This is a genomic window from Paracoccus luteus (genome assembly GCF_004522155.1).
GTDB lineage: Bacteria > Pseudomonadota > Alphaproteobacteria > Rhodobacterales > Rhodobacteraceae > Paracoccus > Paracoccus luteus.
In genome coordinates this window covers 1-56,967 of sequence record NZ_SDEA01000005.1, presented here as the reverse complement: position 1 = coordinate 56,967, position 56,967 = coordinate 1, and the positions used below count along the sequence as shown (strand labels likewise).

The window sequence follows — 56,967 nt, the reverse complement described above, 5'->3', positions numbered from 1 at the left end:
TGGGGCTGGTCGGCCGCATTTCGGGCGTGGGGCGGTCCACCAGCCGCGTCATGCTGCTGACCGATCCGTCTTCGCTGCTGCCGGTGACGATCCAGCCGTCGGGACAGCACGCGCTGCTGACCGGGGACAACAGCGCCCTGCCCTTCCTGGATTTCCTGGAAAGCCCCGAGGATGTGCGCCCGGGCGACCGCGTGGTCAGTTCCGGGGATGGCGGGCTGTTCCCGCCCGGCCTGCTGGTCGGACAGGCGGTGCTGGCGTCGGACGGGCGGATGCGGGTCCGGCTCGCCGCCGATTATGGCCGGCTGGAGTTCCTGCGCGTCCTGCGCAGCCACGCCGCCGAGGAACTGTCGGACGCGGGCGCGCTGATCCCGCCGCCCTCGCCCGGTTTCATCGGCCCGCCGCTGCCGCAGCCCGTTTCGTCCCTGGGCGAGCAGGCCGCCCCCTTGGCCGCCGTTGCCGCGGACGCCCCGCCCGAGGCTGCGGGCGATGATTGACCCCGCCCGCTCGCGCCGGCTTGTCGGGCAAGCCGCCTATGTCGGGATCGGTCTGACGATCCTGGTCGTGGCGCTGCTGCCGCTGTCGCCGGGGCGTGTCGGGTGGCCCGGTCCCGACCTGCTGGTCGCGCTGACGCTGGCCTGGGTGCTGCGCCGCCCCGAACAGGTGCCCGTCGCCGTCATCGCGGCGCTGGCGCTGACCGCCGACGTGCTGCTGATGCGCCCGATCGGCCTTGGCGCCGCGATCATGGTCGCAGGCTCCGAGGCGGCGCGCCTGCGCGAGCATCGTTGGCGCGCGCAGGGTTTTCTGGTTGAATGGCTGCGCGTGGGCGTTCTGATGGGGGCGATGGTGCTGGCCGACCGGGTGTTGCGGACGATCCTTGCCGTGCCGCAGACGCTGGCGCCGATGCCGCCGCTGGGTCAGGATCTGCTGCGGCTGATCGCGACCGCCGCCGCCTATCCGCTGGTGGTGTGGGTCGCCCGCACGCTGGCGGGGCTGCGCCGCGCGGCCCCCGGCGAAACGGAACCGGGCTGAGCCGCCATGAAGAAATCCCCGCGCGAAGTCATCGAGAGCAGCCGCAGCATCACCCGCCGCGGGCTGATGCTGACCGGCATCCAGGCGGCGGTCGTGGCGACGCTGGGCTGGCGGCTGAAATCGATGCAGCTTGACCGCGCCGACGAGTTCCGGCTGCTGTCGGACGGCAACTCGGTCAAGCTGCGGCTGCTGCCGCCGGCGCGCGGTCTGATCCACGACCGCCACGGCGTCATCATCGCCGGGAACGAGGCGAACTATCGCGCCACCATCACCCGCGAGGAGGCGGGCGATCCCGGCGCGGTCATCGCCCGGCTGCGTCACCTGATCCCGATGACCGACACCGCCGCCGCGGCGCTGTTGGCCGACATCGGCCGGCGCAGCGCGATCACCCCCGTCGTCGTGGCGGACCGCCTGACCTGGGACCAGTTCGCGTCCATCGCCGTCAACGCCCCTGCCCTGCCCGGCGTCACGCCCGAATCCGGCCTGTCGCGCAGCTATCCGCGCGGCGGCGATTTCGCGCATGTGCTGGGCTATGTCGGCCCGGTCAGCGACTATGACCTGTCCAAGATCGAGAACCCCGACCCCGTGCTGATGCTGCCCGAGTTCCAGCTGGGCAAGCTGGGGGTCGAGGCCAAGCTGGAAACCGACCTGCGCGGCAAGGCCGGCACCCGCCGGGTCGAGGTGAACAGCGCCGGGCGCGAGATGCGCGAGCTGGAACGGATCGAGGGCGAACAGGGCGCCACCGTGCAGATGACCCTGGACGCCGCCCTGCAGAACTTTGCCATCCAGCGGCTGGGCGAGGAAAGCGCCGCCGCCGTGGTGCTGGACGTGCAGACGGGCGACATCCTGGCCAGCGCGTCCGCGCCGACATTCGACCCCAACCTGTTCGTGCGCGGCATCTCGGGGCCGGACTATCGGGCGCTGATGGAACACGACCACCGCCCGCTGGCCGACAAGACCGTGCAGGGGGTCTATCCGCCCGGATCGACCTTCAAGATGGTCCCGCTGCTGGCCGGGCTTGAATCCGGTCTGATCGACGGCGGCACGCATTACTACTGCCCCGGCCACACCACCGTCGCCGGCCGCCGCTTTCACTGCTGGAGCAGGGCGGGCCACGGATCGGTCGGGCCGGTGGCGAGCCTCGAACGGTCCTGCGACGTCTTCTATTACGAACTGGCGCAGAAGATCGGCATCGACAGGATCGCGGCGATGGCCCGGCGCCTGGGCATCGGCGTGCGCCACGAACTGCCGATGTCCGCCATCGCCGAGGGCATCGCCCCCGACCGCGCCTGGAAGCGCGCGCGCCATGACCAGGAATGGCAGGTGGGCGATTCCATCAACGCCTCGATCGGGCAGGGCTATGTCCTCGCCTCGCCGCTGCAGCTTGCCGTGATGACCGCGCGCGTGGCGACCGGGCGCGAGGTGCGCCCGCGGCTGGTCCGGGCGGTCGATGGCACCCCTGTGCCGGTCGGGGATTTCCCTGATCTCGGCCTGTCGGACGCGCATCTGAGGATCGCGCGCGCGGGGATGGACGCGGTGATGAACGGCGATCGCGGCACCGCCGCGCGCGCGGATCATCGCGCCGGAATGGCGCATGGCGGGCAAGACCGGGACCAGCCAGGTCCGCAACATCACGGCAGCCGAACGGGCGCGGGGCGTGATCTCGAACGACCAGCTGCCGTGGGCGCGGCGCGACCACGCGCTGTTCGTCTGCTATGCCCCGTTCGACGCGCCGCGCTATGCGGTGTCGGTCGTGGTCGAACACGGCGGCGGCGGGTCGGCGGTCGCGGCCCCGGTGGCGCGCGACATCCTGCTGTTCGCCCTGGCGGGCGGGCTGCCGCCGCTGGACGCCTATCCCCCCGGCCAGCGCGGCGGGATCGAGGAGATGCGTGCAAGGATGCACCTTGCGCCCGCCACGGTCGCGCAGGCGTCCGGCCGGGCGCGGGCCTGAGGGGGCGGCGGCGGTGAGCTATCTCGATTACAGTTCCGACCAGACGCCGACCGGCTGGCGCAAGATCCTGTATCTGAACTGGCCGCTGGTGTTCCTGCTGGCCTCGGTCGCGTCGGCCGGGCTGTTGATGCTGTATTCCGTGTCGGGCGGCCGGGCCGAGGTCTGGGCCGAGCCGCAGCTGGAACGCTTTGTCGTGGGCATGGCGGCGATGTTCGCGCTGGCCTTCGTGCCGATCTGGTTCTGGCGGTCGATCTCGGTGGTGGCCTATGTCGCCTGTCTGGCGCTGCTGGTGATGGTGGACGTGATCGGCCACAACGCGATGGGGGCGCAGCGTTGGCTGGACCTTGGCCCGATCAAGCTGCAACCGTCCGAGCTGACCAAGATCGCGCTGGTCCTGCTGCTGGCGGCCTATTACGACTGGCTGGACCTTGACCGGGTCTCGCGCCCGCTGTGGGTGCTGATCCCCGTGGTGCTGATCCTGACGCCGACGGCGCTGGTGCTGGTCCAGCCCGACCTGGGCACGTCGCTGATGCTGGTCGCCGGGGGCGGCATCATGATGTTCGTGGCGGGCGTCAGCCTGTGGTATTTCGGCGCCGTGATCGCCGCGGTCGGGGGGCTGGTCTTCGCCGTGCTGAAAAGCCGCGGCACCGACTGGCAGCTGCTGCACGACTATCAGTTCCGGCGCATCGACACGTTTCTGGACCCGACCACCGATCCGCTGGGGGCCGGCTATAACATCACCCAGGCGCAGATCGCGCTGGGATCGGGCGGCTGGTCCGGCCGCGGCTTCATGCAGGGCACACAGTCGCGGCTGAACTTCCTGCCCGAAAAGCACACCGACTTCATCTTCACGACACTGGCAGAAGAGTTCGGGTTCGTGGGCACCATCTCGCTCTTGGGGCTTTACACGCTGATCCTGGCGTTCTGCCTGTATTCCGCGCTGACCAACCGCGACCGTTTCGCCAGCCTGCTGACGCTGGGCATCGCGGCCACATTCTTTCTGTATTTCGCCGTGAACATGGGCATGGTGATGGGGCTTTTGCCGGTGGTGGGCGTGCCGCTGCCGATGGTCAGCTATGGGGGAACGCAGCTGATGATCCTGTTGATGGCCTTCGGCGTCGTCCAGTCGGCCCATGTGAACCGCCCGCGATGAAGGTGTTCTTTGCCGTGCGCGACGCGCTGTGGGACGAATGGGCGCCGCATCTGCGCGCCGCCTGCCCCGAGATGGAGCTGTCGCGCGAGGGCGACCCCGCGTCGTTCGACGCGGTGATCTATGCCCCCGGCTGGCCCGAGGACGGGCACGCGGCCGATTTCGCCCCGTTCACCCGCGCCCGCGTGGTGCAAAGCCTGTGGGCGGGGGTGGAGCGCATCGTCGGCAACCCGACGCTGACCCAGCCGCTGTGCCGGATGGTCGATCCGGGGCTGGCGCGGGGCATGGTGGAATACTGCACCGGCTGGGTCATGCGGGCGCATCTGGGAATGGACGCCTATGCCCAGGACGGGGTGTGGCGCAACCATGTGGTGCCGCCCCTGGCCGACGAGCGGTCGGTCGTCATCCTTGGCATGGGCGAGCTGGGACGCGCCGTGGGCCAGGCGCTGGCCGGGCTGGGGTTCCGCGTCGCAGGCTGGTCCGCGTCGGGGCGCGAGGTTCCGGGGATTGCCGCGTTTGGCGGCGCTGACGGCCTGCCCCGCGCGTTGCAGCGGGCCGAAATCCTGGTCACGCTGCTGCCCGACACGCCCGACACGCGCGACCTGATGGACGCCGCGCGGCTGGCGCTGCTGCCGCGCGGGGGGTGGCTGATCAATCCCGGCCGCGGCACGCTGATCGACGACGATGCGCTGATCGCCGCGCTGGACGCGGGTCAGCTGGGCCACGCGGTCCTTGACGTCTTCAGGACCGAACCGCTGCCGCCCACGCATCCGTTCTGGTCCCACCCCGGCGTGACGGTCACGCCCCATATCGCGGCCGATACGCGGGCCGCCACTGCCGCGGTCGTTGTGGCCGACAACCTGCGCCGGGCGATGGCCGGGCAGCCGCTGCGCTATCTCGTGGATCGCGCGCGGGGGTATTGAGGGGCGCGCAGGCGGGTGCCGCTGTAAAGGCGTTGCGACGCGCGGCCCCGCGCCGGGTTTCGGGAGGGGGTCAGGGGCGCAGGTGGTTTCCAGCCGCGCGTGGAATCACGTGATCCTCGGCCAGTCCCTGCCGCCAGAGGACGGGGCGCTGGGATACGCGTCCCCGCGACGGGTTTTAGAAAAGGCAACTGCGCTGCGGGGTTTCTCTGCCGCCCGCAGACCGGGCGATGCGGTGCGCGGCCGCGCCGGGTTCGGGAATGGCGACCGGCCGCCTGCCTACCACTTCAGCCGCGGCGGCGCATGGGGATCGCGGCGGACGGGGGCTGGTGCAGGCGCGGGCGGCGCGGGTTCGATGCGCAGCGCGCCTGCCGGCAGGGCCAGCGGCTGGAACGTGACGTCCACCCCGCCGGGGATTTCGGGCAGGAAGGCCAGCAGCTCGGCCAGCGCCTTGGCCAGCGCCGGGCGGTCGTCGGCGCTCGCGCCCTCGATCGCCAGCAGGTGGCCCTGCCGCCCGTCCGGCCAGTCGGCCCCGACCAGCGCGCCGCCCGCGATGCGGCCCGCCATGTCCGACAGCCGCCGCGCCAGCGGGTCGGCCAGCGCCGCCACCGCGTCGGGGCGCGGCTGCGTCAGGCGACGGGGCGCGGCCTCGGCGGCGTCGGGGGCAACCGCCAGCGCCTGCCCCAGCCAGGCCAGTGCGGCGGCGTCCAGCAGCATCTCGGACCGGCGGCCGGGGTTGACCAGCAGGCCCCGCCCCTCGGCCGCCAGCGCCGCCGCCAGCACGCGGCCGGGCAGCGAGACATGGGCGACCGGCCCGCCCAGGAACCCCGCCAGCACCGCGGCGTCGTCGGCGGCCAGCGCCACGGTCGCGCCGGGCAGGTCGAACATCCGCAGATCGGCCACGTCGCCCGCGGCGTCAGCCACCAGCGCCGCGTGCAGTTCGGTGTCGGCCAGTTGCCGCAGGATCGCGGCCCGCGCGGGGGCATCCGCATCGTGGAAGGGCACAGCGCACAGAAGGTCCAGCGCGGTCAGGTCGGCCCCGTCGGTCAGCTCGGTCGGATCGGTCACAGCACCCTCGCCAAGGTTGCGCGCAGTTCGGGCACGACCTCGGCCAGGAACCACGGGTTGCGTTTCAGCCAGCCGGTATTGCGCCACGACGGATGAGGCAAGGGGAACACCGCCGGCGCATGGTCGCGCCACCCCGCGACGGCGGCGGTGACGTCGCGCAGCCCCAGATGCCAGCGGATCGCGTGCCCGCCGATCAGCAGCGTGACGCGCGGGCGGATGCCGTCCAGCACCCGTCCCCGCCATGTCGCCGCGCACAGCGGCGGCGGCGGCAGGTCGGACCCCTTCGCGTCATAGCCCGGAAAGCAGAACCCCATCGGCACGATCGCCACGCGCGAGCGGTCCCAGAACGTCGCCTCGTCCACGCCCATCCAGTCGCGCAGCCGCCGCCCCGAGGCGTCGTCGAACGGCCGGCCCGAGTTGTGGACCCGCAGCCCTGGTGCCTGACTGGCGACCAGAACCCGCGCGCCGGGGGCGAACCACACCACCGGGCGCGGCGCATGCGCCGTCGCCGTGCCGGCGAAACGCCCGGCGCACAGGCGGCAGCCCGCCAGTTCGGCCGCGACCGCCGCCGTCCGCGCGGCCGCATCCCCCGCCCCTTTGTCGCCATCCCATGTCATGGACCATAGCTAGGGGCGCACGCGCCGGAAAAAACCCCGCATTCTCACGATCGGCGGCGCGCCGATTTACAGTCGGACGCCGTCCGCATAATGTCCGCGCAGCGTGGCGGAACAACCGCCGCGTGCAGCCCGCCCGGGCCGGTCGCCTGCGCCGGCGCCCAATCTTCAGGAACATTGCGTCGCGATGCTGGAATTCGACAATGTCTCGAAGTCGTTCTGGACCGGGACGCAGCGCAAGGTGATCCTGGACCAGGCGTCGTTCCGGGTCGAACTGGGCCAGTCGGTGGGCATCCTCGCGCCGAACGGCACCGGCAAGACGACGCTGATCAACATGATGTGCGGGCTGGAAAAGCCCGATGAGGGGCAGATCCACGCGAATTGCCGCGTGTCGTTCCCGCTGGGCTTCATGGGCGGGATCATCCCCAGGCTGTCGGCGAACGAGAACGCGCGCTATGTCGCGCGGATCTATGGGCTGGACCCCGACTATGTCGAGGCGTTCTGCCGCTGGATGTGCGACATCGGCGAATATTTCGACCGGCCGGTGGGCACCTACAGTTCCGGGATGAAGATGCGGCTCAGCTTTGCGCTGCTGCTGGCGCTGGAGTTCGACATCTATCTGATCGACGAGGGGATGCCGAGCACCATCGATGTCGAGTTCAACCGCAAGGCTGGCAGCGTGCTGTTCGACCGGCTCAAGACCGCGACCGTGGTGGTGGTGTCGCATCAGGCCGGAACGCTGGAGAAGTTCTGCCGCCGGGCCGGGGTGCTGCGCGACGGGCGGCTTTACATGTTCGATACATTGGACGAGGCGAAGCAATATTATGATTACACCGCCTAAGGTCCGCCGGTTTCATCTGACCCGCGGGGAATCGCCTGTCGCCGCCGCGCGCGGCGCGGGTGGCGCGGGTGGCGCGGCCCCGGACGCGGGCCGGGCCGCGAACGCCCCGCAGGTCCGGGTCGAGGTGGTGCGGCGCACGGATGCCGCCGCGCAACCGCCGCAGGGCCGCAGCGATGCGCCGGAAAACCCGTTCGCCGCGGCCGCCCTGGACGACGGCTTCGGTTCGATGCATTTCCCCGGCAGCGCGCGCGAAGACGAGGCCCGGTCCGCTGCGTCGTCCGCTGCCTCGCCGGACCGCGGCGGCGATCCTGACGGCCCGCCGTCGCCTCAGCCCGCCGTGCCGCCGCAGCCCGACGTCCCGGCCCAGCCCGCCGGCGCGTCCGATGCCGCCGCGCTGGCGGCCATCCGGGCCGAGAACCTGACCTCGCGCCAGTTGCGCATGGCCGCGCGCATCGCCGCGATGCACGGGATCGACGTCGCCTCGGAATACGAGGCCGTGCTGCGCCTGCGCGAACGCGGCGTCGACCCGTTCCACCGCGCGGCCGTGGGGCAGATGCTGTCCAGCGCGGGCAGCGCCGCGGCGTCCGCGCCGTCGCCCCAGGCGCCGGCCACACTGCCCCGCACGACCCTGCCCGATCGCGCCCGCCGGCGCGAGATCATGCCGATCGCGCCGCCCGGCACCCCCGGCGCGCCCCTGCCCTCGCGCGAGGCGATGACCGAGGATCGGCGCGCGGCCGAAATCTGGCGCATCCAGCGCGACATCGCGCGCCGCCGCCGCCGCAAGCTGGCGATGCTGATGATGCGGCTGGCGCTGTTCGTCGGGCTGCCGACGCTGGTCGCGGGCTGGTATTATTTCACCCAGGCCACGCCGCTTTACGCGACCAACTCGCAGTTCCAGATCCAGCAGGCGCAGGCGTCGGGCGGCGGCGAGCTGGGCAGCCTGTTTTCCGGCACGCAGCTGGCCACCAACCCCGACAGCGTGTCGGTGCAAAGCTATCTGAACTCGCGCGACGCGATGCAGCGGCTGGACCAGGAGCTGGGCTTCAAGCGCGCCTTTCAGGATCCGTCGCTGGACCCGATCCTGCGCCTGCCGGCCGACGCCAGCAACGAAGAGGCGTATCGGCTGTACCAGAAATCGGTCAAGATCGGCTATGACCCGACCGAGGGCGTGATCGACCTTGAGGTGGTGGCCCCCGATCCGCAGCTGAGCGAGCAGTTCTCGCTGGCGCTGATCCGCTATGCCGAGGGGCAGGTGGACCAGATGACCGCCCGCCTGCGCGACGACCAGATGGAGGGCGCCGTGGAAAGCTATGAGGATGCCGAGGCCAAGATGCAGCAGGCGCAGGCCCGCGTGCAGCAGTTGCAGGAACGCATGGGCGTCCTAGACCCGCTGGCCGAAGGCACGGTGGTGATGAGCCAGATCTCGATGCTGGAAACCCAGCTCAGCGAAAAGCGGCTGGAACTGGGCGCGCTGCAATCGAACGCGCGCCCGAACCAAAGCCGCGTGCAGGGCGTTCAGGGCGAAATCACCCGGCTGGAACAGATGATCGCCGACACCCGCGCGCAACTGACCGAGGATACCGGCAAGCGCGCCTCGCTGGCCGCCATCTCGGGCGAGATCAGGATCGCGGAAAGCGACCTTGCGACCCGGCAGGAACTGCTGGCCGCCGCCGCCACGCAGATGGAAACCGCCCGGATCGAGGCCAACAAGCAGGTGCGTTACCTGTCGCTGTCGGTGGCCCCGGTCCCGCCCGACGAGCCGAGCTATCCCAAGGCGTTCCAGAACACGCTGGTCGCGTTCCTGATCTTTGCAGGGGTTTACCTGATGCTGTCGCTCACATCCTCGATCCTGCGCGAACAGGTGTCGTCGTGATCCGCCATGTCGCCGTGCGCGACGTGACCTTCGGCAACGACCTGCCGCTGGTCCTGATCGCGGGACCGTGCCAGCTGGAAACGCTGGACCACGCGGTGGCGATCGCCGAGGTGCTGGCCGCCGCCTGCGCCCGCGCGGGCGCGGGGTTCGTGTTCAAGGCCAGCTATGACAAGGCGAACCGCACCTCGCTGGCGGGGCGACGCGGGGTCGGAATCGACGAGGGGCTGGCAATGCTGGCCGCGGTGCGCGACCGGATCGGCTGCCCGGTGCTGACCGACGTGCATGACGGGGCGCAGGCCCTGCGCGCGGCCGAGGTGGCCGACATCATCCAGATCCCCGCGTTCCTGTCGCGCCAGACCGACCTGCTGCTGGCGGCGGGGCAGACCGGGGCGGTCGTGAACGTCAAGAAGGGACAGTTCCTGGCCCCCTGGGACATGGCCAACGTGGCCGACAAGGTCGCGTCCACCGGCAACGACCGCATCCTGCTGACCGAACGCGGGGTCAGCTTCGGCTATAACACGCTGGTTGCCGACATGCGGTCGCTGCCGATCATGGCGCGCACCGGCTGGCCCGTGGTGATGGACGCCACGCATTCCGTGCAGCAGCCCGGCGGCCTTGGCGGCTCGTCCGGCGGCCAGCGCGAGTTTGCACCGGTGATGGCGCGCGCGGCGGTCGCGCTGGGGGTCGCGGGCGTCTTCATCGAAACCCACCAGGACCCGGACCGCGCGCCCTCGGACGGGCCGAACATGATCCTGCTGGACCGGATGCCGGCGCTGATCGACAGCCTGATGGCGTTCGACCGGCTGGCCAAGTCCGATCCGGTGATGGGCTGAGCCGCAGCCGCTGGCCGCTCAGCCGGCCGGTTGGGGCACCCGCACCGTGACCAGCAGATAGCGCGCGCGGATCAGGGTCTTGCCGTCATCGCCAAGGTTCTCGCGTTCGATCAGCGCCAGCATCCTGGCGCGCAGTTCGTCAGCGCGCGGCCCCGGTCCCAGCGCTTCGAACACCCGGATCACCGGCCCGAAATAGTTCAGGAAGATGTCGAGCAGGGCGGATGGCGGCCCGTCCAGCCGGAACTCCTTGAACGCGGGTTCCATCGTGATCGCCTCGGGCGGGATGCCGGCCTGTCCGAACCGCTCGATCACGTTCGCCTCGATCCCCCAGGCGGTGGGCGGGACGAAGCCCGGCGGCGGGGGCGGGCCGTATTCGTGCATCAGCCTGAGGATCTGGGCGGGCATGGTGGGATCATCCGGGATCCAGTTGCCCATGACGACCCGCCCGCCGGGCCGCGCCAGCCGCACCGTGCCGCGTGCGACGTCCAGCGGGCACGGCGCGAACATCGCCCCGAACATGCTGAGCACCAGGTCAAAGCTGTCGTCCGGCAGGTCCGACAGGTCGCAGGCGTCGCCCTCGACGATGCGGACGTTGGTCAGCCCTTCGGCCGCCACGCGCGCCTGCGCGGCGGCCACCAGATTGCGCGCGATGTCCACGCCCAGCACATCCGCACCACGCCGCGCCATCGGCAGCGCCGTGGCGCCGTCCCCGCAGGCGAGGTCCAGCACCTTCATGCCCGGCGTGACGCCCAGGCGATCGACCAGCCGGTCGGCACTGTCGCGCATGGTCTCGGCCAGCTTGGAAAAGTTACCCTTTTCCCACAGTTCCTTGTTCGGGTTCATCATCGCCTCCGCCTTCGCGGTGAAACGCGACGTCCGGTCCGCGAAGCCGCCCGGACGCGGGGCGCGCGCGGCGCGCGCGGGATGTCCGTCCGCCTTGGCCCGGCCCCGCCGGCGCCCGCGCGCATCCTATCAGGAAACGCCCGGCCCCGCGCGCAGAATCGCCCGCGCCGCCGCGTGGCCTGACGCCCAGGCCCACTGGAAGTTATAGCCGCCCAGCCAGCCCGTCACGTCCACCGCCTCGCCGATGATGTGCAGCCCGGCCACCCGCCGCGATTCCAGCGTCCGCGCGTCCAGGTCGCGGCAATCCACACCGCCCACCGTCACCTCGGCGGTGCGCCAGCCTTCCGAGCCGACCGGGCGGATGCGCCAGTCGTTGACCCGGCGCCCCAGCGCGTTCAGCCTTGCGTCGGGCTGATCGGCCAGCCGTGCGGCGGCCAGTCCCGCCTCGTCCGCGATGGCGCTTGCCAGCCGCTCGGGCAGCAGCCTGGCAAGTGCGCCCGCGACCTGCCCGCGTCCGCCCTGCCGCTTGGCCGCGTTCAGCGCGGCGGCCGCGTCGTCATCGGGGGCAAGGTCGATGGCCAACTCGTCGCCGGGCGACCAAAAGCTGGACGCCTGCAGGATCGCCGGCCCCGACAGGCCGCGATGCGTGAACAGCAGCCCGTCGCGAAAGGCCGTGCGGCCGGCGCGCACGGCCGCGGCGACGGACACGCCTGCCAGCGGCCGGGTCAGGTGCAGCGCCTGTTCGGCAAAGGTCAGCGGCACCAGCCCGGCCCGCGGCGTCACGATGCGGTGGCCCAGTCGCGCCGCGATGTCATAGGCCACCCCGGTCGCCCCCATCTTGGGGATGGACCGCCCCCCCGTCGCCAGAACGACCCGGCCCGCCGCGATGGGGCTGGCGTCGGTGTCCACGATCAGCCCGCCGCCGCCGGCGCTGATGTCGCGCACCGCGGTCCCCAGGCGCAGCGACGCGTCGCCCATCCGGTCGACCAGCATCCGCACGATCTGCGTGGCCTTGCCGTCGCAGAACAGCTGCCCCTGCGTCTTTTCGTGCCAGGCGATCCCGGCGCGGTCCACCAGCGCCACGAAATCCTGCGGCCGGTATCCCGCCAGGACCGAGGCGCAGAACCGCGGCACCTGCGACAGGAACCGGTCGTGGCTGGTCGCGAGATTGGTGAAGTTGCACCGCCCGCCGCCCGAGATGCGGATCTTTTCCCCCGGCGCGCGCGCATGATCGATCACCACCACGCGCAGCCCCTGCCCCGCCAGGCTGTCGGCGCAGAACAGCCCGGCCGCCCCGGCCCCCAGAATGACGATGTCCGCATGCTCCATCCCCGCGCGATAGCGGTGGCAGGCGCAATCCACAAGTTTTTGCCGCGATCCCTCTTGCACGCCCCGATCCGCTTGGATAAACCCCGCCGCACGGTTGGGGCGTGGCCAAGTGGTAAGGCATCGGTTTTTGGTACCGTGTACCGTAGGTTCGAATCCTACCGCCCCAGCCAGTCATTCTTACAGTTTTCATTTCACGCCTGAGGCGCGGGAAAACACTCGCCAGTTCCGTGGCGTGCGCAGGTCCGCCGCGCACTGAAACGCGACCTTCTTCCTGATATCTCCGCGCGCGGCCGCCCTGGGACGGGTTTTCGGTCCCGCGGTTTCGCCTGCATCCGCCCGGCTCTATCTTGCAGGCTCCGCCGCAGCCGCTGCCACTGCGCGTCTGCCATCGCGGCATGGGCGGGAGGAGAGGCTTAACGATGACCGCGATCCCGCGCAGCGAGCATCTCTCGCCGGCCGAGTTGAAATGCTGGGTCAGGAACGCCCGCAAGCACTCACGCAAGCGTCAACGCGGGCGGTTGCACTTCGGCTGTCGGCTTTCCACCGCTTGGCGTTCTTGCGGGGCGGAATGATCGCCGCGGGCCGCGACGGCGTCGTGGCGCTTGCGGGTGTGGAAAGCGCCGCCGGTGGTAACGCTGGCGATGGCGGCCCGGCCCTGAGCCAGGCCGCCTTTCCCTCAATCAGAGAACCATGAAGCCTGCATCGACGGGATCGTCGCGGTTGATCGTCCAGGATGCCGTTCCAAGGATGCCGGCCGTGCCCTTCACAGTCGGCCGGACCGCCCGGACATTGCCAAGTGTGGTTTCCCCGACCAGGCAACCCTCGAACGTGCCCGAGCCCAGCAGCCCCTCGGATTTGATCGGCTCGTTCAGGCCCATTTTGCCGCGATTTTCGAAGTAGGCCATCATCGCGGACGTTCCCGTACCGCCCGGCGAGCGGTCAAGCTGGCCTGCCGAAAAGACGTGGACGTTCTTGTAAAGGCAGCCCTCGATGGTCGGCTCGTGCCAGAAGGTGACGAAGTTCAGATTGTTGATATGGGCTTCGGTCGGGTGCTGGACCTTGACCTTCTTGCGGATTTCCTCGCGTGCGATCAGCCCGAGGCGCGACAGTTCCGAGCCGTTCTCGGGCGAGATGCGCAGATCCGTTCCGGTCAGGTCGATGATGCCGAAATAGTTTCCGCCCCAGACCAGATCCGCTTTCAGCGTGCCATAGCCAGGAAGCTCGAACTCGATGTCCGTTTCGGCGACATAGGCCGGAACATTCTCGAACCGGGTCCAAAGAACCTCATCGCCTTCGTGGGCGACCTCGGCCACGACCAGACCGGCAGTCGTCTCGAACCGGATCTTGGTGCTGCCCGAAGGATCGCGCATGACCAGCCCGTTGGCGACCATGGCCATGGCGACTGCGATCGTGCCGTGGCCGCACATATGCGAATATTCCTTGCCGTCGATATAGATCAGGCCTGCGTCATAGTCGGGCGATGAGGGCGGCGTCAGGAAGACGCCGAACATATCGGCGTGTCCGCGCGGCTCTCGCATCAGGGCCTTGCGCAGCCAGTCGTAGTTTTCTTCCAGAAATGCCCGCTTTTCCAGGATGCTGGAACCTGCGGGATAGGGGATGCCGCTATGGATGATGCAAAGCGGCTCGCCTTCGGTATGGGTATAGATCACATTATACACGTCCTGAACGCGCATTTCGCTTACTCCTGAGGTTGGGATGGTCGTGGTTCGGGGTTACTTGTCTGACAGGAAATCCAGACCTATCAGCCAGTCGATGAGGATGATGGCGGCAGCGGCGGCGAGAATGGTCAGCGATGCGACCGCCGCGATGGAAGGATCGACCGAATACTGGACGTAGTTGAACAGTTGGACCGGAATGGTGTTCAGGTCCGAGGTCGTGTTGAAAATCGACAGCTCCACATTGATGAAGGATGTGATGAAGGCAAAGATCGCGCCCGAAACGAGGCCCGCGCGGATCTGGGGCACGGTGACGTGAGAGAAAGTCGACCATGCGCCTGCGCCGAGATCGCGGGACGCTTCCTCCAGTGAAAGCTGCTCGGGCGAGAATTGCGGCAGAAGGCTGCGCAGCACGAAGGGGGTCACGATGACGACATGGCCCACCAGAAGCGCCGCGAAGTTGCGCACCAGCCCGATCGACGCCCCGTATTGAAGCAGGGCTGCGCCGATGACGATGTGGGGCAGCACCAGCGGCGACAGCAGCAGCGCCGACAGGGCGGCCTTGCCGCGGAACTCGTGGCGGGCGATGGCGATTGCCGCAGGCAGGGCGATCACGATCGAGATCGTCGTCGCCGCGAGCGCCAGGATCGCCGAAATGCCGAAGGACTTGATATAGGTGGGGTCGTTCAGAATGACCTGATACCATTCCAGCGTCACACCCTGCGGCGGGAAGGCCAGGAACTTCGTCCGGGTCAGCGAACCCCCGATCACCACCGCCAGCGGAAGCAGCAGATAGCCGAGCGTCAGAAGCGCGATTACGCGGATCACCATACGCATCGTCATGCCGCCTTCTCTGCGGCCGTTCCGAGCCGGGACAGCCATGTCGCCAGTCCGATCAGGGCCATCGTGAAGACCAGAAGCGTAATCGACAGCGCGCCGCCGAAGTTGAAGTCGAAGACCGTCGAATATTGCTGGAATGCCAGCATCGCGAGGACCGTGACCTTGCCGCCCGATAGAAGCGCAGGCGTGACATAGGCGCTGATCGCCATCGAAAAGACGATGATGCCTCCGGCAAGAACCCCGTGCATCGTCAAAGGCAGGGTGACGCTGAAGAAGGTGCGCGCAGGGTCTGCGCCCAGATCGCGCGATGCCTGCTCCAGCGCCGGATCGACCTTTGCCAGCGCGTTGCCAATGGTCAGAACGGCAAAGGGCAGCAGGATATAGACCATTCCGATCAGAATGCCGGTTTCGGTCCCAAGAAACTTGATGGGTCGGTCGATCAGGCCAGCCCCGCGCAGCGCGTCATTGACAAGGCCGGAACGTCCCAGAAGCACCATCCAGCCGAAGGAGCGCACGATGTTCGAGGTGAACAGCGGCAGGATCAGCAGAATCACACAGGCGCGCCGCCAGGTCCGCCATTTGACGATCCTGACCAGATACCAGGCCAGCGGATATCCCAGCAGAACGCAGATCAGCGTCGAGAGGATCGCGATGCGGAAGGTCGTGATGATGACCTGCCAGTGATAGCTGTCCAGAAGAACCTTGCCATATTGCATGAGGGTGAAATCGCCCTCGCCGGTCGTGAAGGACGAGATCAGCACGACCGCAAGCGGCATCAGGAAAAAGGCGGTGAAGACGATCACGGGAAGTGACAGCAACCACAGCAATGTCGATCTGGATCCAAGCATCTCTTACGCCCTCAACACATGCAGCTCGGCCGGATCGAACCCGGCAATGACGGTGCTGCCTTCGGTGATGCCTTCGGGGACGGGGCTGTAACGGCGGGCGTGAAGCTCTCGACCCTGGGCGGTCAGGTAGATGTTCGATGTGCCGCCGACATAGGTGATCGCCTTGACGGTCGCGGGCAGGGATTGCCATCCCGAGGGCAGTTCCTCGGCAGAGGCGAAGACGCGCAGGTTCTCGGGGCGCAGGACTGCGTCTTGTCCGCCCTCGGCGACCAGCCTGCCGCCATCCGGGACCACGGACAGGAAGTTCGATTCGCCAATGAAGTCGGCCACGAAGCGGGTGTTCGGGCGGCGATAGACGTGCTCGGCCTCGTCGATCTGCTCGATCCGGCCGTTCGACATGACGGCGATGCGGTCCGACATGGCCATCGCTTCGTCCTGGTCATGGGTTACGAAAATGAAGGTGATGCCCAGCCGGCCCTGAAGCTGCTTCAGCTCGATCTGCATCCGCTTGCGCAATTGCAGATCCAGCGCCGACAGCGGCTCGTCCAGAAGCAGCAGCTTTGGTTTGTTGACGATGGCGCGGGCAAGGGCCACGCGCTGCTGCTGACCGCCCGACATGGCGCGCGGGCTGCGCGGCGCAAGATGGGCGAGGCCCACCATTTCAAGCGCCTCGAGCGCGCGCCGGTCGGCCTCGGCCTTCGAAGCGCCCGCCCTCCGCGGTCCATAAGCCACGTTCTGCTGGACCGTCATATGCGGAAACAACGCATAGTTCTGGAACACCGTGTTCAGCGGCCGCCTGTTGGGTGGCAGCGCCGAGACATCATCCCCGTCGATCAGGATCTTGCCTGAACCGGCCGTCAGGAACCCGGCGATGATCCTGAGCAGCGTGGTCTTGCCGCATCCCGATGGTCCGAGCAGCGAAATGAATTCGCCCTCCTGAATATCCAGTGAGATGTTGTCCAGCGCCCGATAGGCGCCGAACGATTTCGAGACATTCGAGATGGCCAGCACAGTCATCGATCAGTTCGCGATCTCGCGGTTCCAGCGATCGGTGATGTCCTGACGCTGCGCGTTCACCTCGGTCCAGTCGAACAGTTTCAGATTGTCGATCGATCCGCCTTCGCCCCAGGGCAGCTTCTTCTCGACCTCGGCAGGCAGCTCGACGCCGTCGACCGCCGGCCCGAGATAAAGCTGTTCGGCCAGGCAGGTCGCGGCCTGGGAGGACAGCGCCGTGTCAATGAACTTGGCCGCGGCGTCGGGGTTCTTGGTGCCCTTGACGATATGCATCCGCGCATCCGTGGCCCAGACACCTTCCTTCGGCACGACGAAACCGATTGGCATGCCTGCGTCGATCAGATCCCAGGCGCCGACGTTGAAATGCGGCCCGATAATGACCTCGTTGCTTTGAAAGGCGTTCGATGCCGCGCCCGAGGTATCGTAAAGCAGGCCCGCATCCAGTTCCTTCAGCTTGGCGAAGGTAGGGTCCAGATTGCCGGTCCCGTCCCCGTAAACGCCATTCAGGAACAGCACGAACGGAACCCCGGCCGAGTTGTTGGGCGACGGGATCGTCACCGCGCCCGCGTAATCCTCGTTCCAGAGGGCATCCCAGCTCGTCGGCGTTTCCGTGACTTCCTGCGTGTTATAGGTCAGTCCCAGCGAGTAATAGCCTGCGCTGACCGCGAAGACATCGTTCCCCGCCTTGTAGATCGCCTGCGGTTTCAGCGCGCCCGCATTGGCCAGTGTGCCAAGGTCGATCGGCTGAAGCACGCCGCTTTCCTGCGCCAGCTCGCTGATCCCGCCATCAAGATAGGCGACGTCGATGACCGCGTCCGCAGCCTGCTGCTGAAGTTTGGCGAGCGTGGTGGTGGAGTTGCCGATCTCGGCCACGACCTTCACCCCGGTCGCCTCGGCGAACGGCTTGGCGACACAGGCGTCGAACGCCTCGCCCCAGTTGCCGCCATAGTAGGCGACGGTCAGTGTCGAACCCTGCGCGAAGGAGGCCGTCGTTCCTGCAAGAATGCCCATGGTCGAGGCCGCAAGAAGTCGCTTCATGGTCTTGAACTCCCCTGTGATCGAGTGCCGGGAGGGCGCTCTTGTTGAAGGAAACGTAGCAGATGGTTGACGGTCTCCCTTGAACGCATCTGCCGTCTACTTGAATATAAACGACAAGCTTGACCTGCGGAAAACGGGGGCGCCGTCATGAACTCAGATCAGAAGGACTTCCGTATTGCCTTGATACTTCAGGACAAGTTTACGCTTGCGGCGTTCTCTGGGTTCATGGATGTGTTGCGGCTGGCTGCGGATGACGCTGCAAAAAGCCGACAGAATCGGATTTCGTGGGAGGTCTACGGCCTCGGATCGTCTGCGGTCAGGTCCAGCTGCGGGGTCAGCGTCACGGCCCGCGAGGGCGCGCCGTCACCGCCGGATTACGACTATCTCGCGATCTGCGGCGGCAACAGCTATGAAGATGATGCCCCCGCGACCGCGCTCATGCAGATGATCCAGGCTGCGCATCGCGCGAAGAAGGGGCTTTTGGGGATCTGCACCGGCAGCTTCGCCATCGCGCGCGCGGGGCTGGTCGGGCAGCGCACCTTCTGCATCCACTGGAACGTGCTGGATGCCTTCCGGTCCAGATTCCCGAAGGCGCTGACCTCCGTGGACCGGATCTTCATCGACGACGGCGACGTCATCACCTGCGCCGGGTCCACCGCGGCGATTGACCTGGGGCTGTATCTTGTGGTCCGCCATTGCGGGAAACCCCGGGCCCAGCAGGTGATGCGCCACATGATGCTGACCGAAATGCGCCCGGCCAGCGTGCCGCAGGCGCATTTCTATCTGCTGCCCGAAGGCGATTGCGACAACAGGCTGCGCCGCGCGCTGCATTTCATGGAACAGCAGCTTGACCATCCGCCGAGCATCGCCGCGATTGCCCGCTATTGCGGGGTTTCCGTGCGCCAGCTCGAACGGATTTTCCGCGAGGCCCTGAACGAGACGCCGGTGGCGGCCTATCGGCGGATGCGATTGAACTACGGACGGCACCTGCTGACGGCCAGCCTTTATTCCATTACGGAAATCGCGCATACGTCAGGGTTTTCGGACGCAGCCCATTTTTCGCGAGAGTTCCGCAAGAGATTCGGAATCCCACCCCAGCAATATCGCCGTTCGATCGAGGCACGACAGTAGGATGCCCTGCGCTGGCGTTGTCAAAGAACGTATCTTGCCGCGGGCAAGCATGGCGGAGGCGGTGGGATTCGAACCCACGGTGGGCTTCCACCCACGTCGGTTTTCAAGACCGGTGCATTAAACCACTCTGCCACGCCTCCTGCGGGCGGGACTGACTAGCGTGGCGGGCGGTCGTCGGCAAGGCTTGTGCGGTGCCGCCCATCCGCAATCCGGGCGGCCTCGCGCGCCCTGCCCGCGGCGATTGCATGGACCGGTGATTTGCGGCACGGTCGGCGCGACGCAACATCCCCGGAAAGACCCGACATGGCCATTCGCAGCATTCTGACCAGCTATATCGGCGACGGCGGGGGTGACAGCGCGTTGCGGCTGGCGGTCCAGATGGCGCAGAAATACGACGCACGGCTGACGGCAGCGGTCTGGCAGCCCGCCAATCCGCTGCGAATCCGCCCGGCCAGCTTTCTGACCCGAGAGATCGACGCGATCCTCGATCAGGCCGAGACCGAGTTCGCCGAGACGCGGCGCGCGGCCTTCGATGAACGCGTGGCGCAGGCGGGCCTGCAGGGGCGGACGGATTTCGTCTCGCTCAGCGGGTCGCACGCGGCCGGGCTGGCGGCCTATGCGCGCGGGCACGACATCGTGGTCATGGGCGGCGGCCCGGCCGCGCTGCGCGGCGACAGTTTCGCGGTGCGCCCCGACGTGGTGGCGCTGCGCAGCGGCCGCCCGGTGTTCATCGTGCCGCCCGGCTATTCGGCCGAGCGCATCCGGGAAACCGCCGTGATCGCCTGGGACGGCAAGCGCGCCGCGGCCCGTGCGCTGTCGGACGCCATGCACATCCTGGGCACCAAGGAACACGTCACCCTGTTGTCGATCGGCAGCGGCCCCGCCCCGGACCACCTGCAGGGTGCGCAGCGGCTGATGGCGCTGCACGGGATCGAGGCCGAGATCGCCCTGCGCCCCGCCGGTCCGGGCGGTATCGGGCGCACCATCCTGGACGCCTGCAGCGAGTTGGGCGCGGGGCAGCTTTACATGGGCGCCTATGAGCACAGCAAGTTCAGCGAGGATCTGATCGGCGGCGTCACCCGCGACATCCTGGAAAACGCGCCGATCCCGGTGATGATGTCGCACTGAACAGGGGCGCCCGCGTCGCGCCGCCTTGTATTCCGCGCCGCAAGCGCGCAGATTGCGCGGGTCCGCCCCGGGGGTGGATCAGTCAGGTGACCGGGCCCCTCTGGCGGACGTGGCGGCACGTCCGTGATGTCGGCACTGAACATTCTCCAGCCGCCTGGATGCATCTTCATGCACAACGGAACCCTCACATCGGGCGCGCCACACCGCTCGATGATGCAATATTTCAAATGGGCCTTCATCGTCACCGCCCTGGGCCTGATCCTGGGCGCGGTCCTTGGTTGGCGCAGCACCGGCACGCTGGGCGGCACGCTGACCGTCTTCTTCATCTGCCTTGTGCTGGCGGTGCTGGAAATCTCGTTGTCCTTCGACAACGCCATCGTCAACGCCAACAAGCTTAAGGACATGACGCCCGAATGGCAGCGGCGCTTCCTGACCTGGGGGATCCTGATCGCCGTGTTCGGGATGCGGATCGTGTTCCCGCTGCTGATCGTCGTGGTCGCAGCCGGAATCGGTCCGTGGCAGGCGATGGTGCTGGCCGCCGCCCGGCCCGACGAATACGCCGCGATCATGCGCGACGCGCATCTGCCCATCGCGGCCTATGGCGGCACGTTCCTGATGATGGTGGGGCTGAGCTTTTTCTTCGACCACGAGAAGGACGTGCACTGGGTGCGCTGGCTGGAAACCCGGATGCAGAAATACGCGACCATCCGCGGGATCGAGGTGGCGGTCGTGCTGCTGATCATCCTGGCGTTCTCGCGCTTTCTGGACCCGGCCGAATGGCAGGTGTTCTTCACCTCGGCGATCTGGGGCCTGCTGACCTTTTTGCTGGTCGAGGTTCTGGGCGGCCTGCTGGACAACGCGCAGGACATGCGCGCCGCGGGCGCCAAGGGGGGCCTCGGCGCGTTCCTGTATCTCGAGGTGCTGGACGCGTCCTTCAGCTTTGACGGCGTGATCGGGGCGTTCGCGCTGACCCACAATCTGTTCATCATCGCAATCGGGCTGGGCATCGGGGCGATGTATGTGCGTTCGATGACCATCATGCTGGTCGAAAAGGGCACGCTGACCCAGTATCGCTATCTGGAACACGGCGCGTTCTGGGCGATCATCGCGCTGTCGGTCATCATGTTCCTGCAGTCGCTGGTCCACATCCCCGAGGTCATCACCGGCCTGGGCGGCGCGGCGCTGATCGGGATTTCGCTGTGGTCGTCGGTGCGCTGGAACCGGCGGGCGGTGGCGGACGCCGACGCCTAAGGCCCCCGCCCCGGTAAACCCGGCCTGCGGGCCCGACGGCCGCGGTTCACCCCGCGGCCGTTTCCATGACGCGGCGCAGGATCATCGGCATCAGGCCGCCCTGGCGCAGCGTCTCGATCTCCAGCGTCGTCTCGACGGCGGCTTGCGCGGCCAGGGTTTGCGTCCGCCCGTCCTCGCGGCGGACGACGACCGGAACCGGGCCGCGCGGGACCAGCGCCGCCGGGTCCGCGTCGATCCCGATCACGTCCCCGACCCGCAGTGCCAGCGACGCGGGGGTGACGCCCTCGGGCAGCCGCAGCGGCAGCACGCCCATCCCGATCAGATTGGCGCGGTGGATGCGTTCGAACCCGACGGCCAGCACCGCCCGCGCGCCCAGCAGGGCCGCGCCCTTGGCGGCCCAGTCGCGCGACGATCCCATGCCATAGCGCTCGCCCGCGACGATCACGACCGGCTGGCCCGCCTGCGCATAATGCGCCGCTGCCTGCCACAGCGGCAGCTCGGTGCCGTCGGGCAGCAGGGTCGCGCCGGGGGCGATGCCCTCGCCCAGCAGGTTGCGGACCGTGCGGTTGGTGTAAAGCCCGCGCAGCATCACCTGCCAGTTGCCGCGCCGCGACGAAAAGACGTTCAGATCGCGCGCATCGTCGCCGTGGGCGGTCAGCCAGCGCCCGGCCTCGCCGCCGGGCGGGATCGCCCCGGCGGGCGAGATGTGGTCGGTGGTGATGTCGTCGCCCAGAACCAGCAGCGGGCGCGCGGCGTATCGGCCCAGCCGCGTCCCCTGCGACCGCCCGGCGAACGGCGGCCGCCGGATATAGGTGGACGCCGCGTCCCACGGGAACAGCGCCGTCGCGGGCGCGTCCAGCCGGTCCCACAGGTCGCTTGCCTCGGCCGCGTCATAGGCGGTGGGCACGTCGCCGCTTTGGGCCGCCTGCGTCATCGCCGCGTCGATCTCGGCCCCGGTGGGCCACAGTTCGTCCAGCATCACGCCGTCTGCCACGGGGTCGCGCGTCAGGTCACGGTTGACGTCTCCCGCCAGCGCAAAAGCCACGACCAGCGGCGGCGAGGCGAGGAACCCCGCCTCGAGCTGCGGATGCACCCGGCCGGGAAAGTTGCGGTTGCCCGACAGCACCGCGACCTGCAGCCGCCCGTCGTCCAGCGCGGCCTGCGACAGGTCGGTCAGCGGCCCCGAGTTGCCGATGCAGGTCGTGCAGCCGAACCCCACGATGTCGAAACCCACCGCCGACAGATCGTCCATCAGCCCCGACCGCGCCAGATAGCGCGCCGAGGCGGGCGATCCGGGCGCCAGCGACGTCTTGACCCAAGGGGGCGGCGTCAGCCCGCGGGCGCGGGCCTCGCGGGCAACCAGCCCCGCGGCGATCAGCAGGCGCGGATCGGTGGTGTTGGTGCAACTGGTGATCGCGGCAATGGCGACGGCGCCGTCCGGCACCTCGCCCGCGGGCACCGGGCGCGCGGGGCCGCCGCGCACCTCGTCCGCGCCCTGCGCGATCCGGGCCACGGGCAGCCTGTCCTGCGGGCGGCGGGGGCCGGCGACGCTGACCTCGACCTCGGACAGGTGCAGCTCGACGACCTCGGCAAAGCGCGGGGTCTGGGCCGGGTCGAACCACAGCCCCTGGTGGCGGCAATACGCCTCGACCCGCGCGACCAGTCCGGGGGCGCGGCCGGTCGCCCGCAGATAGTCCAGCACAGCGTCGTCCACCGGGAAAAAGCCGGTGTTGGCCCCGAACTCGGGCGTCATGTTGGCGACGACGGCCCGGTCGCCCGCCGACAGGGCGCTGACGCCGGGGCCGAAGAACTCGACAAAACGGTCGGCCAGGTCGATGCGGCGCAGCCGTTCGGTCACGGTCAGCGCCAGGTCGGTCGCGGTGACGCCCTGCCGCAGGCGGCCGGTCAGGCGCACGCCGACGACCTCGGGGACGCGCAGCATCACGGGCATGCCGAACATGACGCTTTCCGCCTCGATCCCGCCGACGCCCCACGCCAGAACACCGATGCCGTTGATCATCGGCGTGTGGCTGTCGGTGCCGATCATCGCGTCGGGCATCAGCCAGCCGTCGCGTTCGGCAACCACGCTGGCCAGCCGTTCCAGGTTCAGCGTGTGCATGATGCCGGTTCCGGGCGGATGGACGCGGAACCCGTCCAGCGCCTGCGCCGCCCATTTCATGAAGCGATAGCGTTCGCCGTTGCGGCGGTATTCATTGGCCAGGTTCTGCGCCATCGCGCCCTGCCGGGCGAAGGTGTCCACCGCCAGCGAGTGATCGGTGGACACATCGACCGGCAGCACCGGGTTCAGCGCCGCCGGATCGTGGCCCGCCTCGGCCAGTGTCGCGCGCATCGCGGCGATGTCCACCAGCGCCGGGCCGCAGGTGGTGTCGTGCATCAGGACGCGGCCGGGCAGGAACGGGATCTCGGCGTCAGGCGCGGCGTCGATGATCGCCGCACGGGCGCGTTCGGCGTCGGGCCCCGCCGTGCGCAGCACGTTTTCCAGCAGGATGCGGTGGATATGCGGCATCCCGGCCAGCCGTCCGCCGGCCGCGCGTGCCAGGTCGATGATGCGGTGCCGGGTGCCCGCCACGTCAAGGTTGGATACGAAATCCATCGGCTTGTCCTTTCAAGTCGCGTCGCGCGGGTCAGTCGAAGGCCGCGGCCTTGGCCAGCCCCGCGTCGCGGATATGGCGGAACAGAAAGTCCGCCGCGTCGGCCATGCGGCCGGATTCGATCAGGTCCAGGATCGCCAGATGCTCGCGCGATTGTTGCGGCAGACGGGACCGGTCGGTGGTGATGCGGTATTCGATCAGCCGCCGGATGCGGTTGGTGCGCTGCACCGCGTCCAGGAAGAAATCGTTGCCCGCGCAGCGCATCAGCGTCTCGTGAAAGTCGCTGTTCTGGGCAAAGATGACCGTGCGGCTGGCGCGGCCGTGGCTGTCCAGCATGGCCGCCTGCTGCGCGCGGGCGGCGGCAAAGGCCACCGGGTCGGGGCGGAAACCGGGCAGCAGCAGCGCCTCGCGCTCGATCGTGGCGCGGAACAGATAGGCATCGGCATAGGCCTTGCGCGAGGTCAGCGTGGCGCGGAACTGCCAGCCGTTGCCGGGCAGCCGCTCGATCCAGCCCTCGTCCTCGATGGTCTGCAGCAGCAACTGCATGCGTCCGCGCGGCAGGTCATAGATCCGCATGAACTCGCTGGCGCTCAGCCGGTCGGGCAGCCGTCCGGCCAGCCGATCCTCGGCGATGCGGAAATAGATGGCATCCTCGTCCGGCGGTGCGTCGGCGGTCGCCGGCAGGTTCGCGGCGTCGCGGTCCAGGAAAAACCCGCGATTCGCCTCGGACCGGACGATGCCCTGCTTTTCCAGCTGGCGCAGCGCGCTGACCACCGGCGCGCGCGAGACGCGGAACTGGTCGGCCAGCGCCTGCGCGGGCAGATGCCGGCCGCGGGGCATTCCCTCGGCCCGGACGTGGTCAAGAATCTGCGCCATGATGCGGGGGGCAAGGCTGTGCCGGGACACGGCAAGCGCCCGTCAGTCCTCGTCCTGGCGGAACCGCGCAAGGCCCCGGAACAGGAACGGCGCGACCAGGGCGATCACCGCGATGGCGATCATGATGGCCGATCCGGGATGCTGGAACAGCACCATCGGGTCGCCCTGGCTCATCTGCAGGGCGCGGCGCAGCTGGCTGTCGGCCATCGGGCCGAGGATCAGCCCGACGATCACGGGCGCCACGGGATAGTCGTATCGCCGCATCAGAAAGCCCATCAGGCCAAAGCCCGACAGCAGCAGCAGTTCCACGACGGACGGGTTGGCGGCGATGGTCCCCATCGTCGCGAACACCAGGATGCCCGCGTAAAGCCACGGCAGCGGGATGCGCAGCAGCTGCACCCACAGCCCGACCAGCGGCAGGTTCAGGACCAGCAGCATGACGTTTGCGATGAACAGCGACGCGATCAGCGCCCAGACCAGATCGGCGTGCTGGACGAACAGCAGCGGCCCCGGCTGGATGTTGTATTGCTGGAAGCCCGCCAGCATGACCGCGGCGGTGGCCGAGGTCGGCAGCCCCAGCGTCAAGAGCGGCACCAGCGATCCGGCGGCGGATGCGTTGTTGGCGGCCTCGGGACCGGCCACGCCCTCGATGGCGCCGTGGCCGAACTCCTCGGGGTGCTTGGACAGCTTGCGTTCGGTCGTATAGCTGAGGAAGGTCGGGATTTCCGCGCCGCCGGCGGGCAGCGCCCCGATGGGAAAGCCGATGCCCGCGCCGCGCAGCCAGGGTTTCCACGACCGCGCCCAGTCCGACCGCGACATCCAGATCGACCCGTTGATCGCCATCGGTTTTTCCGGCGCATACATGTGGCGGGATGCGACATGCAGCGCCTCGCCGATGGCGAACAGGCCGACCGCCAGCGTCGTGACCTCGATCCCGTCGAACAGGTTCGGCACGCCGAAGGCCAGCCGCGTCTGCCCGGTCAGCTGGTCGATCCCGATCAGCCCCAGCCACAGCCCCACGGCAAGGCTGGTCAGCCCCCGCAGCGGCGACGACCCGAAGGTCGCCGAGACCGTGACAAATGCGATCAGCATCAGCCCGAAATAGTCCCACGGCCCGAACCGGACCGCGACCTTGACCAGAAACGGCGCCAGGAACGCCAGCCCGGCCGTGGCGATCAGCGCCGCGACGAACGACCCGATGGCGGCGGTCGCCAGCGCCGGGCCGCCGCGGCCCTTGCGGGCCATCTGGTTGCCCTCAAGCGCGGTGACGACCGATGCGGCCTCGCCCGGCGTGTTCAGCAGGATGGCGGTGGTCGATCCGCCATACATGCCCCCGTAATAGATGCCCGCAAACATGATCAGCGACCCGCCCGGGTCCATCTTGAACGTGACCGGCAGCAGCAGCGCGACGGTCAGCGCCGGGCCGATGCCGGGCAGCACGCCGACCGCGGTGCCCAGCAGGACACCCACGGCGGCGAAAAGCAGGTTCATCGGCTCGATGGCCGAGGCGAAGCCGTTCATCAGCTGGAAGACTGCGTCCATCGCGACCGACCCCTTAGAACAGCCGTTCCAGCGGCCCGACGGGCAGCGCCAGCTTCAGCAGCTTGTTGAACATCAGAAAGACGCCGGTCGACAGCACCAGCCCGATGGCCATGTCCGCCAGCAGGGCGCGGCGGCCGAACGCCCGCGCGGTCAGCGAGAACAGCAGGGTGGAGCCGATGATGAACCCCAGCCCCGCCCAGATCGACCCGATCAGCCCGGCCAGCGCCAGCACGATCCACGCGACCGCGCCCCAGTCGGCCTCGTCGGCCTGGATACCGGGACGCAGGGCCGCGAACAGGTGCCCCACGCCAAGCGCGGCCAGGAACACCGCGACGACATAGGACGCGGCGTCCGCCCCCACGCCATAGTTCGCGCGGATGGTCATGCCCCGCGCGTCGGACCAGGTGACGGCGGCGATGGCCAGCAGCCCGATCCCGATCAGCGCCGTGGGGCGATGCAGCTTGCGGGTGACGTTCATGCGCGGACGTTCCTTTGCGGAAAGGCGAGCGGGGCGGCGCAAGATGCCGCCGCCCCGCAGGCGGTCACTCGGCCAGGCCGATGGCCTTCAGCGTCTCGTGGACGCGGGCGTTCTCGCTGTCGATGAAGGCCGCGAACTCGTCCGCCGGCGCGTAATAGTCGGACCAGCCGCGCGCCTTGAGGATCTCGGCCCATTCGGGCGATTTCACCGCGGTTTCGACGGCGGTTGCCAGCGCCTGCTTGTCGGCGTCGGCGATGTCCGGCCCCGCAAAGACGCCGCGCCAGTTGACCAGCTCGACATCGACGCCCTGCGCCTTCAGCGGCTGGGCGGCGATGCCCTCGATCGGTTCCGGATAGGAAATCGCCAGCGCCCGCAGGTCGCCGGATTCGATCTGCCCCTGCCATTCGCCATAGCCGGAAATCCCGGCCGTGACCTGCCCGCCCAGCATCGCGGCCAGCGCCTCGCCGCCGCCCGAATAGGCGACATAGTTGACCTTGGACGGATCGCCGCCGGCCGCCTTGGTGATCAGCGCCGACAGGATATGGTCGGCGCCGCCGGCCGAACCGCCGGCCCAGATGGTGCCGGCGACATCGGCCTTGATCGCCGCGGTCAGGTCGGCCAGCGTCTGGTGGGGCGAGTTCTTCGGCACGACGACGACCAGCGGGTCGCCGGTCAGCCGCGCGATGGGCGTGACGTCCGCCAGCGTGACGGGCGACTTGTTGGTGATGATCGCGCCGACCATCGTGATGCCGCCGACCAGCATCTGATCCTTGGCGCCGCGCGCGCCCTGCGCGAACTGCGCCAGGCCGACGGTGCCCCCGGCCCCCGGCACGTTCACGACCTGAACGCTTTTCGCGGCGCCGGTCTTCATCATGGTTTCCTGCAGCGAACGCGCCGCTGCGTCCCAGCCGCCGCCGGCACCGGCGGGCGCGGTCAGGGTCAGTTCCAGATCCTGCGCAAGCACCGGCACGGCCGACGACAGGGCGATGATGCAGGCTGCGGCCAGCTTGCGGGCAATAAATGACATAGGTTTCCTCCCAGAAAGATGCGGTGCATCCGTCGAATCGATATTGTCGGAAACTGTCATAAACTGCAATGATAAAGGCGTGGCCCGCCTGATCCTGGCAGGGCCGAGGCGGTTGCGCGGCCTCGCCCGCTCAGCGGACCCGAACGCCTTTCACCCCAGCGCATACCCCGTGCCACGCACGGTGCGCACCGGGTTGTCGCCGCCCTGCGCCATCAGCACCTTGCGCAGGCGGCCGACGTGAACGTCGATGGTGCGGCTGTCCACATAGATGTCGCGGCCCCAGACGCGGTCCAGCAGCTGTTCGCGCGTCCAGACCCGGCCGGGCCTTTCCATCAGCGTGGACAGCAGCCGGAACTCGGTCGGGCCAAGATGCAGCGGCTGGCCCGCGCGGAACACCCGATGCTCGGCCGCGTCCAGGACGATGTCCTCCCACGACAGGCGCTCGCCCATCGTGGACGGCCGGGTGCGGCGCAGCTGGGTGCGCAGGCGGGCCATCAGCTCGACCACGGAATAGGGCTTGACGACATAGTCGTCGGCGCCGGTCTCAAGCCCGCGCACGCGGTCGGATTCGTCGGACCGCGCCGACAGCATGATGATCGGGATGTTGCGGGTGGCGGGGTCGGCCTTGACGCGGCGGCAGACCTCGATCCCCGAGACGTTGGGCAGCATCCAGTCCAGCACGATCAGATCGGGGTCTTCCTCGGCCACCAGCAACAGCGCCTCGTCGCCGGTTTCTGCGAAGACGGCGCCGAAACCCTCGGCCTCGAGGTTGTATTTCAGGACTTCGCGCTGCGCGCCCTCATCCTCGACCACCAGCACGCAGGGTTGCCGGGCCGCAGCCGCCGTCATGCCCCGGCACCCGCCGCCGCCGTCACGCTGTCGCTTTTCGGGCGGGCGTCGTCGGGCAGCTCGCCCACGACCAGATACAGCACCTGTTCGGCGATGGACGTGGCGTGGTCGCCCATCCGCTCGATGTTCTTGGCGATGAAATGCAGGTGCATGCAGGCCGAGATGTTGCGCGGGTCTTCCATCATGTAGGTCAGGAACTCGCGGAACAGCGCGTTGTACATCTGGTCCACCTCAAGGTCGCGGGCGCGCACGTCGGCGGCCAGCGCCGCGTCGCGGTGGACATAGCTGTCCAGCGCGTCCCGCATCATCGTCTCGACCGCCTGCGCCATGCGCCGCAGCGCCATGCCGGCGCCCTCGACCACGTTCATCTGGGCCAGGACATGCGTCCGCTTGGCGATGTTCTTGGCATAGTCGCCCACGCGTTCCAGGCTGGCCGAAATCTTGATGACCGACAGCACCAGCCGCAGGTCGGTGGCGCGCGGCGCGCGCAGCGCGATCAGGCGCGCGGCCTCTTCGTTGATCTGGACCTCAAGCTCGTCGATGCCGCGGTCGCGGCGGCGGACATCCTCGGCCAGTTCCTCGTCGCGGGTTTCCAGCGCAACGGCCGCGTCCGCGATGGCGCTTTCGACCATGCCGCCCATCCTGACCACCAGCGCCTGGACGGTTTCCAGATCCCGGTCAAAGGCCGAAACGATGTGCTTGTCCCCGATCATGGCTTTCCCCCTTCGTGTTGAATGTCGTGGATCAGCCGATCCGGCCCGAGATATAGCTTTCCGTCCGCGGATCCTGCGGCCGGGTGAAAATGTCGTCGGTCGATCCGTATTCGACCAGATGGCCCAGGTGAAAGAACGCCGTCTTCTGGCTGACGCGCGCGGCCTGCTGCATGGAATGGGTGACGATCACGACCGAGAACTGCTCGCGCAGCTCGTCGATCAACTCCTCGACCTGCGCGGTGGCGATCGGGTCAAGGGCGGAACACGGCTCGTCCATCAGCAGCACCTCGGGGGCGGTGGCGACGGCGCGGGCGATGCACAGCCGCTGCTGCTGGCCGCCCGACAGGCCGGTGCCGGATTCGTGCAGGCGGTCCTTGACCTCGTCCCACAGCGCCGCACCGCGCAGCGCCTGTTCGACGACGCCGTCAAGCTCGGCCTTGTTGCGGGCCAGCCCGTGGATCTTGGGGCCATAGGCCACGTTGTCATAGATCGACTTGGGGAACGGGTTGGGCTTCTGGAAGACCATGCCGACGCGGGCGCGCAGCTGCACCGGGTCCACGCGGCGGTCATAGATGTCGTCGCCGTCCAGCAGCATCTGCCCCGTCACGCGCGCCACCGGGATGGTGTCGTTCATCCGGTTCAGGCAGCGCAGGAAGGTGGACTTGCCGCAGCCCGACGGGCCGATGAAGGCGGTGACGGTCTTGTCCTGCAGATCGACGCTGACGTCCTTCAGCGCGTGCTTTTCGCCATACCAGACCTGCACGTCGCTGCACCTGAACTTGATCGGCTGGGCCTGGGTGTGCACGGTTCTCTCCGCCAGATACATGTTGTTCATAACTATGGCTCCTGTGGACCCCTTACCAGCGGCGCTCGAACCGGCGGCGCAGGAAGATGGCAAGCAGGTTCATCGCCAGCATGAAGGCCAGCAGCACGATGATCGCGCCTGAGGCGCGTTCAAAGAACGCGGGGTCGGCCCGCTGCGTCCAGTTGAACACCTGCACCGGCAGCGCCGATGCGGGGTCGAACAGCCCCTGCGGCGGGGCCGAGGGATAGGTGGTGACGAACGCAACCATGCCGATCAGCATCAGGGGCGCGGTTTCCCCCAGCGCCTGCGCCAGCCCGATGATCGTGCCGGTCAGGATGCCGGGCATCGCCAGCGGCAGGACGTGGTGGAACACCGTCTGCATCCGCGAGGCCCCGACCCCCAGCGCCGCGTCCCGGATCGACGGCGGCACCGCCCGCAGCGCGGCACGGGTGGCGATGATGATCGTGGGCAGCGTCATCAGCGTCAGCACCAGCCCGCCCACGACGGGCGCCGACCGCGGCAGGCCCACGACGTTGATGAACGCGGCCAGCCCCAGGATGCCGAACACGATCGACGGCACGGCGGCCAGGTTCGAGATGTTGACCTCGATGATGTCGGTCAGCCTGTTTTTTGGCGCAAACTCCTCGAGATAGATCGACGTCGCGACCCCGATGGGCAGCGCCAGCACCAGCACGATCAGCATCATATAGGCCGACCCGATGATCGCGACGCCCAGCCCCGCGCTTTCGGGCCTTGTGTCGGAACTGTCGGTCCCGGTGATGAAGTCCCAGTTGAACCGGGTCTTCAGGTGCCCGCTGTCGGCCAGCGCCATCGCCAGATCGAACTGCGCGACCGAGGTCTTGCCGTCCAGCGCCGCGGATTCGCGCGTGACGCGGCCCTTGAACATCCCGTCGACGCGCGACGAGGTCAGGACCGGCACATCGATCACCTGCCCGACCAGCGACGGATCGGCCAGCACAGCCCAGCGCATGTCGGCGCGCGCCTGCCCGGAAAAGAACCCCGCCAGGTCGTCGTCATCCAGCCCCTCGACCGCGATGCCGTTGGTCTTGATGAAATCCGCCAGCGAGTCCTGCAGGATCCGGTTATAAGACGTGGTCAGCGTCTTGGCCATTTCGGCCGGGTCGCGGTTGCCCTTGGGGTCGACGACCGACGCCTCGATGGTCATCGGGATGCGGGCATAGGTCTGGAAGAACGCGCTGGAGCCGTCGCGCAGGATGGTGAACAGCAGGAACGCCAGCGCCAGCATGGCCGCGGCGATGGCCAGGATTCCATAGGCGCGGAACCGCTTTTCGGCGGCATTGCGGCGGCGGGTGCGGGCGTCCACCGTCAGCAGCGATTTCGGCTGCGGACCGGCGCCCGGCACCGGACGGGGCAGGTTCGATGTCGCGTCGGTCATTCGTACTGTTCCCGGTATTTGCGCACGATATACAGCGCGAACACGTTCAGCCCCAGCGTGATGACGAACAGCGTCAGCCCAAGCGCAAAGGCGACCAGCGTCTCGGGGCTGGCGAAATCGTTGTCGCCGGTCAGCTGCCCCACGATCTTGACGGTGATGGTGGTCATCGCCTCGAACGGGTTGGGACTGATGCGGGCCATCGCGCCCGCGCCCATGACGACGATCATCGTCTCGCCGATGGCGCGGGACGCCGCCAGCAGCACCGCGCCGACGATCCCCGGCAGCGCCGCCGGCAGCACGACCTGCCGGATGGTTTCGGACGGCGTGGACCCCAGCGCCAGCGACCCGTCGCGCAGCGACTGCGGCACGGCGTTGATGATGTCGTCCGACAGCGAGCTGACGAACGGGATCAGCATCATCCCCATGACCAGCCCCGCCGTCATCACCGACGACGCGCTGTTGCCCAAGCCCATCGGCTGGGCCAGCCAGTCGCGGATCAGCGGGCCGACGGTGACAAGGGCGAACAGGCCATAGACGATGGTCGGGATGCCGGCCAGAACCTCGATGGCGGGCTTGACGATGGACCGGACCCGCTTGCTTGCGTATTCCGACATGTAGATGGCGGCGAACAGCCCGACCGGCACCGCCACCAGCAGCGCGATGACCGAAATATACAGCGTTCCCCACAGCAGCGGCAGGATGCCCAGTTCCGACCCGCCGCCAAAGCTGGGCGTCCATTCCGTGCCGAAGAAGAAATCCTGCCAGGGATACAGGCGAAAGAAGTTGAGCGATTCGAACACCAGCGACAGCACGATGCCGACGGTGGTGGCGATGGCGATCAGCGAACACAGGATCAGCATGCCGCGGATCACCCGCTCGACAACGTTGCGGGCGCGGAACGCAGGCGTGGTGCGGGTCAGGGCCAGCGCCATCCCGGCCAGCGCCACGACCAGCACGACGCCGGCGAACACGCCGCCGTTCGAGGGCGCCCTATCCTCGCCGCCGATCACCGGCTGCGCCAGCACGCCCGCCAGCAGCAGCGCCAGCGACGGCACCGCCGTCAGCAGCGCGACGTTCCAGCCGTAATAGTTCGGGCGCGAGTGCAGCAGCCGCGTGTTGCCCGACACCGCCCGGACGGCGCGCCCCCGGCCCAGCGCATAGCCCAGCACGGCCGCACCGAGGATGACGATCATGATCCAGAAGGGCGGCATCGGTCCTCGCGCAGCGGGTTCTTGGGACGGGACAGGGTCCGGTTAGATCGGGTCTTGGACGAACACGCGGGCCGGGGCAACGGCCCTTGGCGCGGTGGGGCGGGTCGGGACTGGTCGGCCGCCGGTGAGGGGCGGGCCTTGCGGCCCACCCCGTTCGCGCGCGCCCCGCGCCTTAGGGCATCGTGACCGTCGCGCCCTCGGCCACGGCGGCCTGCACGGCGGCCAGTTCCGGGTCGGGCACCAGGCCATAGTTCGCCAGCGGGCCGCCGGGACCGGCCATCGCGTCCGACACGAAGAAATCGGCGTATTCCTGCAGGCCCGGAATGGTCCCGATGTGGTCCTTTTTCACATAGAAGAACAACGGACGGGACACCGGGTATTCGCCCTTGGCGATGGTCTCGGTCGAGGGGGTGACGCCGTTGATCGTGGCGACCTTCAGCTTGTCGGTGTTGTTTTCATAGAATGACAGGCCGAAGACGCCGATGCCCGCCTTGTTCGAATCGATACGGGCCAGCGTCTCGGTATAGTCGCCGTCGATATCGACCGACCGGCCGTCGGTGCGCAGCGTCATGCAGGCGGCCTCGGCCTTGTCCTCGTCCCCGCCGCTGGCAGCGGTCAGGGCCGCCAGCGCGCCGGCCTCCTCGCAGCCCACGGTCATGACCTTTTCCTCGAACACTTCACGGGTGCCGTGCTTGGTGCCGGGAACGAAGACCATGATCTCCTGGTCGGGCAGCGCGGGGTTCACCTCGCTCCATCTGGTCGCCGGGTTCGCGACCACCTGACCGTCGACGACCACCTGCTTGGCCAGCGCCGTGAACACGTCCTTGGGCGTCAGCGCGAAATCGCCGCCGTTGATGTCGGACGCAAAGACGATGCCGTCATAGCCGAAGCGGACTTCCATGATGTTGGCGACGCCGTTTTCCTTGCAGGTGGCCAACTCGGCCTCGCGGATCGGGCGCGACGAGTTCGCGACGTCGACGGTGTTCTGGCCCACGCCTTCGCAGAACTGCTTCAGCCCCGCGGACGAGCCGCCGCTTTCGACGACCGGGGCGGGGAAATCCATGTTCTCGGCGAACGCCTCGGCCACGATGGTTGCATAGGGCAGAACGGTGGACGAGCCGGCAACCTGCACGTTCTCGCGCGCGGCGGCGGCGGTGGCGGACACCGCCACCATCGCAAAAGCCGAGGCGGTCATCTTCATCATGCTCATGAGAGGCTCCTTGAAGGCATGTTTGCCAGTGGGTCTCTAGGTCCGCGGCGTGACGACCATGCGACGCCAATGTGTCATCTTCGTGACATCGCAGGCGCCCCGGACAGCTGCCGTCATGTCACCAGCGCCCGAACCGCCTTGTCCAGCGCCACGGGGCGGGGCCGTTCGGGTGCGACCGTCGCAGCCTGTTCCAGCGCATTCCCGATGTCAAAGGCGTCGGCCCCCTTCAGCGTGTCCAGCACCCGCCACGACACCGGCATGGCGACGCGCGCACCGGCGCGCGCGCGCAGCGAAAACGGGCTGATCGCCGTCGATTGCGGCTCGTTGCGCAGCCAGTCGATGAAGATGCGGCCCTGCCGTTTCGCCTTGGACATGACGGCGACGAAGCGGTCCGGTTCCTCGGCCGACATCAGCGTGGCCAGCGTGCGCGAGAACAGGGTCACCGTCTCCCACCCCACGGTGCGGCGCAGGTCGCAGACGACGTGGATGCCTTTGCCGCCGGTGACCATCGGCCAGCTTGGCAGCTCCAGCCCGTCCAGCCTGTCGCGCAGGTCGCGGGCCGCGCGGCGCACATCGGCGAACCCCAGCGATTCGTCGGGGTCGAGGTCGAACACCAGCCGGTCGGGACGGTCGGGCCGGTCCCGACGGGTGCCGCGGATGTGGAACTCGACCGTGCCCATCTGGGCTGCGGCGACCAGACCGGCGGCGTCGGCCACATACATCGCCGGCTCGTCCTCGCCCGGCAGGGGCGCCAGCCGGACCTGAGCGGGGAACCCCTTGCCCGCGTGTTTCTGGAAAAAGCTCTCGCCGCCGACCCCCTCGGGCAGGCGGACCAGCGACAGCGGGCGGTCGGCGGCATGGGGCAGCATCAGGGGCGCGGCGGCGGCAAAGTATTCGGCCACCCGCGCCTTGGTCACGCCCGCGTCGGGGAACACCACCCGGTCGGGGCTGGTGATGGTGACGCCCGCGACCTTTGGCCCCGATGTCGCCCGCCCCTTGGCGACGCGGGCGGTGGCGGGTGCCGGTCTGGCGGCCTTCGGCGGTCCGGGGGGCATCTTGTCCTCGCGCAGTCCCTGAAAGCTGGCATGGCGCAGCAACTCGTCGGCGGTCAGCCCGGCATAGCGCACTTCGGCCATCAGCGACGGCTCGACCCAGCGCGCGCCCCGCGCCTCGCTGCGCGGCACGTCGGCGGCGGCGGTCTTGCGCGCCAGCGGGGCCATGCGGGCGGCCAGATCATCCTGCACCGCGGCCGGGAACCCGGTGCCGACCTTGCCGCGATAGCGCCAGCCGCCCTCTTCGGCGCTGGCCAGCAGCAGCGATGAAAACGGCCGCCCCGGACTGTCCGAGGGCAGCCAGCCGATCACCGCGAAGGCCGTGCGGGTCTCGCATTTCGTCTTGCGCCAGCTGTCCGCCCGCCCGGCGCGATAGGTCGATCCGGCACGCTTGCTGACGATCCCCTCGCCGCCCGCGGCGCAGATTGCCGACAGCGCCGACGCGCCGTCGCCCGCGATGGCGGTGGACAGGTCGATCAGCCCCAGCGGCGGCACGTCGGCCAGCAGCCGTTCCAGCGCCGCCCGGCGATCCGTCAGCGGGCGCCGGGTCAGGTCGTCGCCGTCCAGCGCCAGCAGGTCAAAGGCGACATAGCCGAACGGGCCGCCGTCGGTGATCGCCTGTTGCAGCGCCGAAAACCCGTGGCGGCCCGCGCCCGCAACGATCTCTCCGTCGATCACCGCCGACCGCGCCGGCAGTTCGGCCAGTGCTGGCAGCAGGGGCGAAAAGCGGTCGGTCCAGTCCAGTCCGTTGCGGGTCAGGATGCGCGGGCCGCCCTGCCCCAGCCGGACCATGCCGCGATAGCCGTCGATCTTCAGCTCGTGCAGCCAGTCGCCGCCCGAGGGCGCCGCCGTCACCAGCCTGGGCAGCATCGGCCCCGGCGCGCGGGGCAGCGGCAGCAGGTCGTCGCGGGGTGCGGCGGGCGCGTCGGCGGCGGCGATGGCGGCCATCTCGCGCCCGGTCGAGACGCTGCGGACATGACGCGCCACCGGGTCGGGCTGGTGGGCCGCGGCATCGTCGGCCTTGACCATCAGCCAGTTCTCGGCCCGCTCGCGCGGCTTGCCCTTGACCCGGACCAGATCCCACAGGCCGGTCATCCGGCGGCCGTAAAGCTGGAACCGCAGATGCCCCTTGGCCAGCCCCGCGCCCACCTCGATCACCGGGCGCCAGTGGCCCAGATCCCACAGCATGACGGTGCCGCCGCCATACTGGCCCTTTGGGATCGTGCCCTCGAAGGTCAGATAGCTGATCGGGTGATCCTCGGTCCTGACCGCCAGCCGCTTGTCGGCCGGGTCGAGCGAGGGGCCGCGCGTCACCGCCCAGCTCAGCAGCACCCCGTCCCATTCCAGCCGCAGATCCCAGTGCAGGCGCGTCGCGTCGTGCTTTTGCATCGAATAGCGCAGCGCGCCCGGCGACGGCGCGCCCGCGTCGAATGGCTCGGGCGTGGCGCCGGGATCGCGCTTGGCGCGATAGGTCGCCAGGCGCGGATGCGACCGGGCAGCCAATCAGCCCGCCTTGCGGCCGGAGCGCCGGGGCGCGGGCTTGTCCTCGGGCTGGTCCTCGGGTTCGGGCGTCTTGCGGGCGGCGGTCTTGCGGGCTGGCGCCTTGGCCCTGGATTTCGGCTCGGCCCCGCCCGACGCCTTCAGGCTTTCCTTCAGCGCCTGCATCAGGTCCACGACGTTGTCGGCGGACGGGCGGGCGCTGCCTTCGGTGGTGACGCGGGGGGCGCGGCCCTTGCGCTTGTCCTCGATCAGCGCGCGCAGCGCCTTGTCGTAATGGTCGGTGAACGCCGCCGCGTCGAAGGGCGCGGTCTTGCGGGCGATCAGCTGTTCGGCCACCGCCAGCAGCTCGTCGTCGGCCGGCTCGTCCTCGATCCCGGAAAACAGCGGCTCGGCGTCCTTGATCTCGTCGGCATAGAACAGCGTTTCCATCAGCAGCCCGTCGCCGCAGGGGCGCACCGCGCACAGCTGTTCGCGGCCGTGGACGGTCAGCTGCCCCAGCCCGACCTTTTCGGACTTGCGCAGCGCGTCGCGCACGACGCGATAGGCGTCCTCGGCCAGTTCGTCGGTCGGCACGATGTAATAAGGCTGCGCATAATACAGGGGCGAGATTTCGCAGGCGCCGACGAACTGCACCAGCTCGAAGGTCTTTTTCGTCTCAAGCTTGATCGCGTCGATCTCCTCCGGCTCGATCAGCAAATATTCGTTGTCGCCAAGCGCATAGCCCTTGAGGATGTCGTCCTTGTCGACCGGACCCACGCCCGCCACGACCTTTTCATAGTTCACGGGCTTGCCGGTCGGGCCGTGGATCTGGCGAAAGCTGACCCGGCGGCCGGTCTTGGTGGCGCTGTGGATCTCGATCGGGATCGCCACCAGCGACAGGCGCAGCTGCCCCTTCCAGATCGCGCGCGACGCCATGACCGCCCCCTCCTGCCTGTCCGTGGTGAACGGGGCCTCAACGCCGCGGGGGCGGGCCGGGTTTCCCCGCGCGGGATCAGCCCTCCAGCCGGTCCTCGGCCTTGTCGGCCAGCGACTCGGCGCGGGCGGCCAGTTCCGCCATCCCCTCGGCCAGCGCGGCCGGGATCACCGGCACCTCGACCCGGGGCGGGTTGGCCTTCAGCCGCGCCAGTTCGCGTTCGGCGCTGGCGGCCCGATCCTCAAGCGCGGATGTGCGGTCGGCCAGCATCAGCCCGGCCAGCAGCAGCAGCCGCGGTTCCGGCATGCGCCCGGCCTGGTCCAGGATGGCGCGCGCCTCGGCGTCCAGCATGCCCGCGGCGCGGCGCAGCAGCCGCTCCTCTCCCTCCTGGCAGGACAGGGTGTATTCCTTGTGGCCGATGGTGAATTCGACAGTCGGCATCAGCGGCGCTCCTCGTCGGGATCGGCATCGGGATCGGGGTCGGACAGGTCGTCGGGGTCGTCCCCGTAGGCGCCGCCCAGCAGGTCGGCGTCGTCGCGTTCAACCACCAGCTCGGCGCGCGCGACGGGTTCATCGGCGGCCAGTGCATCGGCGGCCAGTGCGTCGGGCGCGGGTTCGGCGCGCGTCCCGGCCGGGCGGAACGCCGGGGGCGCGGTGCCGGCGGCGTCGTCCTCGCCCGCGATCGCCGCCGCCGCCGCAGGCCCGGCCCCGCCGCCAGCGCGGCGCGGCAGGGGACGGGGACGCGGCGCGGTCACGCCCAGCATCCGGTCCAGCGCGTCCAGTATCTCGCCCATTTGGGCGATCTCGGCGGCGCGGCCGGCGCGCAGCGATTCGATCTCGGCGTTCAGGGCGGCGGCGACGGCGTCCGGCCCCCTGCCCGCCCAGTCGCTGGCGGCCTCGATCAGCGCCCGGTTCGCGCTGGCCAGCCCGTCGTTGGCGGCGGCCAGCCGCGCCGCCTGCTCGCCCGCGCCGGCCAGATGCTCGTGCGCCTCGGCCAGCCGCATCTGCAGCGCCTCAAGCGTGGCTGCCTGGCGGTCGTGCAGGGCGGCGACGCCGTCGGACAATGGCGCCTCGGGCACCGGGGCCGCGGGGGGAACGGCCGCGGCCTGCGCGGCCAGCCGCGCGGCGGCGCGTTCGACCGCATAGTCAAGACGATCCAGCGCGGCGATCAGCCTGCGCTCGCTGACGGAAATGTCGGTCATCTTCGCGTGTCCCAAGGGCTTTTTCAACGTTGTGGCGCAGCGCGGCGGTCCTGACAACCCGCCCCCGCCCGCATGTGCTTTCCGACAGGCACTGGACAGTTGCATCCTGCGGCGGTCTGCCGCAACGTCTGGCCACAGGGCGCGCGGGCTCGTCGCCGCCGCCCGCAGGGAGGAACAAGAATGACGCGACTTCTGCTCTCGGCCGCCGCGGCGGCCCTGTTGACCACGCCTGCCTTGGCCGAGGTTTCGGACGGCAAGGTCAAGATCGGCATCCTGAACGACCAGTCCGGCGTCTACGCGGACTTTGGCGGCAAGTTCTCGGTCGAGGCCGCCAAGATGGCGGTCGAGGATTTCGGCGGCAAGGTGCTGGACATGCCGATCGAGGTCGTCGACGCCGACCACCAGAACAAGGCCGACATCGCGTCCAACATCGCGCGGCAGTGGTACGACACCGAGCAGGTCGATGCGATCATGGAGCTGACCACCTCGTCGGTGGCGCTGGCGGTGCAGGCGCTGTCGCAGGAAAAGAAAAAGATCGACCTTGTGACCGGCGCGGCGACCACCGACCTGACCGGCAAGGCCTGTTCGCCCTATGGCTTCCATTGGGCCTATGACACCCACGCGCTGGCCGTGGGCACCGGCGGCGCGCTGGTCGAACAGGGCGGGGATTCGTGGTTCTTCCTGACCGCCGACTATGCCTTCGGCTATTCGCTGGAGGAGAACACCGCTGCCATCGTCAAGGAAAAGGGCGGCACCGTGGTCGGCGCGGTCAAGCATCCGCTGGCGACGACCGATTTCTCGTCCTTCCTGCTGCAGGGGCAGTCGTCGGGGGCCAAGGTGATCGGCCTCGCCAACGCGGGGCTGGACACCCAGAACGCCATCAAGCAGGCGTCCGAGTTCGGCATCACGCAAGGCGGGCAAAAGCTAGCCGCGCTGCTGTTCACCCTGGCCGAGGTCCACGGGCTGGGGATCGAGGCGGCGCAGGGGCTGACGCTGACCGAAAGCTTTTACTGGAACCGCACGCCCGAAACGGCCGAGTTCGGCAAGCGCATGATGGAACGCACCGGCGCCATGCCGAACATGATCCATGCCGGGACGTATTCGGGCGTGATGCATTACCTGCGCGCGATCGAGGCCGCCGGCACCGACGAGACCGAGGCCGTCGCCGCCAAGATGCACGAGATGCCGGTCGACGACATCTTCGCCAACGGCGGCAAGGTCGCGCCGAACGGGCGCATGATCTCGGACGTCTATCTGCTCGAGGTGAAAAAGCCCGAGGACGTCAAGACCGAGTGGGATTACTTCAACGTCGCGGCCACCATCCCCGGCGACCAGGCGTATCTGGACCCCGCCAAGTCGGGCTGCCCGCTGGTTCAGTGACAGCATGACCGACGCCGCCTTGACGGCCGAACCGCGGGTGGTGCTTTCCGCCCGCGGTCTGGGCCGCGATTTCGCCGGGTTCACCGCCGTCAACAACGTGGATCTGGACGTGCATCACGCCCGCATCCACGCGCTGATCGGCCCCAACGGGGCCGGCAAGACCACCGTGTTCAACCTGCTGACCAAGTTCCTGCAGCCGACCCGCGGGCAGATCACGCTGATGGGCACCGACATCACCCGCATGGCGCCCGACGCCGTCGCGCGCATGGGGCTGGTGCGGTCGTTCCAGATCTCGGCGGTGTTCCCGCATCTGACGGTGCTGGACAACATCCGCATCGCGCTGCAGCGGCCGGCCGACCTGCATGTGCAGTTCTGGCGGCCACTGTCGGCGCTGGACGTGCTGAACGACCGCGCGGGCGCCCTGATCGACGAACTGGGGCTGACCCCCTGGCGCGACCACCGCGCCGCCGATCTGTCCTATGGCCGCAAGCGCGTGCTGGAAATCGCGACGACGCTGGCGCTGGACCCGCAGGTGCTGCTGCTGGACGAACCGATGGCCGGCATGGGCCACGAGGACGTGCAGATGGTCGCCGCCATCATCCGCGAGGTGGCGCGCAGCCGCGCCGTGCTGATGGTCGAACACAATCTGTCGGTCGTGGCCGACATCTGCGACGAGGTGACGGTCCTGCAGCGCGGCGAGATCCTTGCCCGCGGCGACTATGCCACGGTCGCGGCGGACCCGCGCGTCCGCACCGCCTATATGGGAACCGACGCATGACCCCCCTGCTTCAGGTCTCGGACCTCAACGCCTGGTATGGCGAAAGCCATGTGCTGCATGGCGTGAACATGACCGTGGCCGAGGGTGAGACGGTCTGCATCCTGGGCCGCAACGGCATGGGCAAGACCACCACCCTGCGGTCGATCATGGGCATCGTGCGCAAGCGCACGGGCCGCATCGACTTTGCCGGCCAGGACGTGCTGGCGATGCCGCTGCACCGCACCGCCCGCGCGGGCCTGGGTTTCGTCCCCGAGGAACGCGGCATCTTCGCCACCCTCACGGTCGAGGAAAACCTGATGCTGCCCCCCGTCACCGCGCCGGGCGGGATGAGCATCGCGGAAATCCACGAGCTGTTCCCGAACCTCAAGGAACGCCGCAACAGCCCCGGCACCAAGCTGTCGGGCGGCGAACAGCAGATGCTGGCGATGGCGCGCATCCTGCGCACGGGCGCGCGCTGCCTGCTGTTGGACGAGCCGACCGAGGGGCTGGCCCCCGTCATCATCCAGGCCATCGGCGACGTGCTGCGCACGCTGAAGGCGCGCGGCATGACGGTGGTGCTGGTGGAACAGAACTTCCGCTTCGCATCCAAGGTGGCGGACCGGTTCTATGTCATGGACCACGGCGTCATGACGCAGGAGTTCCCGGTCGGCGAACTGGACGCCCGCATGGGCATGCTGCACGAAAAGCTGGGGGTCTGACATGACGATGATCTTCGGAATCCCGGTCCAGGCCCTGATGGGGCAGCTGCTGGTCGGGCTGATCAACGGGTCGTTCTATGCGCTGCTGTCGCTGGGGCTGGCCGTCATCTTCGGGCTGCTGCGCGTCATCAACTTTGCCCACGGCGCGCAATACATGCTGGGCGCCTTCGCCGCGTTGCTGCTGCTGACGGTCGGCGGCGTCAACTATTGGCTGGCGCTGATCCTCGCGCCGGTCATCGTCGGGCTGTTCGCGGCGGTGGTCGAACGCACCATGCTGTCGCGGCTTTACAAGCTCGATCACCTCTACGGGCTGCTGTTCACCTTCGGCCTCGCGCTGGCGGTCGAAGGCACGTTCCGCTATTTCTTCGGCGCCTCGGGCAAGCCCTATGCGGCGCCCGCGCAGCTGACCGGGGCGGTGAACCTGGGCTTCATGTTCCTGCCGGTCTATCGCGGCTGGGTGGTCGTCGCCTCGCTGGCGGTCTGCATCGCGGTGTGGCTGCTGATCGAAAAGACCAAGCTGGGCGCCTATCTGCGCGCCGCGACGGAAAACCCGGTGCTGGTGCAGTCGTTCGGCGTCAACGTGCCCGTGCTGCTGACCCTGACCTATGCGCTGGGGGCCGGTCTGGCCGCATTTGCGGGGGTGCTGGCGGCACCCATCTATCAGGTCAGCCCGCTGATGGGGTCTAACCTCATCATCATCGTCTTTGCCGTGGTCGTGGTCGGCGGCATGGGGTCCATCCTCGGCGCCATCGTCACCGGCTATATGCTTGGCGTGATCGAAGGGCTGACCAAGGTCTTCTACCCCGAGGCGTCCAACATCGTGATCTTTGTCATCATGGCCATCGTGCTGATCCTGCGGCCCGCGGGACTTTTCGGAAAGGATGCCTGACATGGCCGGGAAATCCGAACCCATCGCGACCGGCCACGTCCAGGCCCACGCGCGCAGCGGACAGATTCAGCTGGCGCTGATGGCGGTGCTGCTGGCGGCGCTGCTGATCGCGCCGATGCTGCTTTACCCGATCTTCCTGATGAAGCTGCTGGCCTTTGCGCTGTTCGCCTCGGCGTTCAACCTGCTGCTGGGCTATACCGGGCTGCTCAGCTTTGGCCATGCCGCGTTCTTTGGGGGGGCGTCCTATTTCACCGCCCACGCGGTCAAGGAATGGGGCTGGTCCCCGGAAATGGGCATCCTTCTGGGCGTCCTCGGCGCGGCGGGGCTGGGGCTGGTGATCGGCGCGATCGCCATCCGCCGGCAGGGCATCTATTTCGCCATGATCACGCTGGCGCTGTCGCAGATGTTCTTTTTCGCCTGCGTCCAGATGCCCTTCACGCATGGCGAGGACGGGATCCAGTCCGTGCCGCGCGGGATGCTGTTCGGCGTGATCGACCTCGGCCGGACGATGACAATGTATTACTTCGTGCTGGCGGTCTTCATGCTGGGGCTGTTCATCATCTGGCGCTTCGTCAACTCGCCCTTCGGCATGATCCTGAAGGCGATCCGCGAAAACGAACAGCGCGCCATCTCGCTGGGCTATTCGGTCGCGCGCTACAAACTGGGGGCCTTCGTCATGTCGGCGGCGCTGGCCGGGCTGGCGGGCGCCATCAAGGCGCTGATCTTCCAATTCGCGACGCTGACCGACGTGACCTGGCAGATGTCGGGCGAGGTGATCCTGATGACCCTTCTGGGCGGCATCGGCACGTTGCTTGGCCCCATCGTGGGCGCGGGGCTGGTGGTGACGCTGCAGAACTATCTGGCGACATCGGACATTCCCGTGACGATCATCACCGGGGTTGTGTTCATGGCCTGCGTGCTGCTGTTCCGCCGCGGCCTGATCGGCGAGCTGGCCGCATCGCGGCTGGGCCGCACGCTGGGGATGCGGTCGGAAAGCTAGGCGCCCGGCCTGCTTCCCCGCCGCGCCCGGCCCGCGCCCGATCCGCGCCAGCGCGTCCGCTAGCGTAGGGTCACGGGCGCAGTGCGGCGGGCCAGGCATTGGGTCAGCAGCAGGCGGCGCGCCGGGCGGCTGGCCCCGATATCCCCAGCGCGAGGCCGCGCGGTCGGAACCTGCCCGCGATCACGTTGTCGGCGATGGAATCCATAGGCGGCACGGCCGACAGTTGAATTGCCATCGCCGGTGAGTGTCCCTGCTGCGGTCCAGCACCGACCCGATGAACGCGGCCGCGCCGAAGAACAGCGCACCCGTGAGGCGATAGACGCGGCGGCCGCTTTCGCACGCGCGCCGACATGGCGTCCCCAGCCCGGGGTTCAGCGGGCCGGGCCGCCAGCGGCAATCCAGGCAACGGGTTGATCCCCGGCTTTCAGGTTGTGCTTCTACAACAAACATGGTGACTGTCGGCAACCGGGCCCATCGACAGGACGAGACATGAAAGCCGAGATGCTGCGGATCGCGCTTGGAACCCCGATCCTTGCCGGCCTTTCGGAACCCCTGCGCGACCGGGTGCTGGAGTTTTCCCACACCCAGGACTATCCGGCCGGCAGCACCATCTTTCTGCAGGGCGAGCCGGCGCTGGCGCTGTATGTGGTCATCGACGGATGGGTCAAGCTTTACCGCATCGCCCCCAGCGGGGCCGAGGCGGTGGTGATGGTCGTGACCCGCGGCCGCACCTTCGGCGAGGCGGTGGCCCTGCGCGACCTGCCCTATCCCGTGTCGGCCGAGGCGACGACCGACACGACCCTGCTGCGGATAGATGCCGCGCGGCTGCGCCGGCAGATGCGCGAGGAACCGGAACTGGCCATCGCCCTGCTGGCGTCGACCTATGTGCATCTGCAGGCGCTGGTGTCGCAGGTCGAACAGCTCAAGGCGCGGTCGGGCGTCCAGCGCGTGGCCGAGTTCCTGGTCGATCTGGCCGCCTGCGAACAGGGCGGGTGTTCGGTGTCGATGCCCTATAACAAGACCCTGATCGCCGGCCGCCTTGGGATGAAGCCGGAAAGCCTGTCACGCGCCTTCGGTCGGCTGCGCGACTATGGCGTCCGGGTCGAATCCAGCGTCGCCCACATCGACGACCTGGACGTGCTGCGCGACCTGACCAACGAGGATCCGGGCAAGGCCTGGATGAAGTGACCGGGCCGCAGGCGCCCGCCTCAGGCCGCCAGATACAGGCCAAGCGCGCCCAGCATGAACAGCGCCAGCACCAGGTCGAACCCGCGCCCGATGGCGGGCACCGCCGCCAGCCCCAGATAGCGGCGCAGGATCACCCGCGCCTTGAACCACGACAGGGCAAGGATCGCGGCCCCCACCGCCGCCGACCCGGTCCCCCGCGGGACCACCACCGCCAGCAGGGTCGATGCGGCGGACAGCGCGATCAGCGCCACCCAGGCGCGGGTCAGATCGTCCCTCATCGCAGCAGATAGATGATGGGGAACAGGACGACCCAGACCAGGTCGACCATGTGCCAGAACTGCGCCCCCGCCTCGACGTGATCGGGCCGCACGTGGACGGCGACCAGCGCCAGGATGATGATCCCGGCCAGCACATGGGCCGCGTGGAACAGTGTCAGCATCCAGTAGAAGCTGAAGAAGACATGCGTCTCGAACCCGATGCCCTTGTCCAGCGCATCGCCGTATTCGACGCCCTTCAGGATCAGGAAGACCACCCCCAGCGCGCCCGCCAGCCCCAGCCAGCGCCGCGCGGGGGCGCGCAGGCCATCCTCGGCAGACCGCACGGCGCGCGCCGCCAGCCACCCCGAGGTGACCAGCACCACCGTGTTGATCCCGGCGGACACCCGGTGCAACTGGTCCTGCGCCGCCGCGAACCCCGTCGGATCGCCCAGGCGGATCGCCAGGAACACCAGCAGCCCCGCGCCGAACACCGCCAGCTCGCTGACAATCAGAACCCAGATCATCAGGTCGCCGGGGATACGCTCGATGACGGGCGCGTCGGTCATGCGCCGACCAGCTGGCGATAGATCTGCGGCAGCGCCTCGGGCAGGCGGTCGGGATGCGGGATCAGCGCATGGCCGCCCTGCCCGAAGATGCGCGGGAACCACGACTTGCCGTCGCGGTCCACGGTGATGCCGAAGACCGCGTGGCCCATGCGGCGCGCCTCGCGCACGGCCATTGCGCTGTCCTCGATGCCGTGGCGGCCTTCGTAGTGGTCCAGGTCGTTGGGCTTGCCGTCGGTGATGACCAGCAGCAGCCGCCGCCTGCGCCCCTGCGCGCCAAGTCCGGCCGCGGCGTGGCGGATGCCCGCGCCCAGCCGTGTATAGAACCGCGGCGACAGCGCGGCGATACGCTGTTCGATCAGCCCCGACATCGGCTCGTCGAACCGCTTGCACGTCGTGACGAAGACCCGGTCGCGCCGCAGCGAGCAGAACGCCTGCACCGCGACCTGATCGCCGCAGGCGTCCAGCCCCCAGGCCAGCGCGGCCAGCGCCTCGCGCTCGATGTCGATGACAGAGCGCCCGGTGACCGCGCTTTCGGTGGACCGCGAGATATCCAGCAGGATCGACACCGCAAGGTCGCGGTTCTGCGGCCGTGACTGCTTCCAGATCCGGTCCGATCCTTCGCCCGACACGGCGATGCCGACGCGGGATCGCACGGTGGCGTCAAGGTCCAGCTCCTCGCCGTCGCGGTGGCCGGTGGTGACGACCCGGCCGGGGCGCATCGCCTCGAACTGTCGGCGCACGGCGCGGATGCGGCGGCGGGCTGCGTCGTCGAAGGGGGCGGGTCCGTCCGGCGGCGCATCGGGGGCGGAATCCAGCACCCGCGCGTGCGCGGGCAGATAATGGCCGGACCGCGCGTCCCATTCGGGATAGGTGAAGACGCCCGACAGCGCCTCGCGGTCCACGTCCTCGGGGGCGAGGTCGAGGTGCAGCTTCAGCCGCGTCGCGGGGGCCTTGCTGATCTGGCCCAGTCCCAGCTCGTCCTGGTCATCGGCCGCCTTCTTGGCGCTGTCGTCGTCGTCATCCTCGACCCGGCGATTGAGGTTCAGGAACTCGGCCCAGCTCAGGATCGCCTCGAACTTGTGCAGGATCAGGCTGTCCTTGCGTTCGGCGGCGTCGGCCTTGCGGCGGCGGGCGCGGATGGTCTTGTCGGGCTGTTCGCCCGACTGCTCGGCCTCGCCCTCGGCCTCGCGCGTCTCGACCCGGTCGCCGGCCGAGATGAAGCCGTCCTCGGCCACGATCCACAGCGGCACGGGGCGCATCGGCTGATAGCCGCGCGGTGCGCGCAGCGTCGCCGGATCGGCGGCCCGCAGGGCCTGCGCCCCCGGCGGCAGCGGCGCGGGATCGCCAAGTGCTTCGCGGACCAGCGCCTCGACGGCCGCCTCGTCGGGCGGCAGCTTGCCTGCGGGGCGCGTGGCCAGCACCAGCGCGGCCAGTTCGCCCTGCAGCGCGGCCAGCCCCGGCGCGGCGTCCAGCGTCGCCGCGACCGATGCGCGCGCCGCGGCCAGATGCGCCAGATCGCGCGCCAGCGGATCGTCGGTGGCGACCGGGGGGACGGCATGGGCCGCCAGCGCCGCCAGCCACAGATACAGCGTTCCGTTCGCCTCGGGCGTGGGCAGCAGCGCAAGCGACGCGGGCAGCCGCAGGATCCCGCCGTCATAGCTCGCCTGCGGCACGGCCTCGACCTCGGTTCCCAGCCTGCGCAGCCAGCTCAGGCGATGGCGGCTTGCGCGGTCGGCGCTGGCGCGGAACTCGACCGCGTGATCGCCGCCCAGGCCCCGGAACAGCACCGCCAGCCGCCCCGCCACATCGGTCAGCGCGACGCGGGCCGCGTCGTGGACCTGCACCGGGTCCAGGCCGCTGGCCCAGCCGTGCCACAGCTTGCCCACGGTTTCCTCGGGTTCCCACGGCTCGATCTCGTGCCAGTCGATGCGATGCGCGGCCATGTTCTTCCTTGCAGAAATATCCTCCGGGGGTCCGGGGGTGGAAACCCCCCGGCCCGGCGGTTCAACCGAAGACGGCCACGACCAGATCGGCCAGGCCGCGCTTGACGTCGGCGTCGTCGGTCAGCGGCTCGATCATGGCGGCGGTCACGGCGCGGTTCAGGTCCATGCCGCCGGCGATCAGCGTCGCGGCATAGACCACCAGCCGGGTGGACACGCCTTCTTCCAGATCCTGCCCCTTCAGCGCGCGCAGCTTGCCCGCCAGCCGGACCAGCGCCGCGGCGCGCCCCTCGTCCAGGCCGCTTTCCTGCACGACGATCGCGGTTTCCTGCGCGGGCGCGGGAAAATCGAACTCCATCGCCAGGAAACGCTGGCGGGTGGACGGCTTCAGCGTCTTGAGGATGTTCTGGTAGCCGGGGTTGTAGCTGGCGACCAGCATGAACCCCGGCGCGGCCTCAAGCTCCTCGCCGGTGCGGTCGATGGGCAGGATGCGGCGGTCGTCGGTCAGCGGGTGCAGGACCACGGTCACGTCCTTGCGCGCCTCGACCACCTCGTCCAGATAGCAGATCGCGCCCTCGCGCACCGCGCGGGTCAGCGGACCGTCCACCCAGACTGTCTCGCCGCCCTTCAGCAGATAGCGCCCGATCAGGTCCGCGGCCGACAAATCGTCGTGGCAGGCGACGGTGTAAAGCGGGCGGTTCAGCCGCGCCGCCATGTGGCTGACGAACCGCGTCTTGCCGCAGCCGGTCGGCCCCTTCAGCAGCACCGGCAGGTCGTTGGCCGCCGCCGCCTCGAACACCGCGATCTCGTCGCGCTGCGCAAGATAGAAGGGGGCGGCTGCCCCCCCCTCGGTTTTCGCATGAGCGTTCATCGCCATCACTCCGCCGGGGTCCGGTGGGCCATGTCGTCACGATGCGTCTGCACCGGACCGGGCAGCACCACCTCGCGCCGCACCACAAGGACGGAATAGATGAACAGCAGCGCGCCCAGCACGACGGCGACGCCCGACCCGAAGCGCATCCAGTAGAAGATGGCCAGCTGGTCCTGCACGTCCATATACGCCTCGCCGTTCACCCGCTGCAGGTGGGTCTGCACCGTGCCCGCGAAGGTCAGGGTAAAGGTCATGAACAGCATGCCACCCGACATCAGCCAGAACGACGCCATGTTCAGCACCTGGTTATAGGGATCGCGGTTGCGCAGGATCGGCAGCGCATAGGTGATGATCGCCAGCACCAGGCAGACATAGGCGCCATAGAACGCCAGGTGCCCGTGGGCCGCGGTGATCTGCGTGCCGTGGGTGTAATAGTTCACCCCGTGCAGCGTGTGCAGGAACCCCCAGACGCCCGCACCGAAGAACGCCAGAACCGAACAGCCCAGCGACCACAGCAGCGCCGCCTTGTTGGGGTGGTCGCGGCGGCCCTTCCAGACCATCACGAAGGCGAACGACATCATCGCGAAGAACGGCACGATCTCGAAGGACGAGAAGATCGACCCGATCCACTGCCAATAGGCCGGCAGCCCGATCCAGTAATAGTGGTGCCCGGTCCCCAGGATGCCCGAGAACAGCGCGGTGGCGACGATGACATACAGCCACTTTTCGACGACCTCGCGGTCAACGCCCGTCAGCTTCAGCATCAGGAACGCCAGGATCGAGGCCATGATCAGTTCCCAGACGCCTTCCACCCACAGATGGACGACATACCACCAGTACATCTTGTCCAGCACGATGTTGTGCGGGTTGTAGAAGGCAAAGAGCCACAGCAGCGCCAGCCCCCACAGCCCCAGCAGCAGGACGTTGGAAATCGCGGTCTTGCGCCCTTTCAGCACCGTCATCGTGACGTTGAACAGGAAGATCAGGGCGGCCACGGTGATGCCCACCTTGACCCAGGTGGGCTGTTCCAGGAACTCGCGCCCTTGGGTGCCCAGGAAATAGTTCCCGGCGAACCAGTTGAAGATATAGGTCAGCACCGCGCCCAGCGTGCCGACGGTCAGGATTGCCAGTTGCAGATAGGCCAGCATGGGCGAGTGGATCTCGCGCTCTGCCTCTTCGGGGATCAGGTAATAGGCCGAGCCGAAGAACCCCAGCAGCAACCAGACGATCAGCGCGTTGGTGTGCAGCATCCGCACGATGTTGAAGGGCAGGATCTCGGCCAGGAAGTTCGGGTTGACGTACTGATAGCCCATTGTCAGCCCGAAGGTGACCTGCAGCGCGAAAAGCGCCATCGCGACGCCGAAATAGGCGTAGGCGATGCGTTGACTGTGGTATTTCATGACGTTCTACTCTCCTCAGCCCGCGTCATTCGGCGGCCAGTTCTGGGTGTTGACCGTGCCCACGAACAGCAGGAAATCGGCCAGGGCGCGATATTCGGCGTCGGTCAGGTTGAACCCGGGCATCTGGCGGCGACCCTCGATCCCGGTGGGCATCGCGTCCATCCACGACTTCAGCGTGTCCATTGCGGCCGCGGGGTCGTCCTGGACGCCCCAGCGCTTCATCACGTTGCCCAGTTCGGGCGCGAAATAGGCGCCCTCGCCCAGCAGCGAGTGGCAGTTCACGCAGGCCTTGTTTTCCCACACCAGCTTGCCCGCCGCGACGCTGTCGGTCAGCAGGGTTTCGTCGGTGGATACGGTGCGCGCATAGATATGGCTATGCACCGACAACGCCAGGAATATGGCTATGAAGAACAATGACCCGCCATAAAAGACGTTGCGGGCCATGCTCTTGGTCATGACGTCGCGCATGGCGGCTGTCCCTTCGAGCGGTTTCTGGTTCAATACCGATAACCATGCCGTGAAATGCCACCTTAACGAAAGTCAAAGGTCCAGTGGGCGCGCCGGTTTTGTGCCGGGTGTGGCCCCAGGGGACCATCACAGCGGCGACAGCACCTCGATCCGGGCGCCGGGGAATGCGGCCAGCGCGTGTTCGATGGCGGGCGCGTCCATCAGCACGGCGGCCGTGGACAGCGCATCCGCGACGGCGGCGGTGGGCGCGCTGATCGCCGCAACCGACCAGCGCGGCGCGCGGCCGTCCGCCGCCAGGATATGCGCGCCGTCTTCCTGCGGCCCGATGCGCGTGCCGAAGGGCGCCGAGGTCGCAAGCGCCCGGTCCCGCAACGTCAGCCGCCGTAGGGCGGTGCCGCCGGGGGCCACGACCTCGGCGGTCCAGCCGGGTGCGCCCTGCCCGCGGATCTCGCCGGTGTCGATCAGGGTCCGGGTCAGCCCGCGCCGCCGCGCGACCCCGGCCAGCCGGTCGGCGGCGTGGCCCTGCGCGATGCCGTTCAGCGTCAGCGCCATGCCCGGACGGTCCAGCATCACCGCGTCGGGGCCGATCCGAACGCCGTCCCACCCGGCCAGCGCGCGGGCAGCGGTTTCGTCCCTGCCCAGTCGCCGGGCCTGCCAGAGGGGCTGGACGGTCGGATCGAACGCGCCGGCGGTCGCGGCGTGGACCTGACCTGCCAGCGTCAGCAGCGCGGTGAAGTCGTCCGACGGGTGCGCCAGCCGCCCCAAGGCATTCAGCCGCGTCAGGTCGGACCCGCGGTAAAGCGAGAACCGGTCCTCGATGCTGCGCAGCACCCGCGCGGCTTCGGCGAAAAAGGCACGCGCGGCGCGGGCGTCGCCACCATCCACCCGCAGCGTGACGTCGGCGCCCAGCGCCGCGCCGCGCCATTCGTGCGGGGCGGCGCCGGCACCGGCACTGGCACTGGCCGGCGCGGCGGCCGCGCAGGCCGCCAGCGTCATGAACCGGCGGCGGGTCAGCATCACGCGGCGCCCTGCGATGTGGGACGCTGCGTCGTCCAGATCGGCCACAGCGCCACGATGTAAAGCGCAAAGCCGCCGATCCACAGCAGCCCCGCGCCGACATTGCCCGCGATATAGAGGCTGCCCGGCCAGGTCGCTGCGGCCCAGCGCAGCGCCACCGCCAGCGGGATCAGCGCATAGGCCAGCGCCACCGGCCCCGGCGCGCGCAGGGTCCGGCCGGAGTGGCCGATGCTGGCGCGGCTCATCACCGCCAGCGTCATGCCGCCGACAGCCCCGATGCCCAGGACGTGGACGGCCCCGACCTCGGACCCGATGCCCAGGCCCGCCAGCCCCCACATGAACAGGCCCAGCGCCAGCATGGCGTAACCCGCATGCAGGGACCAGACGATCGGATCGCCCAGCGTCGCCCGCGTGCGCCAGCCCGACAGCCGCAGCGCGGCCACGATGCCCGCGGCCAGCGCAACGGCGCCCGCCAGCACATCCGGCGCGCCCACCAGAACCAGCGCGGCCGTCAGGATCGGCAGCGCGACCCCGGCCACCTCAAGCGGGCGGCGCGAGGCGGGCACGGCGGCGGCGGGATCGGCACGCAGCAGGGCGTTGCGCGTGAAGGCGGGCGTGACCCGCCCCCCGAGCACCGCGATCATCGCGCAGATCGCCAGCAGCCCCGCGCGCAGCCCCTGCCCGGCCGTGCCGGTCCAGCCGACCCAGTCAAGATGCACCAGCAGGTTCGCGCACCAGACCAGCGTCAGCAGCAGCAGGAACATCATGTTCTGCGGCTTGGGACGCTTCAGCAGCTGGGTCAGCACCTTGGCCCCCAGCACCGGCAGGAACGCAAGGTCGATGACGGCGACCAGCACCGGCGGCAGCACGCCCGACATCCAGACCGCCACGCGTCCGGCCAGCCACAGCCCCGACACGATCGCGATGAACCGCTCCGGCGCGGCCTTGGCCCCCGTCCAGTTCGGCACGGCGGTCAGGAAGAACCCGCCCAGCGCCGCCGTGGCAAAGCCGAAGATCATCTCGTGCGCGTGCCACATCTGCGGCGGCGGGGCAAAGGGCAGGTCCGGCGTCACGCCCGCGATCCAGCACAGCCAGACCGCGACCGAGGCCACGGCGTAAAGCCCCGCCGCCGCAAAGAACACCCGCCAACCGTCGCGGAACAGAATCGTCATGTCGTCACCTGCTGGGATCGAAAGGCCGGCGGCTGCTGCGTTGGCGCGGCCGCGCCGGCATGGGCGCCCGCCGGCACCTGGCTTGGCGTCAGTGGCGGCGGAACGGGCGGAGAGGACGGCGCAGGCGGGATCGGCGGCGCGGTAAAGCCGCCGCCCCCGCCCGGTGCGCGCGTCCGGCGTTTCAGGACGGGGCAGGTCGCCTCGTCGTTCATGATGACCTGGCAGCGCAGGCACAGCACGCATTCGTTGGCGTTGATGCGGCCCAGCGGGTCGATGGCGCCGACCGTGCATTTCGTCTCGCACAACCGGCATTCGCGGCCGCATTGCGGCCGGCGCTTGAGCCAGTCGAAGACCTTGAGCTTGGCGGGCAGCGCCAGCCCCGCCCCCAGCGGGCACAGATAGCGGCAGAAGAACCGCTCGATGAACAGCCCCGCGCCCAGCAGCACCAGCACATACAGCACGAACGGCCAGGCCCGCATGAAGCGCATGGAGATGGCGGTCTTGAACGGCTCGGCCTCGGCCAGGATCAGCGCCTGTTCCATGCTGTAGAAGGACAGCGCCACGATAGCGACGAACAGCGTGTATTTGATGACCCACAGCCGTTCGTGCAGCGCCTGCGGCACGGCGATCTGGCGCACCCCCAGCCGCTGGGCGGCGGCGTTGGTCAGTTCCTGCATGGCGCCGAACGGGCACAGCCAGCCGCAGAACACGCCGCGGCCCCAGAACAGCATGCCAAGGGCGACCGCGCTCCACAGGACAAAGATCAGCGGCGCGACAAGGAAGGTCTCCCAGCGGAACCCGGTCAGCAGCGCGTGCAGGAAGGCCACGACCTGCACCACCGACAGCTGTGCGTTCAGCCCCCAGCCCAGCACGAACAGCGTCGCCGCCAGATAGGTCAGGCGCACCTGCCGCCACAGGCGAGGCCGCCGCACCAGCCATTCCTGCCCGAACAGGATCAGCCCCAGCACCGCCAGCATCGCCCCCACGACCACCAGATGGGGGCGCTTTTTAAGCCAGAACTCTTGCCACAGGGGGATCTGGGGGGCGGGCGGGGGGATCAGGAACGCCTCGGGGACGCGCACCTCGGCCGTGACGGGCAGCGTCAGGTCGGGGCCCTGCGCCGCCTCGCGCGCGAAGGTGACGGTCACGTCGAAGGGCCTGGTCGCGTCGATGCCGCCCGCTGCCGGGTCGGCGTTGATGCGGAACAGGCTGCGTTCCTTGAACTGCGGCGCGTCCGCGATCCCCAGCCGCGACAGCTGCGTATAGGATTGCGCCGTGGGAACCAGCGTGACCGCCCCCTGCGACACGGCGATGCGGTCGAACACGCCCGACCGCTTCCAGTCGGTGCCGCGATGCGACTGCACGCCCCGCGACAGCACGGCCAGCAGGATCTCGCCGGGGGCCACCGCACCGGCGGCGGTGGTCAGCACCTGTTGGCCCAGCAGGTTGCGCCCGACGGTGGGCGGGTCCACGACCCCGGTCCACATCTCATAGAACGGCGCGGCCGACGGGGTGACGGGCTGCGCCGCGCCGGCAAGGCGGTCGGCGGCCTCGGCCATCGTGACGGCGGCATGGGACAGCGCGCCGGTCGCCTCGATCCCGGCCCAGTCGGGGATGGGCTGGAACGCCACGCGGTCGATGCCGCCGCGCTGGTCCTGCGCACCGGCCAGGATGCGCGCCGACCGCAGGATGCCGTCGCGGATCACCCCGGTCGAAACCGTGGCCCGCGCGATCACGTCCGGCAGGCCCGCGTCGTGCGACAGCGCCCCGCCCCGCCGCGCGGTGTCGAAACCCGCGAAGCCGTCCACATAGGCCGCGATGTCCGCGTCCGAGATGCCCAGCGTCAGCACCGGCTCGGCATGGCGCATCAGCCGGACGCCGGCGATGCGGCCCTGCGGGTCCACCGCGACCAGCACGTCCAGCGGCCGGCCGGAATAGCCGGTCGATCCGGCAAGCTCCCACGTCGACCCGATCCGGCCCAGCGTCCGGCCGCCGGCCTGCGCCAGCCACGACGGCACCGGCGCATCCTGGCGTTCCAGCGTCACCGGCGCGGTCGAACCGAACAGCTCGGCCGCGATGCCGGGTGTCGGCGCGGCCGCCTGGACGGTATCGGTGCCCGCCGCAAGCCCCGGCGGCGCGGCCAGCGCGGGCGGCGGCACCCCTGCGGCAAGCGACAGCGCCAAGGCTGCGGCGATCGGGCGCAGCCACCCCGCGGCCGCACCGGGACCGCGCAGCTTTGCGAGGACGGAAACGCGGCATTTGCTGGCAATAAGGCGCATCGCGGGTCCAGACGGGCGGGGGATCGGGGCCGCAGGCATCGGGTTTTTCGCGGCGTGGCCCGACGATGGACCATATGGGCTTTGCGCGACCTTAACCGAAGTCAAGGAAACGTGAAGCGCCGCCGCTAACCGTTGATCAGCCTCACCAGCAAACGGAGACATTTCGATGAAGACCCCAGCCCAAACGGCCAGGACGTCGCTTTTGGCGTCTGCGGCACTGGCGTTGGTGTTCGGCACCGGGATGGCGATGGCGCAGACCGCCGCGCCCGCCCCCGCCGAGACCCCCGCGCCGGCCGCGACCGCCACCCCTGCAGCGCCCGCTGCGGGTGAGGCCGCGAACACCGACGCGGCGCCCGCCGCTGACGCCGCCGGAACCGCGACCGCGGCCGAGCTGAACTCGGTCACCGGCCCGATTGCCGGCCCCGATACCCCCGTGGAAGAGCTGCCGCGCTCGCAAGGGGCGGCGCAGACCACCGCCGAGCAGGCCGCCACGAAAAGCGAGGTCGTGGACCACACCTCGAAGCCGCAGGACCAGTATGAGCCGGCCCTGACCACGCTGGCGCAGGAACAGGTTCCCGTCCCCGGCGCCCCCGAGGGCGTGCCCGCCATGACCCAGGCCGAGTTCGACGAGGCCAACACGATCTATTTCGAACGCTGCGCGGGCTGCCACGGCGTGCTGCGCAAGGGCGCGACCGGCAAGGCTCTGACCCCCGACCTGACGCGCGAGCTGGGCTTTGACTATCTGCACAGCTTCATCACCTATGGCTCGCCGGCCGGGATGCCGAACTGGGGCACCTCGGGTCAGATGACCGACCAGCAGGTCACGCTGATGGCGAACTATCTGCTGCAGGATCCGGCCAGCCCGCCCGAATGGGGTATGCCCGAGATGAAGGAATCCTGGAAGGTCCTGGTCGCGCCGGAGGATCGCCCGACCGAGAAGATGAACGACTGGGATCTGGAAAACCTGTTCTCGGTCACGCTGCGCGACGCGGGCCAGATCGCCCTGATCGATGGCGGCAGCTATGAGATCCGGAAGGTCATCGACACCGGCTATGCCGTCCACATCAGCCGGATGTCGGCGTCGGGCCGCTATCTGATGGTGATCGGCCGCGACGCCAAGGTCGACATGATCGACCTGTGGATGGAAGACCCGTCCATCGTCGCCACGATCAAGATCGGCGCCGAGGCGCGCTCGGTCGAGACGTCCAAGATGGAGGGCTGGGAGGACAAATACGCCATCGCCGGCGCCTATTGGCCGCCCCAGTATGTCATCATGGACGGCGCCACGCTGGAGCCGCTGAAGATCGTGTCCACGCGCGGCATGATCTATGACGAACAGACCTATCACCCGGAACCCCGCGTGGCGGCGATCCTGTCGTCGCATTACCGGCCCGAGTTCCTGGTCAACATCAAGGAAACCGGCAAGATCCAGCTGGTCGACTATACCGACCTCAAGAACCTGAAGATCACGGAAATCGAGACGGAACGCTTCCTGCACGACGGCGGCCTCGACTCGACCAAGCGGTATTTCATCACCGCGGCGAACGCCCGCGGCAAGCTGGTCGTGGTCGACACCAAGGAAGGCAAGCTGGCGGCGATCACCGAGACCGGCGGCGAGACCCCGCATCCGGGCCGCGGCGCGAACTTTGTCCACCCGACCTTCGGGCCGGTCTGGGCGACCTCGCACCTGGGCGACGAGTCGGTGGCGCTGATCGGGACCGACCCCGAGGGCCACGCCGACGGCGCGTGGAAGATCGTGGACAGCTTCCCGGCGCTGGGCGGCGGTTCGCTGTTCGTCAAGACGCACCCCAACTCCAAGTATCTCTACGTCGATGCGACGCTGAACCCCGATGCGGCCACCTCCGGCTCGGTCGCGGTGTTCGACATCAGCAAGATGCCGGGCGACGGTTCCGACCCCGAGATCATCACGCTGAACATCGCCGAGATGGCCGAGATCGCCGAGGGCCAGCCCCGCGTGGTGCAGGGCGAGTTCAACAAGGAGGGGACCGAGATCTGGTTCTCGGTCTGGAACGGCGCGGACCAGGAATCGGCGATCGTCGTGATCGACGACAAGACCCTGGAAGTGAAGCACGTCATCAAGGACGAACGCCTGGTCACGCCGACCGGCAAGTTCAACGTGTATAACACGCAGAACGACGTCTATTGATGCGCTGATCGGCAACCGGGGTGGGCGTCCGCGCCCGCCCCTTTCCACCCCCAGCCATTTCTGCAAGGGTTCTGTCATGCCGGGCAAAGTCTTCCTTATCGGCGCGGGTCCGG

The 56,967-nt window shown here is 68.9% G+C and carries 50 protein-coding genes, 2 tRNA genes and 2 pseudogenes (1 of these 54 only partly in view); 19 read left to right on the top strand and 35 right to left on the bottom strand.

Going from position 1 to position 56,967, the window contains the following annotated elements; translation table 11 throughout:
* From mreC to EPA64_RS08420, 5 genes and pseudogenes are all read left to right on the top strand, one after another.
* Positions 1–494, top strand: the 3' portion of a protein-coding gene (gene mreC, locus EPA64_RS08445) for a rod shape-determining protein MreC (RefSeq protein ID WP_134725820.1). It extends 472 nt beyond the left edge of the window; the window shows 494 of its 966 coding nt (coding positions 473–966); the start codon falls outside the window, past its left edge; the stop codon is at positions 492–494.
* Positions 487–1,029 (top strand): rod shape-determining protein MreD, encoded by a 543-nt coding sequence (locus EPA64_RS16285; RefSeq protein WP_167626631.1) that lies wholly within the window; start codon positions 487–489, stop codon positions 1,027–1,029. Before mreC ends, EPA64_RS16285 begins: the two co-directional genes overlap by 8 nt.
* Before the next feature lie 6 nt (positions 1,030–1,035).
* Positions 1,036–2,980, top strand: a pseudogene (mrdA, locus tag EPA64_RS08430) (penicillin-binding protein 2).
* Positions 2,981–2,993: 13 nt separating this feature from the next.
* Complete coding sequence (gene rodA, locus EPA64_RS08425; protein WP_134725817.1) at positions 2,994–4,133, top strand: rod shape-determining protein RodA; 1,140 nt, start codon at positions 2,994–2,996, stop codon at positions 4,131–4,133.
* Positions 4,130–5,053, top strand: coding sequence for a 2-hydroxyacid dehydrogenase (locus EPA64_RS08420; RefSeq protein ID WP_134725816.1), 924 nt, complete (start codon positions 4,130–4,132; stop codon positions 5,051–5,053). The genes rodA and EPA64_RS08420 overlap by 4 nt, the downstream gene beginning before the upstream one ends.
* Positions 5,054–5,329: 276 nt before the next feature.
* On the opposite strand, the gene EPA64_RS08415 is transcribed toward EPA64_RS08420, so the two are convergent.
* Together EPA64_RS08415 and EPA64_RS08410 are read right to left on the bottom strand one after the other, a co-directional pair.
* Complete coding sequence (locus EPA64_RS08415; RefSeq protein WP_246026679.1) at positions 5,330–6,118, bottom strand: hypothetical protein; 789 nt, start codon at positions 6,116–6,118, stop codon at positions 5,330–5,332.
* A complete protein-coding gene (locus EPA64_RS08410; protein WP_134725815.1) occupies positions 6,115–6,735 on the bottom strand; it encodes a uracil-DNA glycosylase family protein in 621 nt (206 codons plus the stop codon). Before EPA64_RS08410 ends, EPA64_RS08415 begins: the two co-directional genes overlap by 4 nt.
* Positions 6,736–6,919: 184 nt before the next feature.
* On the opposite strand from EPA64_RS08410, the gene EPA64_RS08405 reads away from it, so the two are divergent.
* From EPA64_RS08405 to kdsA, 3 genes are read left to right on the top strand one after another with little or no spacing between them, the layout of a single operon-like run.
* Complete coding sequence (locus EPA64_RS08405) at positions 6,920–7,573, top strand: ABC transporter ATP-binding protein (protein WP_134725814.1); 654 nt, start codon at positions 6,920–6,922, stop codon at positions 7,571–7,573.
* Positions 7,557–9,446 carry a KpsE/RkpR family capsule polysaccharide export protein gene (locus tag EPA64_RS08400; RefSeq protein ID WP_134725813.1) on the top strand — a complete coding sequence of 630 codons (1,890 nt, stop codon included), beginning with the start codon at positions 7,557–7,559 and terminating at the stop codon, positions 9,444–9,446. Before EPA64_RS08405 ends, EPA64_RS08400 begins: the two co-directional genes overlap by 17 nt.
* A complete protein-coding gene (gene kdsA / locus EPA64_RS08395) occupies positions 9,446–10,279 on the top strand; it encodes a 3-deoxy-8-phosphooctulonate synthase (RefSeq protein WP_134725942.1) in 834 nt (277 codons plus the stop codon). Before EPA64_RS08400 ends, kdsA begins: the two co-directional genes overlap by 1 nt.
* 18 nt (positions 10,280–10,297) lie before the next feature.
* On the opposite strand, the gene EPA64_RS08390 is transcribed toward kdsA, so the two are convergent.
* Complete coding sequence (locus EPA64_RS08390) at positions 10,298–11,125, bottom strand: class I SAM-dependent methyltransferase (protein WP_220443727.1); 828 nt, start codon at positions 11,123–11,125, stop codon at positions 10,298–10,300.
* Between the two features lie 126 nt (positions 11,126–11,251).
* Entirely contained in the window at positions 11,252–12,451 is a 1,200-nt protein-coding gene (locus EPA64_RS08385; protein WP_134725812.1) for a BaiN/RdsA family NAD(P)/FAD-dependent oxidoreductase, read from the bottom strand.
* A gap of 95 nt (positions 12,452–12,546) precedes the next feature.
* Between EPA64_RS08385 and EPA64_RS08380 the strand changes: the two genes are divergently transcribed.
* Positions 12,547–12,621 (top strand) — tRNA-Gln (locus EPA64_RS08380).
* A gap of 331 nt (positions 12,622–12,952) precedes the next feature.
* Here EPA64_RS08380 and EPA64_RS08375 read toward each other — a convergent pair.
* The 6 genes and pseudogenes from EPA64_RS08375 to EPA64_RS08350 form a co-directional block, all read right to left on the bottom strand.
* A pseudogene (locus EPA64_RS08375) lies at positions 12,953–13,094 on the bottom strand (IS5/IS1182 family transposase); the annotation flags it as partial.
* Between the two features lie 37 nt (positions 13,095–13,131).
* Entirely contained in the window at positions 13,132–14,145 is a 1,014-nt protein-coding gene (locus EPA64_RS08370; RefSeq protein WP_134725811.1) for a proline racemase family protein, read from the bottom strand.
* A gap of 39 nt (positions 14,146–14,184) precedes the next feature.
* Positions 14,185–14,964, bottom strand: coding sequence for an ABC transporter permease (locus tag EPA64_RS08365; protein ID WP_246026678.1), 780 nt, complete (start codon positions 14,962–14,964; stop codon positions 14,185–14,187).
* 2 nt (positions 14,965–14,966) lie between these two features.
* Positions 14,967–15,770 carry an ABC transporter permease gene (locus tag EPA64_RS08360; RefSeq protein WP_246026677.1) on the bottom strand — a complete coding sequence of 268 codons (804 nt, stop codon included), beginning with the start codon at positions 15,768–15,770 and terminating at the stop codon, positions 14,967–14,969.
* Between the two features lie 48 nt (positions 15,771–15,818).
* Positions 15,819–16,832, bottom strand: coding sequence for an ABC transporter ATP-binding protein (locus EPA64_RS08355; protein ID WP_134725809.1), 1,014 nt, complete (start codon positions 16,830–16,832; stop codon positions 15,819–15,821).
* A 3-nt stretch (positions 16,833–16,835) separates the two neighbouring features.
* Positions 16,836–17,867: an ABC transporter substrate-binding protein gene (locus EPA64_RS08350; protein ID WP_134725808.1), complete on the bottom strand. Its 1,032-nt coding sequence runs from the start codon at positions 17,865–17,867 to the stop codon at positions 16,836–16,838.
* 147 nt (positions 17,868–18,014) lie between these two features.
* Here EPA64_RS08350 and EPA64_RS08345 point away from each other — a divergent pair, with 147 nt between their 5' ends.
* Positions 18,015–18,998: a GlxA family transcriptional regulator gene (locus tag EPA64_RS08345; RefSeq protein WP_134725807.1), complete on the top strand. Its 984-nt coding sequence runs from the start codon at positions 18,015–18,017 to the stop codon at positions 18,996–18,998.
* A 50-nt stretch (positions 18,999–19,048) separates the two neighbouring features.
* On the opposite strand, the gene EPA64_RS08340 is transcribed toward EPA64_RS08345, so the two are convergent.
* Positions 19,049–19,138 (bottom strand) — tRNA-Ser (locus EPA64_RS08340).
* A 163-nt stretch (positions 19,139–19,301) separates the two neighbouring features.
* Between EPA64_RS08340 and EPA64_RS08335 the strand changes: the two genes are divergently transcribed.
* On the top strand, positions 19,302–20,126 hold the full coding sequence (locus EPA64_RS08335; protein ID WP_134725806.1) for a universal stress protein: 825 nt from the start codon (positions 19,302–19,304) through the stop codon (positions 20,124–20,126).
* 168 nt (positions 20,127–20,294) lie between these two features.
* On the top strand, positions 20,295–21,377 hold the full coding sequence (locus tag EPA64_RS08330; RefSeq protein ID WP_134725805.1) for a DUF475 domain-containing protein: 1,083 nt from the start codon (positions 20,295–20,297) through the stop codon (positions 21,375–21,377).
* Between the two features lie 46 nt (positions 21,378–21,423).
* On the opposite strand, the gene acnA is transcribed toward EPA64_RS08330, so the two are convergent.
* The 15 genes from acnA to EPA64_RS16395 form a co-directional block, all read right to left on the bottom strand.
* Positions 21,424–23,991 (bottom strand): aconitate hydratase AcnA, encoded by a 2,568-nt coding sequence (acnA, locus tag EPA64_RS08325; RefSeq protein WP_134725804.1) that lies wholly within the window; start codon positions 23,989–23,991, stop codon positions 21,424–21,426.
* A 31-nt stretch (positions 23,992–24,022) separates the two neighbouring features.
* Positions 24,023–24,865, bottom strand: a complete 843-nt coding sequence (locus tag EPA64_RS08320; RefSeq protein ID WP_246026676.1) for a GntR family transcriptional regulator — start codon at positions 24,863–24,865, stop codon at positions 24,023–24,025.
* Positions 24,866–24,907: 42 nt separating this feature from the next.
* Complete coding sequence (locus EPA64_RS08315) at positions 24,908–26,407, bottom strand: tripartite tricarboxylate transporter permease (RefSeq protein ID WP_134725802.1); 1,500 nt, start codon at positions 26,405–26,407, stop codon at positions 24,908–24,910.
* A gap of 13 nt (positions 26,408–26,420) precedes the next feature.
* Entirely contained in the window at positions 26,421–26,885 is a 465-nt protein-coding gene (locus EPA64_RS08310; RefSeq protein ID WP_134725801.1) for a tripartite tricarboxylate transporter TctB family protein, read from the bottom strand.
* 64 nt (positions 26,886–26,949) lie between these two features.
* Positions 26,950–27,912: a tripartite tricarboxylate transporter substrate binding protein gene (locus EPA64_RS08305; protein WP_134725800.1), complete on the bottom strand. Its 963-nt coding sequence runs from the start codon at positions 27,910–27,912 to the stop codon at positions 26,950–26,952.
* Positions 27,913–28,062: 150 nt separating this feature from the next.
* Positions 28,063–28,761: a phosphate regulon transcriptional regulator PhoB gene (gene phoB / locus EPA64_RS08300; protein ID WP_134725799.1), complete on the bottom strand. Its 699-nt coding sequence runs from the start codon at positions 28,759–28,761 to the stop codon at positions 28,063–28,065.
* The gene (gene phoU / locus EPA64_RS08295) at positions 28,758–29,474 is read right to left on the bottom strand and encodes a phosphate signaling complex protein PhoU (RefSeq protein ID WP_134725798.1); all 717 of its coding nucleotides are present in this window, start codon (positions 29,472–29,474) and stop codon (positions 28,758–28,760) included. Before phoU ends, phoB begins: the two co-directional genes overlap by 4 nt.
* 31 nt (positions 29,475–29,505) lie before the next feature.
* Positions 29,506–30,309, bottom strand: coding sequence for a phosphate ABC transporter ATP-binding protein PstB (gene pstB / locus EPA64_RS08290; RefSeq protein ID WP_134725797.1), 804 nt, complete (start codon positions 30,307–30,309; stop codon positions 29,506–29,508).
* A gap of 22 nt (positions 30,310–30,331) precedes the next feature.
* Complete coding sequence (gene pstA / locus EPA64_RS08285; RefSeq protein ID WP_134725796.1) at positions 30,332–31,696, bottom strand: phosphate ABC transporter permease PstA; 1,365 nt, start codon at positions 31,694–31,696, stop codon at positions 30,332–30,334.
* The gene (gene pstC / locus EPA64_RS08280; RefSeq protein WP_134725795.1) at positions 31,693–32,907 is read right to left on the bottom strand and encodes a phosphate ABC transporter permease subunit PstC; all 1,215 of its coding nucleotides are present in this window, start codon (positions 32,905–32,907) and stop codon (positions 31,693–31,695) included. The genes pstA and pstC overlap by 4 nt, the downstream gene beginning before the upstream one ends.
* Positions 32,908–33,079: 172 nt before the next feature.
* On the bottom strand, positions 33,080–34,117 hold the full coding sequence (locus tag EPA64_RS08275; RefSeq protein ID WP_134725794.1) for a PstS family phosphate ABC transporter substrate-binding protein: 1,038 nt from the start codon (positions 34,115–34,117) through the stop codon (positions 33,080–33,082).
* 113 nt (positions 34,118–34,230) lie between these two features.
* On the bottom strand, positions 34,231–36,672 hold the full coding sequence (ligD, locus tag EPA64_RS08270) for a DNA ligase D (protein WP_134725793.1): 2,442 nt from the start codon (positions 36,670–36,672) through the stop codon (positions 34,231–34,233).
* Complete coding sequence (gene ku, locus EPA64_RS08265; protein ID WP_134725792.1) at positions 36,673–37,584, bottom strand: non-homologous end joining protein Ku; 912 nt, start codon at positions 37,582–37,584, stop codon at positions 36,673–36,675.
* A gap of 76 nt (positions 37,585–37,660) precedes the next feature.
* Positions 37,661–38,023, bottom strand: a complete 363-nt coding sequence (locus tag EPA64_RS08260; RefSeq protein WP_134725791.1) for a cell division protein ZapA — start codon at positions 38,021–38,023, stop codon at positions 37,661–37,663.
* Entirely contained in the window at positions 38,023–38,784 is a 762-nt protein-coding gene (locus EPA64_RS16395; protein WP_181953507.1) for a hypothetical protein, read from the bottom strand. The genes EPA64_RS08260 and EPA64_RS16395 overlap by 1 nt, the downstream gene beginning before the upstream one ends.
* A 180-nt stretch (positions 38,785–38,964) precedes the next feature.
* On the opposite strand from EPA64_RS16395, the gene EPA64_RS08250 reads away from it, so the two are divergent.
* The 6 genes from EPA64_RS08250 (at position 38,965) to EPA64_RS08225 (ending at position 44,717) form a co-directional block, all read left to right on the top strand.
* On the top strand, positions 38,965–40,164 hold the full coding sequence (locus EPA64_RS08250; RefSeq protein ID WP_134725790.1) for an ABC transporter substrate-binding protein: 1,200 nt from the start codon (positions 38,965–38,967) through the stop codon (positions 40,162–40,164).
* 4 nt (positions 40,165–40,168) lie between these two features.
* A complete protein-coding gene (locus EPA64_RS08245; RefSeq protein ID WP_134725789.1) occupies positions 40,169–40,942 on the top strand; it encodes an ABC transporter ATP-binding protein in 774 nt (257 codons plus the stop codon).
* Positions 40,939–41,640, top strand: coding sequence for an ABC transporter ATP-binding protein (locus EPA64_RS08240; protein ID WP_134725788.1), 702 nt, complete (start codon positions 40,939–40,941; stop codon positions 41,638–41,640). The genes EPA64_RS08245 and EPA64_RS08240 overlap by 4 nt, the downstream gene beginning before the upstream one ends.
* Before the next feature lies 1 nt (position 41,641).
* A complete protein-coding gene (locus tag EPA64_RS08235; RefSeq protein ID WP_134725787.1) occupies positions 41,642–42,529 on the top strand; it encodes a branched-chain amino acid ABC transporter permease in 888 nt (295 codons plus the stop codon).
* 1 nt (position 42,530) lies between these two features.
* Positions 42,531–43,529 carry a branched-chain amino acid ABC transporter permease gene (locus EPA64_RS08230; RefSeq protein WP_134725786.1) on the top strand — a complete coding sequence of 333 codons (999 nt, stop codon included), beginning with the start codon at positions 42,531–42,533 and terminating at the stop codon, positions 43,527–43,529.
* A 489-nt stretch (positions 43,530–44,018) separates the two neighbouring features.
* A complete protein-coding gene (locus tag EPA64_RS08225) occupies positions 44,019–44,717 on the top strand; it encodes a Crp/Fnr family transcriptional regulator (protein ID WP_134725785.1) in 699 nt (232 codons plus the stop codon).
* Between the two features lie 20 nt (positions 44,718–44,737).
* Here EPA64_RS08225 and EPA64_RS08220 read toward each other — a convergent pair whose 3' ends face one another.
* From EPA64_RS08220 to EPA64_RS08180, 9 genes are all read right to left on the bottom strand, one after another.
* Entirely contained in the window at positions 44,738–44,995 is a 258-nt protein-coding gene (locus tag EPA64_RS08220) for a nitric oxide reductase F protein (protein ID WP_134725784.1), read from the bottom strand.
* Positions 44,992–45,540: a cytochrome c oxidase subunit 3 gene (locus tag EPA64_RS08215; protein ID WP_134725783.1), complete on the bottom strand. Its 549-nt coding sequence runs from the start codon at positions 45,538–45,540 to the stop codon at positions 44,992–44,994. Before EPA64_RS08215 ends, EPA64_RS08220 begins: the two co-directional genes overlap by 4 nt.
* Positions 45,537–47,483, bottom strand: coding sequence for a nitric oxide reductase activation protein NorD (locus EPA64_RS08210; protein ID WP_134725782.1), 1,947 nt, complete (start codon positions 47,481–47,483; stop codon positions 45,537–45,539). The genes EPA64_RS08215 and EPA64_RS08210 overlap by 4 nt, the downstream gene beginning before the upstream one ends.
* A 61-nt stretch (positions 47,484–47,544) precedes the next feature.
* The gene (locus tag EPA64_RS08205) at positions 47,545–48,351 is read right to left on the bottom strand and encodes a CbbQ/NirQ/NorQ/GpvN family protein (RefSeq protein ID WP_134725936.1); all 807 of its coding nucleotides are present in this window, start codon (positions 48,349–48,351) and stop codon (positions 47,545–47,547) included.
* Between the two features lie 5 nt (positions 48,352–48,356).
* The gene (locus EPA64_RS08200) at positions 48,357–49,751 is read right to left on the bottom strand and encodes a cbb3-type cytochrome c oxidase subunit I (RefSeq protein ID WP_134725781.1); all 1,395 of its coding nucleotides are present in this window, start codon (positions 49,749–49,751) and stop codon (positions 48,357–48,359) included.
* 15 nt (positions 49,752–49,766) lie between these two features.
* Positions 49,767–50,219, bottom strand: coding sequence for a c-type cytochrome (locus tag EPA64_RS08195; RefSeq protein WP_134725780.1), 453 nt, complete (start codon positions 50,217–50,219; stop codon positions 49,767–49,769).
* A gap of 126 nt (positions 50,220–50,345) precedes the next feature.
* A complete protein-coding gene (locus EPA64_RS08190; protein ID WP_246026687.1) occupies positions 50,346–51,236 on the bottom strand; it encodes an FAD:protein FMN transferase in 891 nt (296 codons plus the stop codon).
* On the bottom strand, positions 51,236–52,408 hold the full coding sequence (locus EPA64_RS08185; RefSeq protein ID WP_134725779.1) for an NnrS family protein: 1,173 nt from the start codon (positions 52,406–52,408) through the stop codon (positions 51,236–51,238). The genes EPA64_RS08190 and EPA64_RS08185 overlap by 1 nt, the downstream gene beginning before the upstream one ends.
* Positions 52,405–54,687 carry a NosR/NirI family protein gene (locus EPA64_RS08180; protein ID WP_134725778.1) on the bottom strand — a complete coding sequence of 761 codons (2,283 nt, stop codon included), beginning with the start codon at positions 54,685–54,687 and terminating at the stop codon, positions 52,405–52,407. The genes EPA64_RS08185 and EPA64_RS08180 overlap by 4 nt, the downstream gene beginning before the upstream one ends.
* 202 nt (positions 54,688–54,889) lie before the next feature.
* On the opposite strand from EPA64_RS08180, the gene EPA64_RS08175 reads away from it, so the two are divergent.
* A complete protein-coding gene (locus EPA64_RS08175; protein WP_281278560.1) occupies positions 54,890–56,854 on the top strand; it encodes a nitrite reductase in 1,965 nt (654 codons plus the stop codon).
* Positions 56,855–56,967: the final 113 nt, after the last annotated feature.

Bases quoted from the DNA above. Each gene is read 5' to 3' on its own strand.
- EPA64_RS16285 (WP_167626631.1), top strand. From the start codon at position 487: ATGATTGACCCCGCCCGCTCGCGCCGGCTTGTCGGGCAAGCCGCCTAT.
- EPA64_RS08420 (WP_134725816.1), top strand. From the start codon at position 4,130: ATGAAGGTGTTCTTTGCCGTGCGCGACGCGCTGTGGGACGAATGGGCG.
- EPA64_RS08410 (WP_134725815.1), bottom strand. From the start codon at position 6,735: ATGACATGGGATGGCGACAAAGGGGCGGGGGATGCGGCCGCGCGGACG.
- EPA64_RS08405 (WP_134725814.1), top strand. From the start codon at position 6,920: ATGCTGGAATTCGACAATGTCTCGAAGTCGTTCTGGACCGGGACGCAG.
- EPA64_RS08400 (WP_134725813.1), top strand. From the start codon at position 7,557: ATGATTACACCGCCTAAGGTCCGCCGGTTTCATCTGACCCGCGGGGAA.
- EPA64_RS08390 (WP_220443727.1), bottom strand. From the start codon at position 11,125: ATGATGAACCCGAACAAGGAACTGTGGGAAAAGGGTAACTTTTCCAAG.
- EPA64_RS08385 (WP_134725812.1), bottom strand. From the start codon at position 12,451: ATGGAGCATGCGGACATCGTCATTCTGGGGGCCGGGGCGGCCGGGCTG.
- EPA64_RS08370 (WP_134725811.1), bottom strand. From the start codon at position 14,145: ATGCGCGTTCAGGACGTGTATAATGTGATCTATACCCATACCGAAGGC.
- EPA64_RS08365 (WP_246026678.1), bottom strand. From the start codon at position 14,964: ATGCGTATGGTGATCCGCGTAATCGCGCTTCTGACGCTCGGCTATCTG.
- EPA64_RS08355 (WP_134725809.1), bottom strand. From the start codon at position 16,832: ATGACTGTGCTGGCCATCTCGAATGTCTCGAAATCGTTCGGCGCCTAT.
- EPA64_RS08350 (WP_134725808.1), bottom strand. From the start codon at position 17,867: ATGAAGCGACTTCTTGCGGCCTCGACCATGGGCATTCTTGCAGGAACG.
- EPA64_RS08345 (WP_134725807.1), top strand. From the start codon at position 18,015: ATGAACTCAGATCAGAAGGACTTCCGTATTGCCTTGATACTTCAGGAC.
- EPA64_RS08335 (WP_134725806.1), top strand. From the start codon at position 19,302: ATGGCCATTCGCAGCATTCTGACCAGCTATATCGGCGACGGCGGGGGT.
- EPA64_RS08330 (WP_134725805.1), top strand. From the start codon at position 20,295: ATGCACAACGGAACCCTCACATCGGGCGCGCCACACCGCTCGATGATG.
- acnA (WP_134725804.1), bottom strand. From the start codon at position 23,991: ATGGATTTCGTATCCAACCTTGACGTGGCGGGCACCCGGCACCGCATC.
- EPA64_RS08320 (WP_246026676.1), bottom strand. From the start codon at position 24,865: ATGGCGCAGATTCTTGACCACGTCCGGGCCGAGGGAATGCCCCGCGGC.
- EPA64_RS08315 (WP_134725802.1), bottom strand. From the start codon at position 26,407: ATGGACGCAGTCTTCCAGCTGATGAACGGCTTCGCCTCGGCCATCGAG.
- EPA64_RS08310 (WP_134725801.1), bottom strand. From the start codon at position 26,885: ATGAACGTCACCCGCAAGCTGCATCGCCCCACGGCGCTGATCGGGATC.
- EPA64_RS08305 (WP_134725800.1), bottom strand. From the start codon at position 27,912: ATGTCATTTATTGCCCGCAAGCTGGCCGCAGCCTGCATCATCGCCCTG.
- phoB (WP_134725799.1), bottom strand. From the start codon at position 28,761: ATGACGGCGGCTGCGGCCCGGCAACCCTGCGTGCTGGTGGTCGAGGAT.
- phoU (WP_134725798.1), bottom strand. From the start codon at position 29,474: ATGATCGGGGACAAGCACATCGTTTCGGCCTTTGACCGGGATCTGGAA.
- pstB (WP_134725797.1), bottom strand. From the start codon at position 30,309: ATGAACAACATGTATCTGGCGGAGAGAACCGTGCACACCCAGGCCCAG.
- pstA (WP_134725796.1), bottom strand. From the start codon at position 31,696: ATGACCGACGCGACATCGAACCTGCCCCGTCCGGTGCCGGGCGCCGGT.
- pstC (WP_134725795.1), bottom strand. From the start codon at position 32,907: ATGCCGCCCTTCTGGATCATGATCGTCATCCTCGGTGCGGCCGTGCTG.
- EPA64_RS08275 (WP_134725794.1), bottom strand. From the start codon at position 34,117: ATGAGCATGATGAAGATGACCGCCTCGGCTTTTGCGATGGTGGCGGTG.
- ku (WP_134725792.1), bottom strand. From the start codon at position 37,584: ATGGCGTCGCGCGCGATCTGGAAGGGGCAGCTGCGCCTGTCGCTGGTG.
- EPA64_RS08260 (WP_134725791.1), bottom strand. From the start codon at position 38,023: ATGCCGACTGTCGAATTCACCATCGGCCACAAGGAATACACCCTGTCC.
- EPA64_RS16395 (WP_181953507.1), bottom strand. From the start codon at position 38,784: ATGACCGACATTTCCGTCAGCGAGCGCAGGCTGATCGCCGCGCTGGAT.
- EPA64_RS08250 (WP_134725790.1), top strand. From the start codon at position 38,965: ATGACGCGACTTCTGCTCTCGGCCGCCGCGGCGGCCCTGTTGACCACG.
- EPA64_RS08245 (WP_134725789.1), top strand. From the start codon at position 40,169: ATGACCGACGCCGCCTTGACGGCCGAACCGCGGGTGGTGCTTTCCGCC.
- EPA64_RS08240 (WP_134725788.1), top strand. From the start codon at position 40,939: ATGACCCCCCTGCTTCAGGTCTCGGACCTCAACGCCTGGTATGGCGAA.
- EPA64_RS08235 (WP_134725787.1), top strand. From the start codon at position 41,642: ATGACGATGATCTTCGGAATCCCGGTCCAGGCCCTGATGGGGCAGCTG.
- EPA64_RS08230 (WP_134725786.1), top strand. From the start codon at position 42,531: ATGGCCGGGAAATCCGAACCCATCGCGACCGGCCACGTCCAGGCCCAC.
- EPA64_RS08225 (WP_134725785.1), top strand. From the start codon at position 44,019: ATGAAAGCCGAGATGCTGCGGATCGCGCTTGGAACCCCGATCCTTGCC.
- EPA64_RS08220 (WP_134725784.1), bottom strand. From the start codon at position 44,995: ATGAGGGACGATCTGACCCGCGCCTGGGTGGCGCTGATCGCGCTGTCC.
- EPA64_RS08215 (WP_134725783.1), bottom strand. From the start codon at position 45,540: ATGACCGACGCGCCCGTCATCGAGCGTATCCCCGGCGACCTGATGATC.
- EPA64_RS08210 (WP_134725782.1), bottom strand. From the start codon at position 47,483: ATGGCCGCGCATCGCATCGACTGGCACGAGATCGAGCCGTGGGAACCC.
- EPA64_RS08205 (WP_134725936.1), bottom strand. From the start codon at position 48,351: ATGAACGCTCATGCGAAAACCGAGGGGGGGGCAGCCGCCCCCTTCTAT.
- EPA64_RS08200 (WP_134725781.1), bottom strand. From the start codon at position 49,751: ATGAAATACCACAGTCAACGCATCGCCTACGCCTATTTCGGCGTCGCG.
- EPA64_RS08195 (WP_134725780.1), bottom strand. From the start codon at position 50,219: ATGCGCGACGTCATGACCAAGAGCATGGCCCGCAACGTCTTTTATGGC.
- EPA64_RS08190 (WP_246026687.1), bottom strand. From the start codon at position 51,236: ATGCTGACCCGCCGCCGGTTCATGACGCTGGCGGCCTGCGCGGCCGCC.
- EPA64_RS08185 (WP_134725779.1), bottom strand. From the start codon at position 52,408: ATGACGATTCTGTTCCGCGACGGTTGGCGGGTGTTCTTTGCGGCGGCG.
- EPA64_RS08180 (WP_134725778.1), bottom strand. From the start codon at position 54,687: ATGCGCCTTATTGCCAGCAAATGCCGCGTTTCCGTCCTCGCAAAGCTG.